Genomic DNA, 51,161 nt, shown 5'->3' with positions numbered 1-51,161 from the left:
ACGTGGTGGTGGAGTCCGGCGACCACCTGATCCTGTTCGTGATCGACAAGCGCCGCATTCGCGACGTGGAGCGGCTGTTCCAGGTTGGCCTGACCTTCTTCTGACATGACGTTCTCGGGGAGCGCCACGCGATGAGCCTGCGCATGATCCTGCGCATCCTGGGTCTGCTGCTGATGCTGTTCAGCCTGACCCTGGTGCCGCCGATCCTGATCTCGCTGCTGTTCGGCGACGGCCAGTGGGACGCATTCGCGATCGCCATCGGCATCACCGTGTTCACCGGCCTGGTGATGTACCTGCCCAACCGGCGGGCCCGCAAGGAGCTGCGCATCCGCGACGGCTTCCTGATCGCCGCCCTGTTCTGGAGCGTGCTGGGGCTGTTCGGCTCCCTGCCGCTGATGCTCACCGCCGAATCGACGCTCTCGATCACCGACGCGGTGTTCGAATCCTTTTCGGGGCTCACCACCACCGGGGCCACGGTGATCACCGGCATCGAGCACCTGCCCGAGTCGATCCGCTACTATCGCCAGCAGCTGCAGTGGCTCGGCGGCATGGGCATCGTGGTGCTGGCGGTGGCGATCCTGCCGACGCTGGGCGTCGGCGGCATGGCCCTCTACCGCACCGAGATCCCGGGGCCGCTCAAGGACTCCAAGCTGACCCCGCGCATCACCGAGACCGCCAAGGCGCTGTGGTACATCTACGCTGCCCTCACCGTCGCCTGCATGCTGGCCTACCTGGCCGCCGGCATGGACTGGTTCGATGCCCTGGGCCACAGCTTCTCCACCGTGGCGCTCGGCGGCTTCTCCACCCACGACGCCAGCATCGGGCAGTTCGACAGCGCCGTGATCGAGCTGATCTGCATCTTCTTCCTGATCGTCTCGGCGGTGAGCTTCAGCCTGCACTTCGTCGCCTGGCGGCAGCGCAGCGTGACGCACTATTTCCAGGATCCCGAGGCGCGCTTCCTGCTGCTCTTCCTGCTGGGGCTGGCGGTGATCACCGTGGTCTCGCTGTGGCTGACCGAGACCTATGGCACCGAGCGCGGCCTGCGCCACGGGGTCTTCCAGGTGGTCTCGGTGGCCACCACCGCCGGCTTCGGGGTCGCCGACTTCTCGGTGTGGCCCGGTGCCCTGCCCTTCCTGCTGTTCGTGGCCGCCTTCGTGGGCGGCTGCTCGGGCTCCACCGGCGGGGGCATGAAGGTGATCCGCATCATCCTGATCCTCAAGCAGGGCATGCGCGAGGTGATGCGCCTGATCCACCCGAGTGCGGTGATCTCGGTGAAGGTGGGCAAGGTGAGCGTGCCGGACGGCATCGCCCAGGCGGTGTGGGGCTTCTTCTCGGTCTATGTGATGCTCTTCTTCCTGATGCTGGTGGGCGTGATGGCCACCGGCGTCGACCAGGTCACCGCCTGGTCCAGCGTGGCCTCGGCACTCAACAACCTGGGCCCGGCACTCGGCGAGGCCTCCAGCCACTACGGCGACCTGCCGACGCTGGCCAAGTGGATCCTGGTGGTCGCCATGCTGCTCGGCCGCCTGGAGATCTTCACCGTGCTGGTGCTGTTCACCCCCGCCTTCTGGCGACGTTAGCCCCCTTTCCACGTTTGGCCCGCACGGGCCCATCGTGGATAATCCCCTTCTCACTCCTTCATTTCGAGCGTCCATGACCGACTCCCAGGACACCGTGATGCCCACCGAGCCGGCGGCCGGCGTCTCCGGCCCGCGCCGCACCCTTCAGCTGGGCGAGACTCGCTACACCCTGCTGGGCACCGCCCACGTCTCCGCCGAGAGCGCCGCCGACGTGCGCGCCTTGGTACGCTCCGGCGAGTACGACGCCGTGGCCATCGAGCTGTGCGACTCCCGCCATCACAGCCTCGCCAACCCGGATGCCCTGCACAATCAGGACCTCTTCGAGATCTTCCGCCAGGGCAAGGCCGGCATGGTGGCGGCGAGCCTGGCCCTGGGTGCCTTCCAGCAGCGCGTGGCCGAGCAGTCGGGCATCGAGCCCGGCGCCGAGATGCGCGCCGCCCTGGAGGAGAGCCGCCGTGCCGGGCTGCCGCTGCTGCTGATCGACCGCGACGTGGGGATCACCCTCAAGCGCATCTACCACAACGTGCCCTGGTGGCAGCGCTTTTCGCTGTTCTCGGGGCTGTTGGGCAGCGTGCTGTCGCGCCAGGATGTCTCCGCCGAGGAGATCGAGCGGCTCAAGGAGGGCGACGTCCTGGAGTCCACCTTCAGCGAGTTCGCCGCCGAGTCCGAGACCCTCTACACACCCTTGATCAGCGAGCGCGACCGCTACATGGTGCTGCGCCTGGCCGAGGAGGCGCCCCCGGGGCGCTACCGCCACGTGCTGGTGGTGATCGGCGCCGGGCACCTGAAGGGCATGGCCGAGGAGCTCGAGGCGCCGCTGCCCGCGGCCCCCACGCCGGAGCGCGAGGCGCTGGAGGTGACCCCGCCGCCGTCGCGGCTGTGGAAGGCGCTGCCCTGGCTGATCACGGTGCTGGTGCTGACCGGCTTCGCCATCGGCTTCTCGCGCAACACCGAGCTGGGCTGGCAGCTGGTGGGCGAATGGTTCCTGATCAACGGCGTGTTATCGGCGGCGGCCACCCTGGTGGCCCTGGCCCATCCGCTGACGGTGGCGGCCACCTTCTTCGCCGCCCCGCTCACCTCGCTCAACCCCACCATCGGCGCCGGCTTCGTGGCCGCCGGGGTGGAGCTCTGGCTGCGCAAGCCCAAGGTGCGTGACTTCTCCACCCTGCGCCACGATGTCACCGAGCTTGCGGGCTGGTGGCGCAACCGGGTCTCGCGCACCCTGCTGGTGTTCCTGATGGCCACCTTGGGCTCCGCCATCGGCACCTGGGTGGCGGGCTTCCGCATCGCCGGGGCGCTGTTCGGCAGCGGGGCCCCCTGACCCCGTTGCCTACGCCGAGCGTCGCGCCAGCAGGCGCTGCATCGCCGCCGTCGGCGTTTCGATCTTCTCGAAGCGCCGGCTGGCGGCGTAGCTGTCGTTGAAGGCGTCGAAGTAGTCGTCCAGCGCCTGGGCGGCGGCGGCGTCGCCCCCCTGTCGCAGCAGTTCGGCGGCCACCTCGGCGGTGCACAGGTGCGCCTGGGAGGCCGGCTTGCGCAACCGATAGCGGGTCAGCCGCGCGGTGCGCAGGGGCAGCACCGGCAGGCCGTCCAGGTAGGGGCTCTTGCGGAAGATGCGCCGCGCCTGGCGCCAGGTGCCGTCGAGCAGCAGATAGACCGGGAGGCGCCCGGAGGCCTTCGCCGCGGTCACGGCCTCCATGCCCACCACCCGCTCGGCATAGTCGGGCTGGTCGTCGGGGAAGATCACGAAGGGGGCGTAGCGGGGGTCCTCCAGCAGCGCCAGCAATCGCGCGTCCGGCACGGTGCGGTACCAGGTGAAGACCTCGGTTGCGTCCAGCACGTCGCGGATCAGCCGCCCCGTGTTGGTGGGCTTGTGGTGCTCCATGGGGTGGGTGAGCAGCCACACCCGAGCGCGGCTCTCGGCACTCACCGCATAGGGGCAGAGGCAATTGAGCTCGGGCAGGTTGCAGCCCGGGCAGCGTTCCACGAAGCTCCCGCGGGCCTTGAATTCGCGGCGCGGCGGGCGGGGATGCCCGGTAGCGGGGTCCTGCTCGGTGACGGAGGACAGCCGACTGGCGGAGTCGTGACGGGGAGCGTGCAGCATGGCGGCCTGTGCGGATGGGAAAGCGGGGACGCATTCTAGCATGGGGACAGCCCCCGCCCCTCGCTACTGAGCTACTCGAGCAGCGTCTCCGGCACCCAGAGCCGCCCCTCGCGCCGCCAGTGGCGCACCAGCGCGGGCACCCCCTTGCCAGCGGGCTGGCTGAGCCGGGTGACGCCGGGCGGCGCCAGCGCCTCGGCCTCGGGGTCCACCAGCACGCAGGGGGCATCGAAGGGCGCGTACTCGAGCAGCGAGGCCGCCGGCATCACCGCCAGCGAGGTGCCCACCACCAGCAGCAGGTCCGCCTCGGCGGCCAGCTCGCAGGCGTCGGCGAACAGCGGCACCGCCTCGCCGAACCACACCACGTCGGGGCGCAGCTGGCTGCCCTTGTCACAGACATCGCCGAGGCGGATGCCGCCGCGGGGCAGCGGATAGCGCAGTCGCGGGTCCACGGTGGAGCGGGCCTTGAGCACCTCGCCGTGCAGGTGCAGCACCCGGCGCGAGCCGGCCCGCTCGTGGAGGTCATCGATGTTCTGGGTGATGATGCTGACCCGGAATCCCTGGGTCTCCAGCGCCGCCAGGGCCTTGTGGGCGGGGTTGGGACGGGCGCGACGCACCTGGTCGCGGCGCGCATCGTAGAAGCGCAGCACCCGAGCCGGATCGCGTCGCCAGGCCCCGGGCGTGGCCACCTCCTCCACGGGGTGGTCGGCCCAGAGGCCATCGCTGGCACGAAAGGTCTGGATGCCGCTCTCGGCGCTGATCCCCGCCCCGGTGAACACCACCAGATGCGGCTGGCGTGATTCGCCCATGTCTCCTCGCCTGCTGGGGTCCTGCCGCTCAGTACACCAGGCCGTTGCCCTCGTCCCCGGCGAAGCGCTGCTTGTTGCGGTAGGGGTAGACGTCGATCACCCGACCGTCGCGGATCGCCTGCTGCAGCCCCTTCCAGTAGTCGGCGTCGAACAGCTCCGGATGCAGCTCATGGAAGAGCTTGCGCATCCTCACGTCGGCGAACAGGAAGGGCCCGAACTCCTCGGGGAAAATATCATTGGGTCCCACCGAGTACCAGGGCTCGTCGGCGAGCTCCTGCTCCGGATAGAGCGGCTCGGGGATATGGCGGAAGTTGCACTCGGTGAGATAGCACACCTCGTCGTAGTCGTAGAAGACCACCCGGCCGTGGCGGGTCACGCCGAAGTTCTTCAGCAGCATGTCGCCGGGGAAGATGTTGGCCGCCGCCATCTGCTTGATGGCGTTGCCGTAGTCCTTGAGCACGGCGCGGGTCTCCTCCGCGCTGCACTGCGCCAGGTAGAGGTTGAGCGGCGTCATCCTCCGCTCGGTGTAGCAGTGCTCGATGATCACCTTGTCGCCCCTGAGGTAGACCGTCGAGGGGGCCACCTCCAGCAGGTGCTCCAGGCACGCCGGATCGTAGTGGTCCTTGCGGGTGATGAAGTGGGAGAACTCCTGGGTGTCCGCCATGCGCCCCACCCGGTCGTTGCGCTTGACCAGGCGATACTTCTCGCGCACGTTCTCGCGGCTCATCTTCTTGGTGGGATCGAAGCGATCCTTGATGATCTTGAACACGGTGCGGAAGGAGGGCAGCACGAACACCGCCATCACCATGCCACGCACCCCCGGGGCGATGATGAACTTGTCCTCGCGGCGGGCCACGTGGCGGTTCAGGGCACGGAAGAACTCGGTCTTGCCCTGCTTGAAGAAGCCGATGGCGGCATAGAGTTCCCCCTCCGGCTTGCCCGGCATCAGTTCCTGCAGGTAATCGACGAACTCCCCGGGCACCACCACCTCCACCTGAAAATAGGCGCGGGTGAAGGAGAAGATGATCGACACTTCGTCGGGCTCGATCAGCACGGTATCCAGGTGCAGCCCCTCCCCCTCGTCGTGCAGGACCGGCAGCACCAGGGGCACCTGCTCGACCCCGCCCCTGATGCGCCCCACCAGGTAGGCCCCCTTGTTGCGGTAGAAGACGCTCTTGAGCAGCTCGATCTCGGCGTCCTCGGCGGCGCGGATCGCCTCCGGCAGGTGATCGGTGAGGAAGTCCCCCCCCAGGCCGGCATCCCGCTCCAGGTCGACGAAGGGGGTCTCGAGGGGCGCCTCGGCCAGGGCCCAGCGGATCGCACCGACCCAGTCGCCGGCCACCCGATGCCGTCGGCACAGCTCGATACCGGAGTGATGGGCGGCGTCCTCCCGGGAGCTGTAGACGAACATCCAGTCGTTGCGGATATGCCGGTGATGGAAAACCGAGCAGAACAGGGAGTTGAAATAGGTCTCGGCCAGCTCGTAGTCGAGCCGCTGGCTGATCAGCTCGGCATAGTGCTGCTTGGCCTCGCGCCAGCACTCATAGTCGGCCAGCACCTCGTCGCCGAAGGTGCGCTGAAGACGCCCCAATGTCTCGTCCACCTTCTCCTGGTAGAGATTGATGCGCTCCGCCGAGGCCTGCTGGGCCTCCCGCCAGGCGGCATCGCGGAAGCGTCGGCTGGCATCCGCGGTGATCTGCTTGAAGCGTGAGCGGTACTCGTCGAAGCCGTGCAGCACGGTGGCGGCCAGGCGATAGGCGGGCGAGAGCTTCATGGGCGGACTCCGGGCAGCGTATAGGCCCAGCATGACGAATTGTGCGCCGCAGGGCGAGCCCACCAGGGTGGAGCAGGCCGCCCCCTCCAAGCGTCACCGCATCGTCATCCTCCCGTCACCACGCCGTCATCGCCCACTAGCAGGGTAGGGGCGCGTCACCCCACTCCCTGCATCCATGAGCCTTCGGAGAGGCCCGATAAAATCGTCCCTGCCTCTCCTCGCCGCCGCCCTCGCCCTGCGCTTCGAGCAGCTCGACATCGTGCTGGCCGGCCCCTCCGAGTATGTGCTGATGGCCGAGCGCGTCGAGGGCGTGCAGCCGAACCGCCATCGTGCGCCCGGAGTACTACTCGGTCTTCATCGCCCCCACCGACAGCGACATCGAGACCCTGGAGGACCTCAAGGGCAAGCACGTGGCCATGAAGGGCCACAGCTCCACCACAGGCCACATCATGCCGAGCTACATGCTGCACCAGGCCGGGCTGGACATCGACCGCGACCTGCGGATCTCGCTGCAGGACGGCGTCGTTCGTCGCCACCGGCCTCTTCTCGGTGGAGAAAGCGGTGCGCAGCGCCGTGGTGCTGGGCCTAGTGGGTGCCGGCGGCATCGGCGTGGAGCTCTCCGCGGCCATGAACCTGTTCCGCTATGACCAGGCCCTCACCGTGATCCTCGCCATCCTGGTGGTGGTGATCGGCGTCGAGCAGGTCAGCGCCTGGATCCGCAAGCGGGTGATCTAAGGGAATGGGCCATGACGCCCTCCCGTGCTCTGCAGATTGCCAGTCGCCGGGGCTTGTCCCGGCGACTGGCAATTGGCCCGTTCGGTGGCGTCACCACAAGCCGACCTGAGTCGCCACCCAGCGCCCCGGCGCCAGGGTGCCGATAAAGGCCCCCAGCAGCCCCAGATAGGCGCCGCGCATCCAGGCGCGGTGCTGTTCCACTCTGTGCTTGAGGATGGCTCTCATGGCCACGCTCAGTGCAATCAGCATCCACAGCGACAGCAGATGGATGGGCCCCAGGTGCCCCACCAGCGGCAGCACGCCGCCGCCCAGCCAGAAGGAACTCAGCGCCGACAAGGCCATGGCCAGCACCCAGATACCGCCCATCAGTCGGTGGGGCCCGGTGCCCTTGGGCGCCAGCAGCAGGATGGCCCCGAGCCCTAGGGCCAGGAAGGAGGTAGTGAGATGCAGGGTGAACGCCATGGGAGCCTCCGATCGCCAAACGCCGGCCTGGTCGTCAACGCGTCGCTTGAAATGCAACTTGTTGCATAACACTAGCCGTCACTCGCTTGTTATGCAACCATGCGCATATCAATGTCACGTCACCCATGGTTTCCATGTCACTGCGCGCCGTTCTACTGATCACCCTCCAGCGTGAGCCCGGCACCGGTTACGACATTCTCCAGCGCTTCAAGGCGGGGCTCGCTCATGTCTGGCAGGCCAGCCACCAGCAGCTCTATCGGGAGCTGGACCGCATGCGCGGTGACGGGCTGCTGGCCTGCGAGACGGTGCCCCAGGCCGAGCGCCCCGACCGCAAGGTCTACCGGCTGACCGAGGCGGGTCGGCAAGCCCTGGACGCCTGGCTCGCCGAACCCCTGGCCGCCAGCCCCGTGCGCCAGCCGCTGTTCGCCAAGTTCTTCGCCTGGGAGCGCTGGCCCGAGCCCGCCCGCCGCGAGGAGCTCGCCGCCTTGCTCGAGCAGCTCCGCGAGCGCCTGGCGACCTACGCCGCGATTGAACGGGAGTGGTTCAGCGACCCTGCGGCCCTGACGTCCGCCCAGCGCGCGCCCTGGCACACCCTGCGGCTGGGGCAGCGGCTTACCGAGACCTGGCTGGAGTGGATCGAGGAAGTGCTGCTGGAAGGGCGTTGAGATCGTTCGGCTGATCCCGCGGCAACGCCCCGGGCCGGCGGGACAAGGGCGGCCCGGGGCGATGGCCGCCTCACTCCACCACTCGGTAGATCTCCCAGCGGGTGGAGCCGCTGACCACCAGGGGCTCGATTGCCTTGCCCCACTCCCGGTGGTCGGCACGCTCGGCGAGCCTGTCCCACTGGGCGCTCAGGGTGGCCAGGTCGGCCACGCGGAGATCCACCGCCACCACCGACTCGGCGGCGCCGATGCTGCCGGTGGTGATGGTGTAGTCGGTCTGGCCGATCTCGCGGCCGATGGTGGTCCACCACTCCCGGGTCTTCGCCAGCAGCTCCTGCTTGTGCCCGAAGCGGGCCTGACAGTACCAACGTGCGATGATCATGACATCCTCCCGTGCTCTGCCGATTGCGAATCGCCGGGACATCCCCGGCGAGCACAGGGACGCAGCCGGCGGCGGGATTGTTCCCGCCTTTCCACATGCCCCCGCTCTGCCCCGCTCCAGGCAAGAGCGTAGGGTTGCGTCTCCCCCAGCCCCTACGATACTGAGACGGTAGGTGGCGACCGATGGGGGCAGCGCATCGGCCTCCCTTCCGGCCATAAGCCGGGCGACGCCGCCATCGAGCCGTACTCATCTAGGGGCAACGCCATGAATGACCAGACACCGTCGTCAGCGAAGCCAGGCGATCAGGCCACACCACCTCCCGAGACGTCAGCCGACGAGCTGGCAAAGCGCTATGCCGAGACCCTGGCGCGGCTGTCGTCCGGGTCGTCCCGGGCCTGGCAGGGCTGGCTCGAACGCCAGGCCCGCGGGGACTTCTTCACCCTGCCCGACCCGGCGGTCGCGGCCAAGGCCATGACCAGCCTGGGCCAGCAGTTCCTCTTGCAGCCCCAGCGCGCCCTGGAGCTCCAGCTGCAGCTCTGGCAGGGCTATACGACGCTGTGGCAGAACTCCACGCAGCGCCTGCTCGGCGAGGCGCCATCATCAGCCCTCGAGCCCACCCCACGCGACAGACGCTTCAAGGGCAAGGGCTGGGAGGAGAACCTCTACTTCGACATGCTCCGCCAGGCCTACCAGCTGACCGCCGAGCAGTGGCTGAAGGGGGTGCATGAGGTCACCGAGGAGCTGGAGCACGAGGAGCGGGTGAAGGTCGAGTTCTATGCCCGACAGCTGATGGACGCCCTCGCCCCCAGCAACTTTGCCACCACCAACCCGGAGGTGATCGAGGCCACAGTGCGCACCGGCGGCGCCAACCTCCTGCAGGGCATGGCCAACCTGATGGAGGACCTGGCCCGGGGCGAGGGGCTGCTGCGCATCAAGCAGAGCGATTCGGCCGGGCTGGAGCTGGGCAAGAACATCGCGGTGACCCCGGGCAAGGTCATCTACCAGAATGAGCTGATGCAGCTCATCCAGTACGCGCCAACCACCGAGACGGTCGACCGCCGCCCGCTGCTGATCGTCCCGCCCTGGATCAACAAGTTCTACATCCTGGACCTGACCCCGCAGCGCTCCTTCATCCGCTGGGCCGTCGAACAGGGCATGACGGTCTTCGTCATCGCCTGGGTCAATCCGGACGAACGCTATGCCGAGGTGGCCTTCGACGACTACCTCACCCAGGGCACCCTCAAGGCCATGGACGTGGTGGCGGAGGTCACCGGCGAGGAGACGCTCAACACCATCGGCTACTGCATCGGCGGCACCCTGCTGGCCAGCACCCTGGCGCATCTGGCCGCCCGAGGCGAGGAGCGGGCGCACAGTGCCACCTTCTTCACCACCCTGCTCGACTTCAGCGAGGTGGGGCCGCTGGAGGTGTTCATCGACGAGGAGCAGATCCGCAATATCGAGCAGCACATGGCGCAACGCGGCTACCTGGAGGGCACGCATCTCTCCAACGCCTTCAACCTGCTGCAGTCCGCCGATCTGATCTGGGGCTTCGTGATCAACAACTACCTGCTCGGCCGGGAGCCCCAGGCCTTCGACCTGCTCTACTGGAACTCCGACTCCACCCGCATGCCACGGCGCATGCAGAGCTTCTACCTGCGCAACATGTACCTGGAGAACCGCCTCGCCGAGCCCGGGGGCATCTCCCTGGCGGGGGAAGCCATCGACCTGAGCAAGGTGAGCATCCCGACGTTCTTCGTGGCGACCGAGAAGGATCACATCGCGCCCTGGCAGTCCTGCTACCGCGGCGCGCACCTGCTCGGCCGGCGTCCCCGCTTCCTGCTCGGCGGCTCCGGCCATATCGCGGGAGTCATCAACCCGGCCGGCTCGCCGAAGTACGGCTACTGGAGCTATGGCCGCCTGCCCCGCGACCCCGAACGTTGGCTGGCCTCGGCCACTCACCACCCGGGCTCCTGGTGGCCGGAATGGCGCAGCTGGATCGAGCGCCACGCCGGAGGCCAGGTGCCCGCCCGCGAGCCCGGTGGAGGGCGCTTCCCGCCCATCGAGGAGGCGCCGGGTTCCTATGTCCGGGTGCGCGTCGACGACGGGGGTACGTCCGGCGGGTGAGAGGCCCTTCCCTGGGCCCCAGCACGGCCTCCGGCGTCACGCTGGCCGATCAGGCCCCGTGATAGCCGTCCTCTTCCGGGTCCTCGTGGGCGCCCTTGGGCAGTTCTCCGGCCCACGCCATGGCGGCGGCGTGCTGGTAGCGGGGGAAGGTGCGGATCTCCATGGCCTTGAACAGCCGGTCTTCCAGGTGGGCGATCTGCTTGATCCACTCCTTGTCGGTGATGACGGCGGCGCGGTGATAGCGATCGAGATCGCCGATCTGGGTCAGGCCGTAGCCGACATCCTTGAGCAGGGCGGTCAGGGTCATCCAGCGCATGTCGTCGAGCTCCACCACCAGGCTGATCAAGGGGTGGTTGCGCTTGGCGACTTCGATGGCGTCGATGGCTTGCTGCAGTTCCTGAGCCGTGACGATGCCGCCGACTCGCATCGCCACGACATGCTCCGCCGGGTGGGGGATGAATTCCAACATGGCTGGTCTCCTTGGATCGCAAAAGAAGGGCATGCCCTCGGTTGCCTTCAGCATAGCGCCTGGGCGGGCATACCCGCTCAGACGGGCCGGGACGCGGTATCGACCCGCACGCAGCTCAGCAGGCAGAAGACAGCCAGCGAGCCCCAGGCCAGGCGCCCCGATACCTCCACCAACGAGACGATGGCTCCGGGTCACGAGATCGTCATCCTGGCACGCTAGGATAGCGCTAGGCTGACACGGGAATCGCGTACCATGTCACGACACCGACGTGCAGTGCTCACCGATGCGGCGCTCGACTTCCTGGTCCAGGTGGCCAACGGCAATGCCCTCGCCCGCCAGCGCCGCCGCGAGCGCGAGCGGCAACGGGCCGTCCGTCGCCGCCGAACCGATGAAACACGCTGAGGTGCTTCAAGCACCCCACGAGACGCCATGGCCGCGAGGTGGCCCATGAAGCATCTCTACCTGATCCGACATGCCCGAGCGAAACAGGCCTCAACGGACGCCGATGACCATGAGCGCCCGCTCAGCGTTCGTGGCCAGCACCAGGCGACCGCCATGGCGGAGCCGATGCACCGTCTGGGCGTCTTCGCCGGCGAGCTGCATGTCAGTAGCGCCCTGCGTGCCCGCCAGACCCTGCTGGGGCTCGACGCCGCCCTGCCCGAACTCGGTCTGGCCAAGCGGGCCCATTGCCTCGACGCCCTCTACACCTTCGAGGAAAAGCCCCTGCGCCGCTGGCTTCAGGTGACCGACCCCGCCACCGACCACCTGGCGCTGATCGGCCACAATCCGGCCCTGCTGGAACTCGCCCGACGGCTGTGTGCCCAGGCGCCGAAGCGGCTGCCCACGGGGGGCCTGCTGCATATCGCCCTACCCATCGCCACCTGGCACGAGCTCGGTCGCCAGCGAGGCGAGCTCCTCCATACCCTCTCACCCCGGGAGGCGAGCCACGCGCTCTTCCAGCGGAAGGCACCCGAGCCGCGGCCCCTCGATGACCTGGGCATCCGACAACGTGTCACTGACCAGCTCGCGCACCAGTACCGCATGATCCGCTCCCTGGAGCCGGGCGTCGCCGCCGGGCACGATCTGGAGTTCCTGCACCAGTATCGGGTCAACCTGCGACGCAGCCGGGCCCTGGCCGAGACGCTGCTGGCCATCCTCGAGATCCCCGGGCTCGGCCGGGCCCTCAAGGGGCTCCAGCGGCAGGCGCGCGCCACCAGCGAGCTGCGTGACCTGGACGTGTTCCTGGAAAATCTCGCCCGCCTGCCGCCCGAGGCGACCGGCGAGGCCCTCAGGCCCCTGGTTACCTGGCTCCACGAGCGGACCCGGGAGGCGCGCCGGGAGCTCTGTCACCGCTTGGGACGCCGCGCCTATGCCCGTGACATGCTGGCATGGCAGGAGGCCATCGCCTCCAGAGAGTTCGCCAAGGCGCTGACCCACCTGCAGGAGCGCCAGATCGACCAGGCCCTGCAGGAGCGTCTGGCCCGCCATGATGCGCTGCTTACCTCGCTGAACGACGCCTCCCCGGATGCGGCGCTTCACCAGCTGCGCAAGCGGGTGAAACGCATCCGCTACCTGGCCGAGCTGTCCCCCGCGCGGTATGGCGCCCTGCTCGAGAGCCTCAAGGTGCGCCAGGAGTGCCTCGGCGCCTTCCAGGATCTCTGCACCCAGCTCGACTGGCTGGGCGCCTTCCGCGCCTCGTCACCGGGTCAGGCGCTGGCTGAGGACGCCCGTCAGGCGCTCATGGCATGGGTCGCCCGACTGCAGGAGGTGAAGGCGGCGCAGCGCAGGGAGATCCTGGCCCTGCCCCTCCTGCGCGAGCCCCGGGGGTGAGCGAACCGGCCGGCGGGGGTGCCACCAAGCGCCGGCTGGGCTACCATGCCCAGCGTCTGCCCAACCGCAGGTCGGTATCGAGTCAGCACAAGAGGGCTCGTCGACGTTGCATGCCCGTTTCCTCAAAGGTTCTTCATGACTCTCTGGATCGCAACCCTGCTCGGCGTCGTACAGGGCGTCTTCATGTTCATTCCCGTCAGCTCCACCGCTCACCTGGTGCTCACCCAGCACTGGCTGATCGGCCAGGGGCATGTTCTCCCGGCACCGGACAGCGCCGAGATGATCCTCTTCGACCTGGTGGTCCATGTCGGCACCCTGGTCTCCATCGCCATCGTCTTCTGGACCAGCCTGGTGCGCCTGAGCGTTGGCATCGCGCGACAGAGCCTGCAGTGGGCCTCGCGGGAGGGCACCCTGGGCCGCGAGCTGCTCGCCCTGCGGCTGGCCCTGCTCTGCGCGCTCTCGGTGGTGGCCACGGCCGTCGTGGGGCTGCTGCTCAAGACCACCTTCGAGCGGGTCTTCGCCCTGCCCCTGCTGGTGGTCGGCACCCTGACGCTGACCGGGATCCTGCTGTGGTGGACCGACACTCTCGGCGCGCGTCCCCGGGGCCTGCGTCAGATCACCCCGCGCAACGCGGTGGTCATCGGCGTTGCCCAGGGGCTGGCGCTGGTGCCGGGCTTCAGCCGCAGCGGCCTGACCATCTCCGCCGCCCTGCTGAGCGGGCTGAAGCGGCGCTGGGCCGCCGAATACAGCTTCTTCCTGGCGATCCCCACCATTCTCGCCGCCACCGGCGTGCAGGCCATCGAAGTGGGGCTGAACGGCGGCCTCGGCGAGCTCAACCATGGCGTGCTGCTGACCGCCTTCGTGGTGGCCGCCGCGGTCGGCACCCTGGCCCTGCGCCTGGTGCTCTACTTCCTCTACCGCGCGCGGATGAAGGTCTTCTCCTTCTACCTGTGGGCGCTGGCGGCCGCCGTGCTGCTCGGCGTCATCGACCTCGGCTAGCGGAGGCGGCCCCTGGAGAGGCCGCCCCCACCGCGATGCGGGGCTACCAGGGCAGCGGCTCGCCGTTGCTGTGCCAGAAGGTGCCAGTAGTCGCCAGGGTCAGCGCCTCGATACGGGCGGCGATGCCGGCGGCGGCCTCCTCGGGGCTGATCAGGCCGCCGAAGTTGACCATGCGGGTCTGCACGTAGCCCGGGTGGAGCTGGATCACGGCGATGCCCCGGGGGGCCAGGTCCACGGCCAGCGACTTGCCGAAGGCGTTGAGCGCCGCCTTGGAGGCCCGGTAGCCGTAGCGCCCGCCGGAGTCGTTGTCGGCGATGGAGCCCATGCGGCTGGTGATGTTGGCGATCTTGCTGCCCTCGCCGAGCTGGCCGAGCAGCGCCTCGACGACCCGCAGCGGCGCATAGGCGTTGACCTCCATCTGCTCACGGATGGAAGCGAAATCGAGCTCGCCGAGTACCTCATCGCGCAGCAGGCCGGCGTTGTTGATCAGCAGATCGAGGCGCTGCCCCTCCAGCTCGACGGCCAGGCGCGCCACGTCCTCGGGGCGCGTCACGTCGACGCCCTCGATGACCCGCGCCGCGACCTCGCGGAGTTCGGCGGTGTCGGCACCGCTGCCGCGGCAGACGCCGATCACCGCCCAGCCGGCATCGCGGTAGTGGCGGGCCAGCGCCAGGCCGACGCCGCGGTTGGCGCCGGTGATGAGTAGGGTGGAAGCCATGGGATCTCCTGTTCGGTCGGGAACCAAGCCAGACAGTGCCCCAGGGGTGCCGCCACATCAACCCGGGCCCGTTGCATGAAAGAGGACCTTTTCGGTACTCTTTTGCATTGCAGTACCCCTCTTGCATCGCAGCACCTCCGCCCGGGGCCACTGCGCGAGCCCATCGACCACGCCGCCCGAGGCCTGGCACCATGACGAACATCGAGGACAGCCCTGCCCAGCAGAAGGCCCGCGACGCCCGCCGCGTCACCCTGCTCGCCATCTGGGTCGACGGCATCGTCGGCCTGGTGAAGCTGGTGACCGGCATCATCGTTGGCTCGGCGGCGCTGATCGCCGACGGCATCCACTCCTTCTCCGACCTGGTGACCGACGGCTTCGTGCTGGCGGCCACCCACTACGGCAGCCAGGACCCGGACCACGACCACCCCTACGGCCATGGTCGCATCGAGACCCTGGCCACCCTCTTCCTGGGCAGCGTGCTGATCTTCGTCGCGGGCGCCATCGCCTGGTCCAGCATCGAGCGGCTGATCGCCGGCGCCGAGATCCCCCCGCCGGGGGTCTGGGCCATGCTGATCGCGCTGCTGGCGCTGCTGGCCAAGGAGGCGCTCTTCCACCTCACCATGCGCGTGGCGCGCCGCCTGGGCTCCAAGCTGCTGGAGGCCAACGCCTGGCACTCGCGCTCCGACGTGCTCTCCACCGGGGTGGTGCTGGTCGGCCTGGTGGGCACCCAGCTCGGCCACGGCTGGCTCGACACCCTGGCCGCGGTGATCGTTGGCCTGCTGGTCGGCAAGGTGGGCTGGGACCTGCTGTGGGAGTCGGGCCGCGAGCTGGTGGACACCGCCCTGCCGGTTCCCCAGCAGGAGGCGATGCGCGAGCTGGCGCTGGGGGTGCCGGGGGTGGCGGGCGTCCACGACCTGCGCACCCGCCAGTCGGCCGGGCGCACCATGCTCGACCTCCACGTGGTGGTGTCGCCGCGCATCAGCGTCTCGGAGGGCCACGAGATCGGCAACGAGGTAAGCCGCCGTCTCCGCCAGGCCTTTCCCGCCCTCACCGACCTGACCTTCCACGTCGACCCGGAGGACGATGCCGGCGAGGGGGATCCCAGTCGCCTGCCCGGCCTGCCGCTGCGCCCCGAGGTGGAGCGGGCCCTGGCATGGCGCTGGGCCGAGCTGCCGGCCTGGTCCTGGATCCGCGACCTCGAGCTCCACTACCTGGAAGGGGCGGTGACCGTGGTGGCCTGCCTGGACGAGCACGCGCCGCTGGATAGCCGCGAGACCACGGAGCGGCTCGAGGCCGCCGCCGCCGACCTCGACTGGTTCTCCCACCTGGAGATCCGCCGCCTGGCGCCCCTGTCGCCCTCCTCCTGAGCCTGCTGCCCGCCCATGGGTGACATCGCCGCGGTTGGGGGTGACAATGGCCGCCCCTCTCCCAGGACCCGGATGGCATGAGCGACCCCCTGCGGATACTGCATCGCGACGAGCACCTGGTGGCCGTGCACAAGCCTGCCGGCCTGCTGGTGCACCGCACCGCCCTGGCCCGCGGCGAGCGCGAGTTCCTGCTGCAGCGGCTGCGCGACCGGCTCGGCCAGCGGGTCTACCCGGTGCACCGCCTCGACCGCCCCACCTCCGGGGTGATGGTGCTGGCCCTGTCCCCGGACGTCGCCACCCGGCTCACCGAGGCCTTCGCCGAGCGCCGGGTCGCCAAGCGCTACCTGGCGGTGGTACGTGGCATCGGCCCCGAGGCCGAGCGGCTCGACTACCCGTTGCGCGAGGAGGACGGCAGCCGGCCCAAGGCCGAGATGCCCGCCATGCAGGCGGTGACCAATATCCGACGCCTGGACAGCGTGGAGCTGCCGGTGCGGGTGGACCGCTATCCCCAGAGCCGCTACTCGCTGATGGAGGCGCGCCCACTCACCGGGCGGCGCCACCAGATTCGCCGCCATCTCTCGCACCGCGGCTATCCGATCATCGGCGACGCCAAGCACGGCAAGGGCAACCACAACCGCTTCTTCGCCGAGCACCTCGACGCCCCGCGGCTGCTGCTGGCCGCCGTGGAGCTGGCCTTCGTGCACCCGGTTACGGGCCAGCCGCTGCGCCTGAGCGGCGCCCTGGACGCCACCCTGAGCGCGCTGTTCCGGCGCCTCGGCTGGGCCGGCCACCTGCCGGTGGACGCCGTTCGCGCTGGCCAGCCGTACCCCGAACCCGCCACCACCGACTGACCGACTGCCGCCATGACCGACCTGCCCTTCGCTTCTCCCGCCGTCGTTCACCAGGATACCGTCGAGACTGACGACCACGCCCTGCGCTTCGGCGGGATCCGGCGGCTCTACGGTACCCGCGCCCTCGCGCGCTTCCGCACCGCCCACGTGGTGGTGGTGGGCGTGGGCGGCGTGGGCAGCTGGGCGGTGGAGGCCCTGGCCCGCTCCGGCATCGGCAAGTTGACCCTGATCGACCTGGACGACGTCTGCGTCTCCAACGTCAACCGCCAGCTCCACGCCCTGGACGGCACCATCGGCCGGCCCAAGGTGGAGGTCCTGGCGGAGCGCTGCCGGGCCATCCAGCCGGGCATCGAGGTGGTGGCCGATACCGCCTTCGTCACCCCCACCAACCTGGCCCAGCGCCTTCCCGAGAACGCCGATCATGTGGTGGACGCCATCGACAGCGTGGTGGCCAAGGCGGCGCTGATCGCCTGGTGCCGGCGGCGCAAGCTGCCGATCACCGTGACCGGCGCCGCCGGCGGCCAGACCGACCCCACGCGCATCCGGGTCGCCGACCTTACCCGCACCGAGCACGACCCGCTGCTGGCCAAGGTGCGCGCACGCCTGCGACGCGACTTCGGCTTCTCGCGCAATCCGAAGCGGCGCTTCTCGGTGGAGTGCGTCTATTCTGACGAACAGCTGGTCTACCCGAGCCACGATGGCGAGGTCTGCTTCCAGAAGCCGGGCAGCGGCGAGTCCACCCGCCTCGACTGCGCCTCCGGCTTCGGCGCCGCCACCTTCGTCACCGGCAGCTTCGGCTTCGTGGCCGCCTCCCGGGTGCTGGCTCGGCTGGCCAAGCGCTCCCCCGCCTCGGCCAGCAATGGCGCCTCACCGTCCTGAGGTCACGCGCCCCCAGCCCCTGACCCACCTGGAGCCTGTCATGACCCGTCCGCTTCCCGTACCCGGCATCTACTACCACTACAAGGGCAACCGCTACGAGGTGCTCGGCGTGGCCCACCACAGCGAGAACGAGGCGCCCATGGTGGTCTACCGCGCCCTCTACGGCGACTACGGCCTCTGGGTTCGCCCGCTGGACAACTTCACCGAGCTGGTGGAGGTGCAGGGCGAACCGGTGCCGCGATTCGAGCTGGAAAAGGCGTTCTGAGGCCCTGCGGCCGGCAAGCCGGGGTCCGGACACGCCACCGGCGCCACGCGGGCGCCGGTGTCTGCGAGAGGAGGCCGGGAAGGCGGGCGCTTATTCGTCGCCGGCTTCCTGCATCTGCTTGAGCATGTAGTTCTCGATGCCGACCTTGTCGATCAGACCCAGCTCGGTCTCGATATGGTCGATGTGCTCTTCCTCGTCGGCGAGGATATCGCGGAAGAGGTCGCGGCTGACGTAGTCCTTGACCTGCTCGCAGTAGGTGATGGCCTCGATGTAATCGGCGCGCCCCTCGTGCTCGATCTTGAGGTCGCACTCGAGCATCTCGCGGACGTTCTCGCCGATATTGAGCTTGCCGAGATCCTGCAGGTTGGGCACGCCCTCCAGGAAGAGGATGCGCTCGATCAGCTTGTCGGCGTGCTTCATCTCGTCGATGGACTCGTCATACTCCCACTTGGCCAGCGCCTTGAGGCCCCAGTCCTTGTACATCTTGGCGTGCAGGAAGTACTGGTTGATCGCCACCAGCTCGTTGCCCAGCGCCTTGTTGAGATGCTCGATGACCTTCTTGTCGCCTTTCATGAACTCACCTCTGCTGTCGTCGGGGAAGGGTGTCTGCAGCTTGGCATGCAGGGGATGGCATTCCAAGGGCTATCGCCCAGTGTAGCGAGTTCTGGTGAAAAACCAATCAAATCAAACGCCTGATAACGATATCGAGAATGATCCAGATTCCGTCAGACGGCATAGGCGAGATCCTCGATGCCCACCATGAGCTCGGCCTTCACCGCCTCGCGGGTGATGCCCTTGCCCTCCACGGCGCACTTGCCGCACTGGGTGCCGCAGCCGGTCTCGCGCTGGACCTCGCGCCAGCTACGGGCGCCGTCCTCGACGGACTGGCGGATATGGTGGTCGGAGACCCCCTTGCAGAGACACACGTACATTTACATCACCTCGCTGACGACTGCTAATAGTGAATGTAAATGATTCGCATAGGCTCTTGCAAGCGGGAAACGACCAAGGTCTGATCCGGATCAATCTCGCGGCCGGCCGTCGCCTAGCGGGGCGGCTTGGGCAGCACCACCACCCGGGTGCCGGAGGCGATATCCGACCAGCTGCGCCGCTCGCGGTCGATCAGGATCCACAGGTAGCCGAGACCGAAAGCCGCGATCGACAGGCAGGCCACCAGGAAGCGCACCGCGGCCTGGGTCAGGGTGATGGAGTAGCCATCGAGGGTCTGCACCCGCAGCCGCCAGGCCTGCATGCCCAGCGTCACGCCGCCGCGGGTCCAGAAGAAGGCGAAGAAGGCGAAGGCGCCGAGCAGCAACGCCAGCCGCAGCGAGAGCACCTGGGCCGCCCCCACGCCGATCTGCTCCGGGGACATCCCCAGGCCATGGCGCATCAGCGCCAGGTGCAGTCCGGTGATCAGGATCCAGATGGCGGCCACCAGGCAGCTGTCGTAGACCATGGCGCCCAGCCGGCGGGCGAAACCCGCGGGCCAGGCGTCCTCGAGGTTGCCGAAACGTCGTTGCATGGGTATTCCTTGCTCAGGCGGTTCGCCGCAGCAGGTAGAGCCCCACCGCGGCACAGATCAGGGTGGGCGCCAGCACCGCCCAGGCCGGCGAGAAGCCGAATACGATGGAAGCCGGCGCCAGCAGGTCCTGCAGGTACTTGAAGATCAGGCCGGTAATCACCCCGTAGAAGACCCGGGTGCCGGCGGCCACGCTGCGCAGCGGCCCGAACACGAAGGAGGCGGCCACCAGCACCAGGGAGCCCATGGTCAGCGGCATCAGCATCTTCTGCCAGAAGTGCAGCAGCGGCTCGGTCGCCGCCTGGCCCTGAGCCTGCAGGTAGCGGGCGTAGGCCAGAAGCTCGCTGGGGGCCTGGCTGTTGATGGGTCGCAGCAGGCGGCTGAGCTGATCCGGCGTGAGGCTGGTCTCCCAGGGCTGGGTGGCGTGCTGCTCGGCCTCGGTATGCTCAGCATGGAAGCGGGTGACCTCGACCCCTTCGAGCCGCCAGCTGCCGTCGCGCCAGGCGGCACGCTCGGCGCTGACCGCCTCCACCAGGCGCTGCCCCTCGAAGCGATAGCGGGTCAGGTCGAGCACGGTGTCGTCGGCGCGAATCGCGCCGAAGCGGTAGAAGCTGTCGCCCTCGCGCTGCCAGCCGCGGGGCCACGTACTCGGCGACCAGCAGCACCACCACGATCACCAGGATGATCGGCTTCATCACCCCCCACAGGATGCGGGTCAGCGAGCGCCCGGCGGCGCGCATCACGGTGAGCTCGTTGCTCGACGCCATGCTGCCGAGGCCAATCAGCGCGCCGATCAGCACCCCCACCGGGGCGTACTGGTAGAAGCGCCAGGGCAGGCGCATCACCAGGAAGAGCAGCACATGGAAGGCCCCGTAGTCGCCCTCCACGTCATCCAGGTCGTTGATATAGGTGATCACCAGGTCGAGGCCCAGCAGCACCACCTGCACCACGATGATGGCACCGAGCACGTTACGCGCCAGGTAGCGGTCGAAGCGATCGGCGATCATCCGCTCATCCCCCGGCGCTGGGCCCGCACCATCATGACCAGCCCCAGGACCAGGAAGGCGCCGTGGATCGGCCACATGCCCACGGCGACCGGCAAGCTGCCGCGGCCGATGGCGTCCAGCGCGGCGAGCAGCAGGCTCAGGTAGGCCACGTGCAGGAAGATCGCCGGCAGCAGCTTGGCGAAGCGGCCCTGGCGGGGGTTGACCCGGGAGAGCGGCATGGCCAGCAGGGTCAGCACGAAGACCATCAGCGGCAGTCCCAGGCGCCACTGCAGCTGGGCCTGGGCGCGCAGCGAGTCGTCGCCGAACAGCGCCGCGGTGGTGGCGTACTCGGGGGAGTCGAGCTCGCGCCTGTCGTCGACCTGGGTGAGGCGCACCGCGTAGGTCTCGAACTCGAGCCGCTCGGCCTCGAAGCGGCCCGGGTCGACGCTGTAGCGCTCGCCGTCGGCCAGCACCAGGAAGCGGCTGTCGGTCTCCGGATCCCGGGTCTGATAGCCCCCTTCGGCGCGGGTCACGGTGCTCTCCGGGGTCCCGTCGCGGCGCCGCTGGCGCTCGCTGATGAAGACCCCGCGCATCTCGCTGCCGTCACCGCTCAGCCCCTCCATGTAGGCGGTGCGTCCGCTGCCGAAATTCTGGAAGCGCCCCGGCGCCAGGGCCGAAAAGTCGATGCGGCTGCGCTGCTCCTCGAGCATCACGGCGGTGTGCAGGGCGCCGGCGGGGGTCAACCACAGGCTGCACAGCCCCACCAGGACCGCCACCAGGGTGGCCGGCACCAGGCTCACCTGCAGCAGCTTGTTGGGGCTGGTGCCGCAGGCCACCAGCACGGTGATCTCACTGTTGAGATAGAGCTGGCCATAGGCGAGCAGGATGCCGAGGAAGAAGGCCAGCGGCAGGATCAGCTCGAGAAAGCCCGGCAGGTGGAACAGCATCAGGGTACCGAGGATGCTCGCCGGGATGTCCCCCTCGGCGGCGTCGGCGAAGTAGCGAATGAAGCGACTGCCCATGATCACCAGCAGCAGCACGCCGGCGACGGCGGCCATGGTGAGCAGGATCTCGCGAGTCAGGTAGCGGAAGATGATCATGCGGCGACTGCCATGCAATGGGGCCATGCCTTGGGTACACTGAAGCGACACGGCGACGTGCCGGCATTATCCAGAATCCCCCTGCGCTTGTAACCCTGACGCTGAAAAACCCAGCGCCAGCCATCCAATACGCTTGTCTGTGGAGACGCCATGGAATTCCCTGTCAAGACGGGTAACCCCGCCAAGGTCGAGACCGCCTGCTTCGTCATCCCGGTGTACCAGGAGGGCGAGCTGCTCCCCACCGCCGCGCGCCTCGACGACGCCAGCGAGAAGCTGATCGGCCAGCTCATCGAGCGCGGCGACTTCGACGGCAGGCTGGGCAAGGTACTGCTGGTGCCCTTCGCCCCGGGCCTCGGCGCCGAGCGACTGCTGCTGGTGGGCCTGGGCAAGCGCGAGAAGTGCCGGGAGGCCGCCTTCCGCAAGGCCCTGGACGCCGCCTTCACGGCGCTGGCCGAGCTGCCGGTGGACGACTGCGCCGTGGCCTTCACCGAGGTGCCGCTCGAGGGACGCGGCGCCGACTGGAAGGCGCGCCTGGTGGCCGAGGCGACCCACCGCGCCCTCTACCGCTTCGACGCCTTCAAGGCCGAGAAGCGCCCCGCCCCGCGCCTCGGCCGGGTGACCCTGCTGGTCGGCGAGGACGGCGAGGCCGCCGCCGCCCGCGAGGGTGCACGCATCGGCGACGCCGTGGGCCAGGGGGTGAACTTCACCCGCACCCTGGGCAACCTGCCGGGCAATGTCTGCACCCCGCGCTACCTGGCCGAGCAGGCCGAGGCGCTGGGCCAGGCCTCCGGCGGGGCGCTTGCCGTGGAGATCCTCGACGAGGAGGCCCTGGAGGCGCTGGGCGCCCACAGCCTGCTCTCCGTGGGCCGCGGCAGCGAGCAGCCCTCGCGGCTGATCGTGATGAAATACCAGGGCGCCGAGGATCCCGAGGAGGCACCCCACGTGCTGGTGGGCAAGGGCATTACCTTCGATACCGGCGGCATCTCGCTCAAGCCCGGCGAGGCCATGGACGAGATGAAGTTCGACATGTGCGGGGCGGCCAGCGTGTTCGGCACCGTCAAGGCGGTGCTCGGCATCCGCCCGAAGGTCAACCTGGTGGCCATCGTCGCCGCCGCCGAGAACATGCCCGACGGGCGCGCCACCAAGCCCGGCGACATCATCAAGACGCTGAAAGGGCTCTCCGTGGAGGTGCTCAACACCGACGCCGAGGGCCGCCTGGTGCTGTGCGACGCCCTCACCTACGCCGAGCGCTTCGAACCGGCCAGCGTGGTGGATATCGCCACCCTCACCGGGGCCTGCATCATCGCACTCGGCCACCATGCTACCGGCCTGCTTTCCAACGACGACGACCTGGCACTCGACCTGCTCGACGCCGGCGAGGCGGCCTGGGATCGCGCCTGGCACCTGCCGCTGTGGGACGAGTACCAGGAGCAGCTCGACTCCAACTTCGCCGACCTGGCCAATATCGGCGGGCGCCCGGCGGGCACCATCACCGCGGCCTGCTTCCTCTCGCGCTTCGCCGACAAGTTCCCCTGGGCGCACCTGGACATCGCCGGCACCGCCTGGACCTCCGGCAAGCAGAAGGGCGCCAGCGGCCGCCCCGTGGGCCTGCTGACCCAGTACCTGCTGGACCGCGAGGCCGACGCCGTGGTGGAAACCGAGGCGGAATAAAGGCGCGGGCTTGCGTTTTTGCCGCGTCGCCTTTCTCATGTGAGCTGACGATAAATCCACGACCCGGGCCGGCCCTCGCCGGCCCGAGCTTCCTGTATCACCCCGGGGCCGGCACGCCCCGGGCGTAGCGGAGACCCCTTGCCGTGTCGACTGCCAGCTTCGAACTCCTGCCCAACTCCACCCCCACGGCCGACCCGATCCGTGAGGACATTCTCACCAACCCCGGCTTCGGCCAGTACTTCACCGACCACATGGCCCATGTCCGCTGGACCCTGGACGCCGGCTGGCACGGCCATGAGGTGCGCCCCTACGGCCCCCTGACCCTGGACCCCGCCGCCGCCGTGCTGCACTACGCCCAGGAGATCTTCGAGGGCATCAAGGCCTACCGCCACGCCGACGGCTCGGTGTGGACCTTCCGCCCCGAGAAGAACGCCGAACGCTTCCGCCGCAGCGCCCGCCGCCTGGCCCTGCCGGAGCTCTCCGACGAGGACTTCATCGGCTCCCTCAAGGCGCTGCTGGCCCGGGACCACGCCTGGGTGCCCACACCGAAGAGCGAGGCCGACGAGTGCAGCCTCTACCTGCGCCCCTTCATGATCGCCAGCGAGAAGTTCCTTGGCGTGCGCCCGGCCCAGGAGGTGGACTACTACGTGATCGCCTCGCCCGCCGCGGCCTACTTCAAGGGCGGCATCGAGCCGGTCTCCATCTGGCTCTCCAGCCACTACAAGCGCGCCGCCCCCGGCGGCACCGGCTACGCCAAGTGCGGCGGCAACTACGCCGCCTCCCTGGCCGCCCAGAAGGAGGCCAGCGCCCACGGCTGTGGCCAGGTGGCCTTCCTGGATGCCCGCGAGAACAAGTGGATCGAGGAGCTCGGCGGTATGAACCTCTTCTTCGTGTTCCAGGACGGCCGCATCGCCACCCCGCGCCTGACCGACACCATCCTCGAGGGCGTGACCCGCGACTCGGTGCTGACCCTGGCCAAGGATGAGGGCTTCACCCCCGAGGAGCGCCCGATCAGCATCGACGAGTGGCGCGAGGCCGCCGCCTCCGGCGAGCTGACCGAGGTGTTCGCCTGTGGCACCGCCGCGGTGATCACCCCGGTGGGCGAGCTGGTCACCGAGGAGGGCCCCATCCGCCTGAAGGAAGACAACGGCAACCCCGTGGCCAAGCGCCTGCGCACCAAGCTGCTCGACCTGCAGTACGGCCGCGCCGAGGACACCCACGGCTGGCTGACGCGGCTGGTGTAGGAACCGGATTCATCCTTGGTCCAACTGATCGGCGGTGGTCCTGCCCCATCGCGCGATAAACAAGCGAACCTCGCCAGCCCGATGTAGGAGCCGGATTTATCCGGCGATGGTTTACCGTCCGCATCGCGCGATAAATCGCGCTCCTACACGGCAAGCTTTCCCCGGGCCCTGCCCGGGGTTATTCGTGCCCTGCAGGCTCTCAATGACCCAGATCGACTTCTACGTGCTCCCCGACACCACCCTGGAGGCGCGCCTCGACTTCGCCTGCCGGCTGGCCGAGACCATCCAGCGCAAGGGCTATCGGCTGCACCTGCACGCCGAGGACGAGGCCATGGCCCGGGAGCTCGACGACCGGCTCTGGACTTTCCGCCCCGACGCCTACGTGCCCCATGCCCTGCTGGACACGGAGGCGGCGGCCGACCTGGATGAGCGGGTGCCGGTGACCATCGGCTGGGCCACCCCGCCCTCCCCCGACCTGGCCGTCCAGGCGCTGCTCAACCTCGCCCCGGACATTCCCGAGTGGTTCTCGCGCTTCGAGCGGGTCGCCGAGATCATCAACCAGCACCAGGCGGTGCTGGTGGCCAAGCGCCAGTGCTGGCAGACCTACAAGAAGCGCGGCTACCCGGTCAAGGCCCACCAGCTGCGCGGCCAGTCCGGCTGACGCCGAGTGCTCCACCGCGCTATAATCGGGCCCATTTTTTGGGATCGCTGCCATCTGGCGTGCATCTCGGTTGAGGCTGCACCACCATGTGGGAGCTGGGCTTTGCCCGGCGAATGGAGGCCGAAGGACTCCCTGGCGGCAGACGCCAGCACAGGCAACACCGCCGAGGCGCCTGCGGCGCCATTCGCCCGGCGGAGCCTGGCTCCCACAATGCAGCGTCACGCCATGACGTAAGGCCCATTTTTCGTCGCCCTCTCCAGCCGTCCGACCCCCGGGTCGGCGGTGCTCATTTCTGGACCCGGAACGCCCATGGACAAGACCTACCAACCCGAGCAGATCGAATCCCGCTGGTACGAGCGCTGGGAGGCCGATGGCCGCTTCGCCCCCTCCGGCGAGGGCGAGCCCTACGCCATCATGATCCCGCCGCCCAACGTCACCGGCAGCCTGCACATGGGCCACGCCTTCCAGGACACCATCATGGACACCCTGATCCGCTGGCGGCGGATGCAGGGGCGCAACACCCTGTGGCAGGTGGGCACCGACCACGCCGGCATCGCGACGCAGATGCTGGTGGAGCGCAAGATCGCCGCCGAAGAGGGCAAGAGCCGCCACGACCTGGGCCGTGACGCCTTCATCGACAAGGTCTGGGAGTGGAAGCACGAGTCCGGCGGCCAGATCACCCGCCAGCTGCGCCGCATGGGGGCGAGCGTCGACTGGTCCCGCGAGCGCTTCACCATGGACGACGGCTTCTACCGGGCGGTCCAGGAGGTCTTCGTGCGCCTCCACAAGGAGGGGCTGATCTACCGCGGCAAGCGCCTGGTCAACTGGGACCCCACCCTGCACACCGCCATCTCGGATCTCGAGGTGGAGAACCGCGACCAGCAGGGGCAGTTCTGGCACTTCCGCTACCCGCTGGCCGACGGCGTCACCACCGACGACGGCAGGAACTACCTGGTGGTTGCCACCACCCGCCCGGAGACCCTGCTCGGTGACACCGGCGTGGCGGTCAACCCGGAAGACCCCCGCTACGCTTCCCTGGTGGGCCAGTTCGTTACGCTTCCGCTGGTGGGCCGGCGCATCCCCGTGGTGGCCGACGAGCACGCCGATATGGAGAAGGGCTCCGGCTGCGTGAAGATCACCCCGGCCCACGACTTCAACGACTACGAGGTCGGCAAGCGCCACGGGCTGCCGCTGATCAACGTCTTCACCCAGGACGCGGCGATCCTGCCCAAGGCCGAGGCCTTCGACATCCAGGGCAGAGCGCTGCCCGACATCGACCCGAGCCTGCCCGACGCCTACGCCGGCCTGGACCGCTTCGAGGCGCGAAGCCGCATCGTCGCCGACATGGAGGCCGCGGGGCTCCTCGAGCAGGTCGAGACGGTCAGCAACACCCTGCCCTATGGCGACCGCTCCGGCGACGTCATCGAGCCGCTGCTCACGGATCAGTGGTTCGTCGCCGTGGAGAGCCTCGCCAAGCCCGCCATCGAGGCCGTCGAGAAGGGCGATATCCAGTTCGTGCCGAAGAACTACGAGAACATGTACTTCGCCTGGATGCGTGACCTGCAGGACTGGTGCATCTCCCGCCAGCTCTGGTGGGGCCACCGCATTCCCGCCTGGTATGACGAGGCGGGCAACGTCTATGTCGCCCGCAGCGAGGACGAGGCCCGCGAGGCGCACGGCCTCTCGCCGGATGTCACGCTCACCCAGGACGAGGACGTGCTGGACACCTGGTTCAGCTCGGGCCTCTGGACCTTCGGCACCCTGGGCTGGCCGGAGCAGACCCCGGAACTCAAGACCTTCCACCCCTCCAGCGTGCTGGTCACCGGCTTCGACATCATCTTCTTCTGGGTCGCACGGATGATCATGCTGACCCTGAAGTTCACCGGCGAGGTGCCGTTCAAGCAGGTCTACGTCCACGGCCTGGTGCGTGACGGCCAGGGCCAGAAGATGTCCAAGTCCAAGGGCAACGTGCTCGACCCCATCGACCTGATCGACGGCATCGACCTCGAGGCGCTGGTGGAGAAGCGCACCGGCAGCCTGATGCAGCCCCAGAAGGCCAGGGCGATCGAGAAGGCCACCCGCGCCGAGTTCCCCGAGGGCGTCGAGCCCCACGGCACCGACGCCCTGCGCTTCACCTTCCTCTCCCAGGCCACCACCGGGCGCGACATCAAGTTCGACATGGGCCGCCTGGACGGCTACCGCAACTTCTGCAACAAGCTGTGGAACGCCTCCCGCTACGTGCTGATGAACGCCGAGGGCGAGGACTGTGGCGCCGACGGCGGCGTCGTGGAGCTGTCGCTGGCCGACCGCTGGATCGTCTCTCGGCTGCAGCAGACCGAGGCCCAGGTGACCCGGGCCATGGAGGAGTTCCGCTTCGACCACGCCTCCCAGGCGCTCTACGAGTTCGTCTGGAACGAGTACTGCGACTGGTACCTGGAGCTCTCCAAGCCGGTGCTGTGGGACGACGCCGCCTCGGCCGAGGCCAAGCGCGGCACCCGCCGCACCCTGGTGCGGGTGCTGGAGGCGATCCTGCGCCTGGCCCACCCGATGATGCCCTACATCTCCGAGGAGATCTGGCAGAAGGTCGCCCCGCTGGCCGGCACCTTCCAGGCTGAGGGCGATTCCATCATGGCCCATCCCTGGCCCCTCGCCGAGGAGGACAAGATCGACGAGGCCGCCAGCCGCGATATCGAGTGGCTCAAGGGGGTGATCGTGGCGGTGCGCAATATCCGCGCCGAGATGAACATCGCCCCAGGCAAGCCCCTCGACGTGCTGCTGACCAAGGGCTCGGCCGCCGACCGCGAGCGCCTCACGGCCAACCGCCTGTTCCTCGCCAAGCTGGCCAAACTGGAGAGCGCCACCTGGCTGGAGAATCCGAACGAGGCGCCGCTTTCGGCCACCCAGCTGGTGGGTGAGATGGAGGTGCTGGTGCCAATGGCCGACCTGATCGACAAGGACGCCGAGCTGGCCCGCCTGGCCAAGGAGATCGAGAAGCAGGAGAAGCTGATCGGCGGCATCGAGAAGAAGCTGTCCAACGAGAGCTTCGTCGCCAAGGCCCCCGAGGCGGTGGTGGAGAAGGAGCGCGGCAAGCTCAAGGAGTTCCAGACCACCCGCAGCCTGCTGGTCGAGCAGCGCGACAAGATCGCCGCCCTCTGATCCCGCCGGCCCCCTTACGCCCAGCCGGCTCGCTTCGGCCCAGCGGGCCGCCATCGGCGGGCCGCTGGCGTCGGGGCCTTTGCCGAGCGCCTCGACGCCGCAGGGGCACCGGAAGGTTACGCTCCTGTTAAGGAACACTGTTCTGCCAAAATCCCATCGCCTAGAATGGGCCAGGCCATTCACCGACCCGCGATGCCACGATGCCACAGACCCATCCCGCCCTCGCCGTCGGGCGCCTGCTGCTGTTCAACCTGCTGGGTGCCCTGCTGGTGTTCTCCTGGCTCTCGCCGGACCTGCCGTTCTGGACCGAGGTCGACGACGCCGTCTTCTTCACCACCAACGGCTGGCTCACCGAGGAGAACGGCGCCTGGGTGTGGCTGGTAGCGGCCACCAACGCGCGACTTTTCGACGTGGTGAGCTTCTTTATCCTGCTGGCGATCTTCCTCTGGGCGATCGCCCGGGATCCGGTGCCGGAGCAGAGGATGCTGCGCTGGGGCGGTATCGGCATCACCATGCTGCTGGTAGCGGTCTTCATGGCCCAGGGCGTGCGCATGGTGATCGACTACACCCACCCGAGCCCCACCCTGGGCTACCAGGAGGTCAACCTGGTGACCGAGATGGTCGACTTCTCGACCAAGGACAGCTCGGGCTCGAGCTTTCCCGGCGACCGCGGGGTCAATCTCTTCCTGTTCACCGCCTTCATGTGGCGCTATGCGGGCCTCAGGGTGATGCTGGTAAGCCTGGTGGCCGCGGCAATCCTGAGCGCCCCGCGCATCCTGAGTGGCGCCCACTGGTTCAGCGACGTCTACTTCGGCGCCCTGGCCATCAACCTGATCATCGCCCCCTGGTTTTTGCTCACCCCGATCGGGCCGGCCATGGCCCGCGGCATCACCGCGGGCATGGCCAGGGTCCAGGAGCTGCTGCCGGGACGTTAGTTGGCTTTCTGCCACCCGCCCAGTACCCGCTGGTCGGGGCCGAAGAAGACCAGCCGGTCGTGGTCGATCAGGAAGCGGTAGGCGGTCTCTAGCATGCCGGTCACGCGAGCCGCCTCCTCGCCCTGGGGGCAGGCGCGACGGGTGGTGGCCAGCTCGGTGAACTCGATGCGCTGGTTCTCGCCCAGTCGGGCTCTCCCCCTCATCTCGTTGCAGCCGTCGCTGCCGCTGACGCGGCCGCTCTCGTCGATGCGGAACCAGGCCGGCTCGGGCAGCGAGAGCCGCTCGTCGGTGCCCACCAGCAGCAGGTTCCAGCGCTGCTCCACCACCGGCCCCGAGAGGCTCACCTCGGGTTCTGCCGGCGCGTCGGGGCGGCCGCCACAGGCCGCCAGCAGCAGCGTGGCGGCCATCACCAGGCCCAGGCGGGCCACAGGCTTGTTCTTCATGTCTCGTCGTGCTTCCTTGTCGGGTGGCCGGCCGCTTACCAGGTGCCGGTGTTGTCCATGGAGGCCCAGGGCTCCCGGGCGGGGAGCGGATCACCCTTCTGCAGCAGCTCCACCGAGATGCCATCGGGGCTTCTCACGAAGGCCATATGGCCGTCCCGGGGCGGGCGGTTGATGGTCACGCCATTCGCCTGCAGCTTCTCGCACAGGGCGTAGATGTCGTCGACCCGATAGGCCAGGTGGCCGAAGTTGCGCCCGCCGGTGTACTCCTCCGGGTCCCAATTGTACGTGAGCTCCAGCTCCGGGGCCTTGAGCTCTGCGGAGCGCGCCTCGTCCTCGGGGGCGGCCAGGAAGACCAGGGTGAAGCGCCCCTTGTCGTTCTCCTTGCGCCGCACCTCCTTGAGGCCCAGCAGGTCGCAGTAGAAGCGCAGCGAGGCGTCCAGGTCGCTGACGCGCACCATGGTGTGCAGATACTGCATAGCCAACTCCTTGTCAGGGGCTCAGTGAGTGTACTCGCTGAAGATCTCCGGGGTGCGATCGTCGCGGTGCCAGCCCAGCACCTGGTAGTCGTCGTAGCGGCCGGTCTCCATGCCCGGCGAGCCGTGGGGCATGCCCGGCACGGCGAGGCCCGCCACGTCCGGGCGCTCCGCCAGCAGGCGGTGGATGTCCGCCGCGGGCACGTGGCCCTCGATCACATAGCCGTCGACCATGGCGGTGTGGCAGGAGGCGAGCTCCGGGGTGAGGCCCTGCTCGAGCTTGATGTCGCGCATCTCACGGGTCTTGTGGCGCTCCACCGTGAAGCCCTCGGCCTCCAGGTGGTCGGCCCAGGCGCCACAGCAGCCGCAGTTGGGGTCCTGGTACATCTCGACCACCGGGCCGGCTTGGGGACTGGTCCCGGGCGTGACGGCGAGGTAGAGGGCCAGGGCGCCGCCGGCCAGCAGCGAGAGCGCGGTCACCTTTCTTGTCTTGCGGTTCATGGGTAGGCTTTTCATGCTGGGTGGCTCCTGAAGCGTTGACGCCGGATAATGGAATCGTGACAAGCCGCCAGGGGCTTGCCAATACCTGCCAAGGGAAAGTGAGCGGAAATGTCGCACTATTGTGATCTGGCACCGGGCCATCCGTGGCATGGCCCCTACCATGAGCAGGAGTACGGCTTCCCCGTCGGGGACGACAGGGGGCTGTTCGAACGCCTGGTGCTGGAGATCAACCAGGCCGGCCTGTCATGGCTGACGGTGCTCAAGAAGCGCGAGGCGTTTCGTCGTGCCTTCGACCACTTCGACATTGCCAAGGTTGCCGCCTACGGTGACGCTGACCGCCAACGCCTGCTCGGCGATGCCGGCATCATCCGCAACCGCCGGAAGGTCGAAGCGGCGATCCACAACGCCGGGGTGATCCAGGTCCTGCGCGATGAGCACGGCAGCCTCGCCGCCTGGCTCGACCACCACCACCCGCTGCCCCCGGCGGAGTGGGTCCGGCTCTTCAGGCGCACCTTCCGCTTCACCGGGCCGGAGATCACCGGTGAATTCCTGATGAGCACCGGCTATCTTCCCGGCGCCCACCGCGACGACTGCCCGGTGCAGGCGCGTATCCTCGCCGCCGGGCCGCGCTGGGCGGAGAGATGATCCACTGAGCGAGGAATCCCTACCGATGGATCCGCTAACTCATGCTGTACTGGGCGGCGCGGTGGGTGGCGTGGTGCTGGGCCGCCGGCTGGGCCGCAAGGCGGTGCTGTTCGGCGCGCTGCTGGGCATGTCACCCGACCTCGACGTGCTCCTCGACTACGGCGATGCCGTGTTCAACGTCACCGAACACCGCGGCTTCACCCATTCGCTGTTCGTGCTCACCGGGCTCGGCACCCTGCTCGCCCTGCTCACCTCCCGCCTGCAGGCGGCCAGGACGATTCCGCTGGGATACTGGTGGCTCTTCTACGTGCTCTGCCTGACCACCCACCCGCTGCTCGACGCCCTGACCACCTACGGCACCCAGCTATGGTGGCCGCTGGACCTGCGCCCCACGGCCTATCCCATCGTCTTTATCATCGACCCGCTCTACACCCTGCCGCTGCTGGTGGGCACCGGGGTGGCGCTGGTCACCGGCAGCGGCCGGAGCGCCCCCGCCTGGGGGCTCGCGCTCTCCACCGCCTACCTGGTGTTCGCCTTCGGCGCCAAGCAGCTGGTTGAGCATCGCCTCGAGCCGATACTCGCCGAGCGAGGCCTCGCAGAGGCCCCGCGGCTGGTCCAGCCCACCCCTTTCAACACCCTGCTGTGGCGGGTGACGGTGGTGGAGGGCGACGAACAGCACGAGCTGCTGCTGGGCCTCCTGGACGGCGACACCCCGCCGCTGGTGGAGACCTACCGCCGCGGCGCCGAGCTGGAGGCGGCGGCGCTGGCCAGCGAACGCGGCCGGCGGCTGAAGTGGTTCGTCGGCCCCTTCCTGCGCTACGAGACCCGCGAACTCGACGGCCGCGAGACCCTGGTGGCCACCGACCTGCGCCTGGGCTTCCCCGGCTTTCACCCCTTCGCCTTCACCCTGGCCACCCGTGACGGCGAGGCCTGGGTAGCGGTGTCCGAGAGCGTGCAGCTGGCCAGCCCCTATGAGGCCAACGGCGAACGCCGTGCGGCCCTGTCGCGGCTGTGGCCCCGCCTGCTGAGCGCGGAGCCGCCACTCTGCACCAGCGACTTCGTGGCCGGGCAGTGGCTGGTCGAGCGCTCGGAGGCCTGCTGAGGGAGCCAGACGACGACGGGGGCGGCCATCAGGCCACCCCCGTCGGTTGGCGCTTGGCGCCGGTCGCGGGCGCTTAGAGGCGCGCCACCAGACCCTCGATGGCCTGACGTGCCTCCTTGAGGGCGGCGTCACGCTGGCCCATGTTGAGGCCTTCGGCGAACACGGTGTCCACCTCGCTGATGCCGATCATGCCCAGCATCAGCTTGAGGTGCGGGGTCTGGGTATCCATCTCGGTGCCGGCATACTGGCCGCCGCGGGCCGCCAGGATCACTGCGCGCTTGCCTTCCAGCAGGCCCTGGGGACCCTTCTCGGTGTAGCGGAAGGTCACCCCGGCGCGCATCACGCGGTCGAACCAGGCCTTGAGCTGGCTGGGAACGCCGAAGTTGTACATGGGCACCGCCAGCACTACCAGGTCGTGGGCCTGGAGCTCCTCGATCAGGGCGTCGGAGCGGGCGGCCAACTCGCGCTGCTCGGCGCTGCGCTCCTCGTCGGCCACCTGCCAGCTGCCGAGCTCGGCCAGGCCGAGGTGGGGCAACTCCTCGGCGACCAGGTCACGATGGGTCACCGCGATGCCGTCGCGGCGCTCGGCCTGGGCGATGAAGTGCTCGGCCAGGGCCTTGGACTGGCCGTTCTCGCCGAGAATGGAAGCGGTCAGCACGAGGGTACGGGTGGTCATGGCGATCTCCTTGAAGCGATATCAGGACAATGACCGCCATGATAGATGCATTTTTTGCCATAAAAAGCGCAAAAAACCGCACCCCTTATTCGATAAAAACGAAAATCCCGATCAGGGGGCGATGCCCTGGCCGCAGCCCCTATACTGCTCCCCGTTCACGGTCAGGGTGACCCGCGCCGGGAAGGGCTCGCCGCTCATGTCGTCCAGGCAGGCGCCGGCCTCGATGCGCAGCTCGAAGGGGGTGTCGCCCCGGCCGCTGGCCAGGATCACCCGCCCCGCGCCGTTGTCCAGGGTAGTGACCCGATAGGGCAGGGTCTGCTCCCGGGTGCCGTAATCGAGGCTCAGGGTCACCTCGGGCCGGTCGTGGGCGAGGCTCGCCATCCAGCCCGGCTCGTTGCCGCGGCCCAGGAACATCACCCCGGGGCGCTGCTCGCGGGTCAGGGCCTGGCGCTGCACGTAGGCCTGACACTCGAGCCGCCCACGGGGCGTCTCCACGATGGCCTCGGCGCCCCTGTTCCAGAAGCTGACCTCGCCCTGCTCGTAGCGGGCGCCGCTGGCCACCACGGCGGGCTGCAGACGCCAGGCACCGTGGGCCGACCAGAGCCGCAGCTCGGCCTCTTGGCCCGGCAGGGCGGCGGTGACCAGTGCCTGGTCGGGCGTGCAGCGCCAGGCGGTGAAGCTGTCGGCGCCGCCGGGGAAGAGCACCGAGGGCAGCAGCGGCGCCTGGGCGCCCGGGGTAATCGGCGCCGAGGGGGTGGCGGTGGCGCAGCCCCCCAGCAGCAGGGTGAGGCCCAGGGCGGCGGGGGGGAGCAGGCGGGACATGGCATCTCCTTACGGGTCGAGGTTCCGTGACCCGCCGAGCATAGCAGCCGCCGGTATCGGCGGCCGCTCTCGTTGGCTTAACGCTGGGGCGATGCCCGACTCACGGCCTCTGCCACCCGCCGATTTAGCCGAGACGCCGGCGCAGCTGGTGCGCCGCCTCCACCAGCTTGGCGGCCTTCTCCATCAGCGCCACCATCCAGGCCACCTCGGGGATGTTGGGGGAATGGATATCGTAGACGCCGGGGCCGATCTCGTTCGGGTAGGCGAAGTCCTGGAAGGCGTCGAGCAGCTCCATGTCCGAGCGCGAGGTCTCGATGGTGATCACATCGGCGTCCAGGGCGGCAATCGACTCGATGATGTCGTTGAACTCCGAGTAGCACATATGGGTGTGGATCTGGGTCTCGTCACGCACCCCGGCGGCGCTGAGCCGGAAGCAAGCCACGGCCCAGTCGAGATAGGCCTGCCACTCGCCCCGGCGCAGCGGCAGCCCCTCGCGCAGCGCCGGCTCGTCGATCTGGATGGCGCGGATGCCCGCCGCCTCCAGGTCGCGCACCTCGTCGCGCAGCGCCAGGGCGATCTGCCGGCAGGTGGCCTCCCGGGGCTGGTCGTCGCGCACGAAGGCCCACTGCAGCAGGGTCACGGGACCGGTGAGCATGCCCTTCATGGGCTTATCGGTGAGCGACTGGGCGTACCGGCTCCAGCGCACCGTCATGGGGCCGGGACGGCTGACGTCGCCGACGATCACCGGCGGCTTCACGCAGCGCGAGCCGTAGCTCTGCACCCAGCCGAAGCGGGTGAAGGCGTAGCCGTCGAGCTGCTCGCCGAAGTACTCCACCATGTCGTTGCGCTCGGGCTCGCCGTGCACCGGCATGTCGAGGCCGAGCGCCTCCTGGCGCGCCACGGCGTGGGCGATCTCCTCCTCCATGCGCGCCTCATAGGCCTCCGCGGCGAGTTCGCCGGCCTTGAAGGCGCGTCGGGCGGCGCGGATCTCGTCGGTCTGGGGGAAGGAGCCGATGGTGGTGGTGGGGAAGAGCGGCAGGGCCAGGGCGCGGCGCTGGGCCTCGGCGCGCACCGCATAGGGGCTCCGGCGCTCGTGGTCGTCCGGCTCGATCGCGGCCAGGCGGTCGGCCACCTCGCGGCGGTGGAGGCGCGGCGAGTCGCGCCGCGCCTGCAGGGCCAGGGTGGCGGCCTCCAGGCGCTCGCGGTCGACCTCGGTGGCGCGGCCGTCGAGCAGGCGCGCCAGGGTCACCGTCTCGTCGAGCTTCTGGCGCGCGAAGGCGAGCCAGCTTCTGAGTTCCGGGTCGAGCTCGGTCTCCCGGGCCAGGTCCACCGGCACATGCAGCAGCGAGCAGGAGGGGGCGATCCATAGCCGCTTGCCCAGCCGCATGCGCGCCGCGGCGAGGCGCTCCCGGACGAGGGCGAGGTCGGTGCGCCAGACGTTGCGGCCGTCGATGGCGCCCACCGAGAGCACCTTGTAGGCGGGCAGGCGGTCGAGCACCGCCTCGAGCTGCTCGGGGGCCCGCACCGCATCGATATGCAGCCCCGCCACCGGCAGGTTGACGGCGAGGCCCAGGTTGTCGCCCAGCCCACCGAAGTAGGTGGCCAGCAGCAGCTTCAAAGGGGCCCGGCCCAGCACGCTGTAGGCGGCCTCATAGGCCTGCTGCCAGTCGCCGGGCAGGTCCTGAACCAGCGCCGGCTCGTCGAGCTGCACCCACTCCACGCCCTGCTCGGCCAGGCGTGCCAGCAGCTCGCCGTAGACCGGCAGCAGGGCCTCGAGCAGGCTCAGCCGGTCGAGCCCGGCGTCGCGGGCCTTGCCCAGCCACAGCCAGCTGAGCGGCCCGAGCAGGGTCACCTTCACCGGGTGGCCCAGCGCCTGGGCCTCGGCCACCTGCGCGAAGAGGCGCGAGGAGGCCAGCCGGAAGGCCTGGCCCGCGTGCAGCTCCGGCACCAGGTAGTGGTAGTTGGTATCGAAGTACTTGGTCATCTCGCAGGCGGCGGCGGGCTCGCCGCTGGGCGCCCGGCCGCGGGCCATGCGGAAGGCGGTATCCAGGTCCACCTCGCCGGCGGCCACCTCGGCCTCGGCGGCGAAGCGGGCGGGCACCGCCCCCAGGGTCACCGAGAGATCCAGCACCTGGTCGTAGAAGGCGAAGTCGCCCACCGTGACCAGGTCGAGCCCCGCCGCGCGCTGGTCGTCCCAGTGGCGGGCGCGCAGCTCGCGCCCTACCCCCTCGAGGCCCTCGCGGTCGAGCTCGCCCGCCCAGTAGGCCTCCACGGCCTTCTTCAGTTCGCGATCCGCGCCGATGCGCGGGTAGCCGGATACATGAGCCAGAGTCATAGTGTTCAGCCTGTTGCATGAGTGATGCCACGGAGTCTGGCTGGCCACCGGGCGTGAATCAAACTAAACTTCCTAATATTTAAAATGAAAGTGGCTCACTCACCATGCTCGAACTGCGACACCTGCGCACCCTGGTCGCCCTGCGCGACGCCGGCTCCCTCGTCGAGGCGGCCGAGCGCGTCCACCTCACCCAGTCCGCCCTCTCCCACCAGATCAAGGACCTGGAGGAGCGGTTAAGCAATCCGCTGTTCGTGCGCAAGACCCGGCCGGTGGAGTTCACCCGCGCCGGCCAGCGGCTGCTGGCCCTGGCCGAGCAGGTGCTGCCGCTGGTGCGCATGGCCGAGCGGGACCTGGCGCGCCTGGCCGGCGACGAGCAGGGGCGGCTGCACATGGCCATCGAGTGCCACAGCTGCTTCCAGTGGCTGATGCCCACCATCGATCACTTCCGCGACCACTGGCCCGAGGTGGAGATCGACATCCCCGGCGGCCACCACTTCGACCCGCTGCCGGCCCTGGCCCGGGAGCAGCTCGACCTGGTGATCACCGCCGACCCCCAGCCGCTGCCCGGGGTCCACTACGAGCCGCTGTTCCGCTACGAGGGGCTGCTGGCGGTGGCCCGCCAGCACCGGCTGGCCGGCAAGGCGTTCGTGACGCCCCAGGAGCTGGCCGCGGAGACCCTGATCACCTACCCGGTGGAGCATTCGCGGCTGGATGTCTTCACCCAGTTCCTGGATCCCGCCGGGGAGCGTCCACGGGAGGTGCGCACCGCGGAGCTGACCATCATGATGATGCAGCTGGTGGCCAGCGGCCGCGGGGTCTGCGCCCTGCCCAACTGGGCCCTGACCGAGTACCTGGAGCGTGACTACGTGAAGGCGGTGGCGCTGGGCGAGCAGGGAGTGTGGAGCACGCTGTTCGCGGCGGTTCGCGAGGAGACCCGCCAGGCGCCCTGGATGGAGGACTTCCTGCGCACCGCCAGGGAGACCTCCTTTGCGGTGCTGGAGGGGATCAAGCCGGCCTAGGCGGCTCCAGTGAATCGGGGCGCTGGGGCAGCAGCAGGGTGAAGCGGGCGCCGCCGAGGCCGGGGCTGTCGTCCACCCCCGCGCTGCCGCCGTGCCAGGCCATCACCTTCTGCACGATGGAGAGCCCCAGGCCATAGCCGCCGGAGCTGCGGGTGCGGCTGTCGTCGAGGCGGGCGAAGGGCTTGAAGATCGCCAGGCGTTCGCTTGCCGGCACGCCGGGGCCGTCATCCTCCACGTCGAAGCGCACCAGGCGAGGCTCGCCCTGCACGCGGATCACCACCCGGGTGCGTGCGTGGCGGCAGGCGTTGGCCACCAGGTTCTGCAGGGCGCGCTGCAGGTAGCGCGGCTCGGCCAGGGCCTCCACCTCCGGCCCCTCGGCGAGCTCGATGGCAAGATGCCCGTGCAGGGGCGCCAGCGCGGCGATCACCCGATCGGCCATGGCCCGGCACTCCACCAGGCTGGCCTGCATCTCGCGGCCGTTGACCGCGTCGCTGCCCAGCCGGGCGTAGGTGAGGATCTCGTCGATCAGGCCATCCAGCTCCTCGATGTCGACGTCGATGCCCTGCAACTGGCGGCGGATCGCCGGGTCGTCGGTCATGTCCTCGACCATCTGCACCGCGAAGCGGATACGCGCCACCGGGGTGCGCAGCTCGTGGGAGACCGCGCGGATCATGTCCTGCTGGGCGCGCAGCAGCGACTGCACCTGGGCCGCCATGCCGTTGAAGGCCATGCCCAGTCGGCCCAGGAAGTCGCCGCTCTCCACCTTGACCCGAGTGTCGAGCCTGCCGGCGGCGATGCGGGTGGCGGCCAGCTCCAGGCGCGCCATCCGCGCCTCGATGCCGCGCACGATCAGGTAGATGGTCGCCCCCAGCACCCCCAGCAGGATCACCACCACCAGCAGCTGCAGCGAGCCCGGCACCGGCTCGAAGGCCTCCACCGGGCCGATGGCCAGCCAGCTCGCCTCGTCGCCGCCGCCGGGTAGGGCCAGGTACATGGCCATGGACCAGCGCCCGGGGAAGATCCGGATCACCACCTCGCCATCGGCCAGCCGCCCGAGCTGATAGGCGTCCAGGCCCCGCGGGGGGTCGTCGCCGAGGGTCACCGGGATGCTGCCCCCGGCTACCCGGGTCAGCCGTGCCAGGCGCTCACCCGGGGGTGCCTCGGCCAGCCATTCGCCGAGCAGCTCGGTCAGCCCACGCAGCTGCTGCTCGCTGAGGCTGGCCAGATCCACCTGCAGCAGACGTTCCTCACCGGGCAGCAGCTTCTGCAGGCGCCAGCCGCGCTCGCCGCGGTCCTGCACCAGCACCCGCTCCCGCTCGAGGCGCAGGCGGGAAAAGTAGCCGAGGGAGACGGAGTCCACGCTGAGCACCGAGGGGGTCATGTCGAGGCGGCGGGCCTGGGCTTCCAGCCAGGGCGCGTGGGCCTCGGCCGGCAGCTCCGCCAGGCGCTGGGCGAGCAGGCGCATGGGCACCTCGGCGAGCTGCTCGCGGTGATGCTCGCGGCGTACCTGATCGACCATCGCCACGCCCAGCAGGGCCAGGCCGAAGGTCAGCAGCAGCGCCAGCGCCAGCAGCACATAGACGCGCAGGAAGGTGCTGTCGGCCAGGACCCGCCGCATGATTCAGCCTTCCTTGACGAACAGATAGCCCTTGCTGCGTACCGTCTTGATACGATGCGGCTGGTTGGGGTCGTCGCCGATCTTTGGCCGGATCCGCGAGACGCGCACATCGATGGAGCGGTCCTGGCCGTCGTACTTGATGCCCCTCAGCTGAGAGAAGATCTCCTCGCGGGTCAGCACCCGGCCGGCATTGCTGGCCAGCAGCCAGAGCAGGTCGAACTCGGCGCTGGTCAGGTCGATGCGGCTACCCTCGAGCCAGGCCTCGCGGGTGGCGCTGTCGATCTCCAGGTTACCGAACACCAGGCGGGGATCCTCGGAGGCCTCGGCGCTCTCGGCGCGGCGCAGCAGCGCGCGCATGCGCGCCAGCAGCACCCGGGGCTGCACCGGCTTGGGCACGTAGTCGTCAGCGCCCATCTCCAGGCCCAGCACCTGGTCCATGTCATCGGTGCGTGCGGTGAGCATCAGGATCGGGCCGGGGTAGTCACCGCGCACGCGGCGGCAGATCGACAGGCCATCCTCGCCGGGCAGCATCAGGTCCAGGATCACCAGGTCCGGCTGCAGCGCCTGGATGCGCTCGACGCCGCGCGCCCCATCGGCCTCCAGGGTGACGTGGAAGCCGTTGGCCTCCAGATAGTCGCGGGTCAGGTCGGCCAGGCGCTCGTCATCCTCGATGATCAGCACGTGATCCTGTTCCCGGGGTTCCAAGCTCTCGTCCATCCTCAAGTTCCATCCTGGCTGGCAGGTGATCGGGAAGGCGGCGCACGGAGGCTGATACCGCCATTGGCTAAAGGATACCCGAAATCCAGGCAGGCGCCTGCCTGTTGCCAGTAAACGACAATTCTTTCTGTGTTGGGCCCTCCCCGGCAGAACGCCGGGAAGCCCCAGGATGACCACAGGGGCTCCACAGGTTATCCACTTGATGGAGGCACAAAAGCACACTATCTTGTGCCTCACCTCGCAGGAAACACCATATCCTGTGTCGCTAGCAATCGAGCCTCAGGCTGTCAACCGCCGCGCTCTTGCCCTCTTCGACCACCAGACAGGGATTCCCGGCGTCATGGATACCATCGCTTCCCCGGATACGTCATCCGTTACCGTCACTGCCCCGCAGGCCCTACGCGTCATCAAGCGCACCGGCGACGTGGTGCCCTTCGACGCCGACAAGATCGCCGTGGCGATGCGCAAGGCGTTCATCGCCGTGGAGGGCGACAACGCCGACGCCTCCTCCCGGGTGCGCGACTTCGTGCGACAGTCCGCCGAGGCCATCGAGCAGGCCTTCCTGCGCCGCATGCCCGACGGCGGCACCCTGCACATCGAGGACATCCAGGATCAGGTGGAGCTGGCCCTGATGCGCGCCGGCGAGCAGAAGGTCGCCCGCGCCTACGTGCTCTACCGCGAGGCCCACGCCCGGGCCCGCGCCGCGGCCGGTGGCAACATCGAGAAACCCCACCCCAGCCTGCACGTCACCCTGCCCGACGGCAGCCGCCAGCCGCTGGACCTGGGCCGCATCGAGACCCTGGTGCATGACGCCTGCGCGGGCCTCCACAGCGTCGAGCCCGGCCGCATCGTCGAGGACTCCCTGAAGAACCTCTACGACGGCGTCAGCGTCGACGGCGTCTCCCAGGCGCTGATGATGACCGCCCGCACCCTGGTGGAGAAGGAACCCAACTACACCTACGTCACCGCCCGCCTGCTGCAGGACAACCTGCGCCGCGAGGCGCTGGCCTTCCTCGGGATCGCCGACGAGGCCACCTACGGCGAGATGGCCGAGCTCTACAAGCCGGCCTTTCAGGCCTACGTGGCCAAGGGCATCGAGTTCGAGCAGCTCGACCCGCGCCTGGCCGACTTCGACCTCGAGCGCCTGGGTGAGGCCCTCGATCATACCCGCGACAACGCCTTCACCTACCTGGGCCTGCAGACCCTCTACGACCGCTACTTCATCCACCGGGACGACGTGCGCTACGAACTGCCCCAGGTGATGTTCATGCGCGTGGCCATGGGCCTGGCCCTCAACGAGGATGACCGCGAGGCGCGGGCCATCGAGTTCTACGAGCTGCTCTCCAGCTTCGACTACATGGCCTCCACCCCGACCCTGTTCAACTCGGGCACCGTGCGCAGCCAGCTCTCCTCGTGTTATCTCACCACCGTGCCCGACGACCTGGACGGCATCTACAGCGCGATCCGCGACAACGCCCTGCTCTCCAAGTGGGCCGGGGGACTGGGCAACGACTGGACCCCGGTGCGCGCCCTGGGCTCCTACATCAAGGGGACCAACGGCAAGAGCCAGGGGGTGGTGCCCTTCCTCAAGGTGGTCAACGATACGGCGGTTGCCGTGAATCAAGGGGGAAAGCGGAAGGGCGCGGTGTGCGCCTACCTGGAGACCTGGCACCTGGATATCGAGGAGTTCCTCGAGCTGCGCAAGAACACCGGCGACGACCGCCGTCGCACCCACGACATGAACACCGCCAACTGGGTGCCGGACCTGTTCATGAAGCGGGTCTTCGACGACCAGGATTGGACGCTCTTCTCGCCCGCCACCTGCCCGGATCTCCACGACCTCTACGGCGCCGCCTTCGAGACCCGCTACGCCGAGTACGAGGCGATGACCCGCACCGGCGAGCTCAAGCTGTTCAAGCGGGTGCGGGCCAAGGACCTGTGGCGCAAGATGCTCTCCATGCTGTTCGAGACCGGCCACCCCTGGATCACCTTCAAGGACCCGTGCAACCTGAGAAGCCCCCAGCAGCATGCGGGCGTGGTGCACTCCTCCAACCTGTGCACCGAGATCACCCTCAACACCAGCGTCGACGAGATCGCGGTGTGCAACCTGGGCTCGGTCAATCTGGCCCAGCACGTGGTGGACGGCGTCCTCGACGACGCCAAGCTGCGCAGGACCGTGCGTACCGCCGTACGCATGCTCGATAACGTCATCGACATCAACTACTACGCGGTGCCCCAGGCACGCAACTCCAACCTCAGGCACCGCCCGGTGGGGCTCGGCATCATGGGCTTCCAGGACGCCCTCTACGCCCAGGACATCGCCTACGCCTCCGAGGACGCCGTGGCCTTCGCCGACCGCTCCATGGAGCTGGTCAGCTACCACGCCATCGAGGCCTCCGCAGACCTGGCCGCCGAGCGCGGCCGCTACGAGAGCTTCGAGGGCTCCCTGTGGAGCCAGGGCGTGCTGCCCATCGACTCCATCGAGAAACTGCGCCTGGAGCGTGGCGAGAAGTACATCGAGATCGACACCAGCGCCACCCAGGATTGGGACCGCCTGCGCCACAAGATCGCCGAGCAGGGCATGCGCAACTCCAACGTGATGGCCATCGCCCCCACCGCGACCATCTCCAACATCTGCGGCGTGACCCAGTCCATCGAGCCGACCTACCAGAACCTCTACGTGAAGTCGAATCTCTCCGGGGAGTTCACCGTGGTCAACGCCTGCCTGGTCCACGACCTCAAGGCTCGTGGCCTGTGGGACGAGGTGATGATCAACGACCTCAAGTACTACGACGGCTCGGCCCAGCCCATCGAGCGCATCCCGGCGGATCTCAAGGCCAAGTACGCCACCGCATTCGAGGTAGAGCCGAAGTGGCTGGTGGAGGCCGCCGCGCGTCGCCAGAAGTGGATCGACCAGGCCCAGTCGCTGAACCTCTACATCCAGGGGGTCTCCGGCAAGAAGCTCGACGTGACCTACCGCATGGCCTGGTTCCGCGGTCTCAAGACCACCTACTACCTGCGTGCCCTGGGCGCCACCGCGGTGGAGAAGTCCACCGTGGAGCGCGGCAACCTCAACGCGGTGAGCAATGCCGCCCCGGGCCAGCCGCCGGCCACCGGCCCGGCGCCGAAGGCCTCGGAGCCTTCAGCGGGTGGGAGAGAGCCTTCAGCGGGTGGGAGAGAGCCTTCAGCGGGTGAGAGAGAGCCCCGCGGCGTGGAGGACTTCCTGACCGGCAAGGCGGGCGCCGGCTCGCGGGCGCCCAGCGCCGCCGATATCGACGACCTGGGCTGCGAAGCCTGCCAGTAAGCCTTCACCGGAGGCGGCAGACCGCCTCCGGCCTTTCGACATCCGCGTAGGAGCTCGATTTATCGAGCGATACAGCTGATCGATCGCCGCCCGGCGAACCGGGCTCCTACGGCCATCGGAACCATCTACCGGGAGAAACAGATGCTGAACTGGGACGAGTTCCACGAAGACGAGACCACGGTCGCCGAACAGCCGCCAGCCGCCCCGGCGCCCGCCGCCAAGCCGCAGCCGGCCGCCGAGCCCGCGCGCAGGGAAGCCGTGAAAGCAGAGAGTGTAGGAGAAGGTGCCGCTCGCTACGCCGTGGCCGACCAGGAGCGCCTGACCCGGGCCCGGGCGTCCCTGGAGGCGCTCGACGTGGCCGCGGGCCTCGAGGAGCTGGAGATGGGCGCGGCGCGCATCCAGGTCGACGACAAGCAGATGATCAACGCCCGCGCCGACCTCAACCAGCTGGTGCCCTTCAAGTACGAGTGGGCCTGGCAGAAGTACCTGGACGGCAGCGCCAACCACTGGATGCCCCAGGAAGTGAACATGAACGCCGACATCGCCCTGTGGAAGAGCCAGGACGGCCTCACCCCGGACGAGCGGCGCATCGTCGAGCGCAGCCTCGGCTACTTCTCCACCGCCGACTCCCTGGTGGCCAACAACCTGGTGCTGGCGCTCTATCGGCTGATCACCAACCCCGAGTGCCGCCAGTACCTGCTGCGCCAGGCCTTCGAGGAGGCGATCCACACCCACGCCTACCAGTACTGCGTGGAGTCGCTGGGCATGGACGAAGGCGAGGTCTTCAACATGTACCGCGAGGTGCCCTCGGTGGCCGCCAAGTCCGCCTGGAGCCTCAAGCACACCCAGTCCCTGGCGCGCCCGGACTTCCAGACCGGCACCCCGGAGACCGATCAGGAGCTGTTGCGCAACCTGGTGGCCTTCTACTGCGTCACCGAGGGCATCTTCTTCTACTGCGGCTTCAGCCAGATCCTCTCCATGGGGCGGCGCAACAAGATGACCGGGGTGGCCGAGCAGTTCCAGTACATCCTGCGCGACGAGTCCATGCACCTGAACTTCGGCGTGGACATGATCAACCAGATCAAGATCGAGAACCCGCACCTCTGGACCCCCGAGTTCCAGGACGAGGTGACCCAGATGATCCTCGAGGGCACCGAGCTGGAGATCGCCTACGCCCGGGACACCATGCCCCGCGGCGTGCTGGGCATGAACGCGGCGATCATGGAGGAGTACCTGCACTTCATCTGCAACCGCCGCCTGGCCCAGATCGGCCTGAAGGAGCAGTTCCCCGGTGCCCGGAACCCCTTCCCGTGGATGAGCGAGATCATCGACCTGCGCAAGGAGAAGAACTTCTTCGAGACCCGGGTCACCGAGTACCAGGTGGGCGGCGCGCTGAGCTGGGATTGACGGCAACGGCCGACCCTGCCTGGCTGACCCGGGCCGGCGCCTTCGGGCGCCGGCCCTTTTCGTGATCGGAATTGCCTCCGCCCCGGTGGCGCTCTACGGTAGACATGAGGGTGTCGACGGCGTGACAGGAGATGAAGCCATGCGGGAAGCGACAGGCAGAAGCGTAATCCGGCGAGTCTATGTGCCGACCCATGTCCGCCGGCTGCCCAACGGCGAACGGGTCAAGATTCCCGGCCACTACAAGGCACCCGTGCGATGAGCCTGCGGTCTCTCCCGGTGGCCTCGCTCTCCCTGCTGCTGGCGGGCTGTCAGGCGATCTCGCCATCCGGCGACGCCCAGGCGCCGTCCCAGTGGGACAGGTTCGGACTGGAAGCACAGCCGCGGCTGGCCGCCCATCGCGCGGCCCTTCCCGGGGGGCTCGGCTTCGATCCCGGCACCACCGGATGGCAGGAGGCGGGCCAGGCGCTGCCCGAGGGTCTGACCCGCGATGGCCAGCGCCACGCCTCTCCCGCCGCCCTGCTCCAGGCGCTGGTCACCGAACTCGATCTAGCGGCAACGCTTGGCCAGGAGGTCTGGGAGCAGACCCAGCGTCTCCACCTGGCAGATGACACCGCCGTGGGAGTCGTACTGCAGTGGGGGTTCAAGGACGATGCGGTGCTCGGACAGGACTATCGCCTGACCATGAGTGAGGACGCCGATGGCTGGTATACCGAACGCCTGGAGATCCGCTACCACTGCGGTCGCGGCGTCAGCGACGATGGCCTCTGTCTTTGAGGTGACCATGCACCAACCCATCGTCGGCTACCACCGGGACGAAGAGGGCCACTGGGTGGCCGAGCTGGCCTGCGGCCATTGCCAGCACCTGCGCCACCGGCCGCCCTGGGTCGAGCGGCCCTGGGTGCTCAGCGCCGCGGGGCGGCGCTCCCGGCTCGGCCTGCCGCTCGGCTGTGTGGAGTGCGACCGGGGCGAGCCCCGCGATCTCCCGTGACGCCGGCATCGTCCGCGGCGGCACGGCTATACTGAGAGTCTGCCCAAGCCGACTGGCGAGAGCCGTCATGCCACGACCCGCCCAACGCTGCTGGCCCTTCCTCGCCCTGGTTATCGGCCTCGCCGCCGCGGGAACCTGGGCTCAGGAGCCCCCCCTCGCCGATGCGCCGACGCCCCCGCCCGTCGAGCGGGTCATCTTCGCCTGGGAGCAAAGCGTGGAGAGCCTGAGGGTCCGGGATCTCGAGGGCCGTGAACTCGACGCCGAGGTCGAGCCCCTTCCCCAGGAGCCGGGGCGCGTCAGCCTCAGCGTGCCGACCCGGGGGCCTTTCGTGGTCAAGGGCGACGCGGTGGAGACCCGCCGCCTCACCTCGGAAGAGCGCCAGGTGCTGCCGGGCGGGCTCTTCCTTCCTTCCACCGACGAGCCCGCCGAGGTCATCGTACCGCCGGGCCTCGGCATCACGCCGCTGCCGCCGAGGGTCGCCACCTGGCTGCGCCTCACCGCCGTGGCGAGCCCGATACCCGCCACCTGGGATCCTTTGACGGGCACCTACCACACCGAGCTCAGCTTCGGCGTTCACGCCTCGACCGAGGAGCGCTTCGCCCCGGGTCAGGGGTTCGAGGAGCCCATCGAGATCAGGGTGGGGCTGCGGGGCCTCACCACCCGTGAGGCGCTCTCTCCCCTGCTGATCGAGGCCCCCGGGCTGGCCAACGAGCAGTCCCTGGTGCTCGACTTCCTGCCCTCGACCTCGAGCCCCACCCTCGAGGTCAGGTCCACCCTCTCGGACGTCAACCTGGAGCTCGAGGCGCTGCCCCGGCTGGAGGTGCGGCCGGAATCGACCAGCATGGTGGGGCTCGGCCTGGCCCGAGTGGCCGTCAGCGTCGAGCAGGTGGCGCCCCACGGTGAACCACTGCGGGTCACGCACCCCACTCGCATCGCCCTGACCGTGGACGGGCCCGCAACGCCCGACCCCGGCGAGCTGCAACTCGAACCGGATGAGTCCGCGGTCGCGTTCGACCTGCGCTCCTCCGGCCTGGCACCGCTGACTGTCACCGCCGTCGCCGGCGGCCTGAGGGGCGAGGCGACCATCCAGCAACGCGTACCCTGGGGGCCGATCCTCGCCGCCCTGTTCGGTGGCGCCCTGGGCGGGTTCTGCCGTCGCTTCGTCAAGGGGGCCGACAAGGCGTCGACGCCGCTGCGCCTGCTCGAGGGGGTCATCGTGGCCCTGGTGGCCTACGTCGCCGGGGTGCTCGGCGTCGGCTACCTGGCCTTGCCGGTGGTGGTGGTCGCCACCGAGGCCGGCGCCTTCCTGACCGGCGCCCTGAGCGGCTTTATCGGCGTGAACGTACTGGAACGCCTCCAGGGCAAGGCGTCGGCGCAGTCCGGCTAGGTTTCCGGCATGGCCGACACGAGCAGGCCGCCCGAGGGCGGCCCACTGGGTGACTGGTCTGGGCGGTAGCCCCGCTATCCCTTGGGCCCCAGCAGCAGCCAGACGATAAGGCCCACCAGGGGGAAGAACAGCAGGATCAGGATCCACAGCAGCTTGGCCACCGGTCCCGCCGAGCTCTTGGCCACCTTGACGATGGCCCAGATCACGATGATCAGCCAGATCAGGCCCAGCAGGCCGCCCACTTCGATTCCCATTCGATCTCTCCTTAGTCCATCCGGCGAAATGCCCTCTACATGGGTAGCACAGCCCGCCATCGACGGACAAAGGCCGTCGGGTATCGGAATGTGACGGCACCCCTCCCCCGCTCAATCGGGCGGCAGGTGGCCGGCCTTGACGTAGAGCAGCGCGCCCTCCTCCCCCGTGAAGGGCGCATGGCGACTCTGGTGGGGGCTGCGCAGCCAGCTGCCGGCCGGATAGGTCCCGTGCTCGTCGTGGAAGACACCCTCCAGCACCAGGATCTCCACCCCGCCCCGGTGGACATGGGGGGGAAAGCGGGTGTCAGGCGCCCAGCGCACCAGGGCCACGTGCTCGCCCTCGACGGCGTGCAGCGGCATGACCGCCTCACCCTCCGCCGCCCCCGGCCGCCACTGGTCCAAGCGGGTATCGATCACCTTCCGCTCGGTATCCTCGGGCGAGAACTGGTGCAGCTTAACGAACAGGGTCGCGCCCTGCTCGCCCACCCGCGGCGCATGGGTGGTGCCGATGGGGTTGCGCAGGTAGCTGCCCACCGGGTAGCGGCCGTGCTCGTCGGCGAACTCCCCCGCCAGCACCAGGATCTCCTCGCCGCCGCCGTGGACATGGGAGGGAAAGGCGCTGATGGGCGCATAGCGGACCAGCGAGGTGGCACGGGCCACCTCCTCGCCGATGCGATCCAGCATCATCCGCTCCACGCCGGGTGTGGGCGAAGCCACCCAGCGATAGGCGTCGGGGGTCACCACCGCCCGTCGGGAAAAGTCGGCATTGAGTCGCATGGTGCCTCCTCTCGATGTTGGCCCACCCCTTGCATGTGAATGGTAGGCCCTCTCTCGGTAGAATGGGGGCTCCCCTCACCATCCGCAAGGAGTCGCCCTTGGCCATCGAGCTGCTCGTCAACGCCCTGATCTTCCTCGCCGCCGCCGTGCTGATCGTGCCGATCTTCAAGCGCCTGGGGCTCGGCGAGGTGCTCGGCTACCTGGCCGCGGGCGTGGTCATCGGCCCCTCGCTGCTGGCCCTGGTACCCGACGCCGAGGGGGTGCTGCAGTTCTCCCAGGTGGGCATCGTCTTTTTGCTGTTCGTGATCGGCCTGGAGCTCAAGCCGGCGCGCCTGAGGGTGATGCGCAAGGCGGTGTTCGGCTTCGGCAGCCTGCAGGTGGCGGTGACCACCGCCCTGCTCGCCCTGGCCGCCTGGTGGCTGGGCCTGCCGCCGAGCGCCGCCCTGGTGGTGGGGTTCAGCCTCGGGCTCTGCTCCACGCCCCTGGTGCTGCACCTGCTTGGCGAGCGCAAGGAGCTCGCCACCCGCCACGGCCGCCACGCCTTCGCCCTGCTGCTGTTCCAGGACCTGGCGGCGATCCCGGTACTGGCGGCGATCCCCATCCTCACCGCCGAGGCGCTGCTGGCCGACGGCGCCGCGCCCCTGGTGCGCGAGGTGCTGCTGGCCGCCGGCGCCTTCGCGGCGCTGATCGTCGGCGGACGCTACCTGCTGCGCCCGGTGTTCCACTATGCCGCCGCCACCCGCAGCCGCGAGGTGTTCGCCGCCACCACCCTGCTGGTGGTGATCGGCGCCGCCATGCTGATGGACCTGGCCGGCCTCTCCATGGCGCTGGGTGCCTTCATCGCCGGGGTGCTGCTGGCCGACTCCGAGTACCGCCACAGCATCGAGGCCGATATCGAGCCCTTTCGCGGCCTGCTACTGGGACTCTTCTTCATGGCGGTGGGGATGATGGCCGAGATCGGCCTGCTCGCCGCCATGCCGCTCACCGTGCTCGGCCTGACGCTCGGCCTGGTGCTGTTCAAGGGCCTCGCCATGGTGATCGCGGCCCGGCTCTACAGCGGCTCCTGGAAGGAGGCCAGCCGCCTCGCCGTGCTGCTCTCCCAGGGCGGGGAGTTCGGCTTCGTGCTGCTCGCCGCGGCGGCCGGCGCCGCCTTGCTCGACCAGGCGCTGGTGAATCTGCTGATCCTGGTGATCTCGCTCTCCATGGCCACCACGCCGCTGCTCTACCTGCTGCTCTCCGCGGCCCTGAGGCGCTGGGCTGGCCCGCCCAGCGGCCCGCGGCGCTACGATCGGCCGGACGACGGCTCGCCGCAGATCCTGATCGCCGGCTTCGGCCGCTTCGGCCAGATCATGGGCCGCGCCCTCCAGGGACTGAAGATTCCCTACACCATCCTCGATATCAACGCCGACCAGGTGGAGTTCGTGCGCCGCTACGGCAACAAGGTGTACTACGGCGACGCCGCACGCCCCGACCTGCTGGAGGCCGCCGGCGCCGATCGCGCCCGGATGCTGGTGGTGACGGTGGGCGACCCCGGGGCCTCCATGCGCATCGTCGAGCAGGTCAAGCATCGCTTCCCCCATCTCAAGATCTACGCCCGAGCCCGCAACCGCCATCACGCTCACCTGCTGATGCGCGCCGGGGTCGCCTATCAGGTGCGCGAGCTGCTGCCGGCGAGCCTGGAGCTGACCCGCGATGCCCTGGTGGGCCTGGGCATCCCCCGCCAGCGTGCCCAGCACACCATCGACACCTTCCGCGAGCATGACGAGAGGGCCCTGCGGCGCCAGTTGGAGGTGTTCGGCAACGAGCAGCAGCTGATCCAGACCATCCAGGAGGCGGCCAGGGAGCTGGAGAGCCTCTATGAGGCCGACGAGGCGATCATCACCCGGCTGGAGGAAATTCCCCGGGCGGCCCGCGAGCCCTAGGAGGTTCCTACGAGCCACCAGCCGGGCAGCCGGCCGCGCACCTCGCTCCGGGCGAAACGGTCGTCCATCAACACCACCAGGCCGCGGTCCTCGGGGCCGCGGATCACCCGACCGGCGGCCTGGACCACCTTGATCAGCCCGGGCACCCGGTAGGCGTAGTCGTCGCCGCAACCGAAGCGCGCCTGGAGCCGCGCCTTGAGCGCCTCCCGGAAGGCATCGCTGGGAGGCAGCCCCAGGGTGGCGACGAAGGCGCCGATCAGCCGCTCGCCGGGCAGGTCGATGCCCTCGCCGAAGGCACCACCCAGCACGGCGAAGCCGATGCCCCGGCCCCCCGGCACGAAGCGCGACAGGAAGGCCTCGCGCTCGGTCTCGGTCATGCCGCGGCGCTGGGCCCAGACGGGAATCTCCGGATGCACCGCGATGAAGCGTGCCAGCACCGCCTCGAGATAGGCGAAGCTGCTGAAGAAGGCCAGGTAGTGGCCCGGCCGGCGCCGATACTGCCCGGCCAGTTCGGCGACGATGGGGGCCAGCGAGGCCGGTCGGTCGCGCAGCCGGGTGGAGATGTCGGTGCGCAGGCGCACCTCCAGCTGCTCGGCGGCGAAGGGCGAGGCCACCTCCTGCCAGACGCTGGTGGCGGGCAGCCCCAGCAGGTCGCGGTGATAGCGGGCGGGACTCAGGGTCGCCGAGAAGAGCACCGTGGCATGGGCCGCGGCGAAGCGTGGGGCCAGGAAGTCCGCCGGTACCAGGTTGCGCAGTCCCAGCACCGCCCGGCCTCGCCCGTGGCGCGCCAGGTCGCACAGGGAGTGATCGCCGAAGCGCTCGGCCAGGCGGGTGAAGGCCAGGGCCTCGAAGAGCCACTCCTGCAGCGCCGGGTCGGCAGCGTCGGGATGCGCGGCCAGGTAGTCGGTGACGGCGGCGGTCGCCCCCTGCAGGCTCCCCGGCACCCCCTCGGGCAGTCCCGCCAGCACCCGATAGGCCGGGCGCCCCGGCTCGCCGGTCTCCTCGAGCCCGGCCTCCCTCACCCAGCGCGACCACTGCCGGGCCAGGCGCCCCAGGGGGCGTTTCAGGGCCTCGGGGGCCGCACGCCGCAGCCGGTTGAGACGCCGCTGGTCCAGCTCGGCGCTGTACATGCCGCGGGCCCGACTCACCAGGTTGTGGGCCTCGTCCACCAGCAGGCCGACCCGCCAGCCGTTGGCCTGGGCCAGGCCGTGCAGCAGGGCGTGGTCGTCGAACCAGTGGTTGACGTCGCCGACGACGACGTCGCACCAGCGCGCCAGCTCCTGGCCCAGGTAGTAGGGGCAGACCCGGTGCTCCCGGGCCAGCTCGCCCAGCGCCTGGCGATCGAGCCAGCCCCGGGCCACCGCCGCCCGGCGCGCCTCGGGCAGGCGATCGTAGAAGCCGCGGGCCAGGGGACAGGCCTCGCCGTGACAGGCCCGCCCGGGGTACTCGCAGGCCTTCTCCCGGGCGATCAGCTCCAGTACCCGCAGCGCCGGCC

Annotated in this window: 47 protein-coding genes and 2 pseudogenes (1 of these 49 only partly in view); 26 read left to right on the top strand and 23 right to left on the bottom strand. The window is 69.1% G+C overall.

What is annotated here, in order from left to right; translation table 11 throughout:
- Window positions 1–131 precede the first annotated feature (131 nt).
- Window positions 132–1,580 carry a TrkH family potassium uptake protein gene (locus J5F18_RS04965; RefSeq protein WP_346301216.1) on the top strand — a complete coding sequence of 483 codons (1,449 nt, stop codon included), beginning with the start codon at window positions 132–134 and terminating at the stop codon, window positions 1,578–1,580.
- A 73-nt stretch (window positions 1,581–1,653) separates the two neighbouring features.
- Window positions 1,654–2,901, top strand: a complete 1,248-nt coding sequence (locus J5F18_RS04960) for a TraB/GumN family protein (protein ID WP_346301215.1) — start codon at window positions 1,654–1,656, stop codon at window positions 2,899–2,901.
- 9 nt (window positions 2,902–2,910) lie between these two features.
- Here J5F18_RS04960 and J5F18_RS04955 read toward each other — a convergent pair whose 3' ends face one another.
- From J5F18_RS04955 to aceK, 3 genes are all read right to left on the bottom strand, one after another.
- Window positions 2,911–3,681 (bottom strand): tRNA-uridine aminocarboxypropyltransferase, encoded by a 771-nt coding sequence (locus J5F18_RS04955; protein ID WP_346301214.1) that lies wholly within the window; start codon window positions 3,679–3,681, stop codon window positions 2,911–2,913.
- Window positions 3,682–3,752: 71 nt separating this feature from the next.
- Window positions 3,753–4,487, bottom strand: coding sequence for a Sir2 family NAD-dependent protein deacetylase (locus J5F18_RS04950; RefSeq protein WP_346301213.1), 735 nt, complete (start codon window positions 4,485–4,487; stop codon window positions 3,753–3,755).
- Between the two features lie 28 nt (window positions 4,488–4,515).
- Window positions 4,516–6,261, bottom strand: coding sequence for a bifunctional isocitrate dehydrogenase kinase/phosphatase (gene aceK, locus J5F18_RS04945; RefSeq protein WP_346301212.1), 1,746 nt, complete (start codon window positions 6,259–6,261; stop codon window positions 4,516–4,518).
- 561 nt (window positions 6,262–6,822) lie between these two features.
- On the opposite strand from aceK, the gene J5F18_RS04940 reads away from it, so the two are divergent.
- Window positions 6,823–6,996, top strand: coding sequence for a hypothetical protein (locus J5F18_RS04940; RefSeq protein ID WP_346301211.1), 174 nt, complete (start codon window positions 6,823–6,825; stop codon window positions 6,994–6,996).
- A gap of 90 nt (window positions 6,997–7,086) precedes the next feature.
- Here the strand turns inward: J5F18_RS04940 and J5F18_RS04935 are convergent, their stop codons facing one another.
- The gene (locus tag J5F18_RS04935; protein ID WP_346301210.1) at window positions 7,087–7,458 is read right to left on the bottom strand and encodes a DUF2306 domain-containing protein; all 372 of its coding nucleotides are present in this window, start codon (window positions 7,456–7,458) and stop codon (window positions 7,087–7,089) included.
- Window positions 7,459–7,592: 134 nt separating this feature from the next.
- Here J5F18_RS04935 and J5F18_RS04930 point away from each other — a divergent pair, with 134 nt between their 5' ends.
- Window positions 7,593–8,123, top strand: a complete 531-nt coding sequence (locus J5F18_RS04930; protein WP_346301209.1) for a PadR family transcriptional regulator — start codon at window positions 7,593–7,595, stop codon at window positions 8,121–8,123.
- A gap of 70 nt (window positions 8,124–8,193) precedes the next feature.
- On the opposite strand, the gene J5F18_RS04925 is transcribed toward J5F18_RS04930, so the two are convergent.
- Complete coding sequence (locus J5F18_RS04925; protein ID WP_346301208.1) at window positions 8,194–8,502, bottom strand: hypothetical protein; 309 nt, start codon at window positions 8,500–8,502, stop codon at window positions 8,194–8,196.
- A 264-nt stretch (window positions 8,503–8,766) separates the two neighbouring features.
- On the opposite strand from J5F18_RS04925, the gene phaC reads away from it, so the two are divergent.
- Window positions 8,767–10,626 carry a class I poly(R)-hydroxyalkanoic acid synthase gene (gene phaC, locus J5F18_RS04920; RefSeq protein WP_346301207.1) on the top strand — a complete coding sequence of 620 codons (1,860 nt, stop codon included), beginning with the start codon at window positions 8,767–8,769 and terminating at the stop codon, window positions 10,624–10,626.
- Window positions 10,627–10,675: 49 nt separating this feature from the next.
- On the opposite strand, the gene J5F18_RS04915 is transcribed toward phaC, so the two are convergent.
- Entirely contained in the window at window positions 10,676–11,095 is a 420-nt protein-coding gene (locus J5F18_RS04915; protein ID WP_346301206.1) for an STAS/SEC14 domain-containing protein, read from the bottom strand.
- Window positions 11,096–11,347: 252 nt separating this feature from the next.
- On the opposite strand from J5F18_RS04915, the gene J5F18_RS04910 reads away from it, so the two are divergent.
- From J5F18_RS04910 to J5F18_RS04900, 3 genes are all read left to right on the top strand, one after another.
- Window positions 11,348–11,497 carry a hypothetical protein gene (locus tag J5F18_RS04910; RefSeq protein ID WP_346301205.1) on the top strand — a complete coding sequence of 50 codons (150 nt, stop codon included), beginning with the start codon at window positions 11,348–11,350 and terminating at the stop codon, window positions 11,495–11,497.
- Window positions 11,498–11,542: 45 nt separating this feature from the next.
- Window positions 11,543–12,925 carry a CHAD domain-containing protein gene (locus J5F18_RS04905; protein ID WP_346301204.1) on the top strand — a complete coding sequence of 461 codons (1,383 nt, stop codon included), beginning with the start codon at window positions 11,543–11,545 and terminating at the stop codon, window positions 12,923–12,925.
- A gap of 135 nt (window positions 12,926–13,060) precedes the next feature.
- Window positions 13,061–13,924 carry an undecaprenyl-diphosphate phosphatase gene (locus tag J5F18_RS04900; RefSeq protein WP_346301203.1) on the top strand — a complete coding sequence of 288 codons (864 nt, stop codon included), beginning with the start codon at window positions 13,061–13,063 and terminating at the stop codon, window positions 13,922–13,924.
- Window positions 13,925–13,967: 43 nt separating this feature from the next.
- On the opposite strand, the gene J5F18_RS04895 is transcribed toward J5F18_RS04900, so the two are convergent.
- A complete protein-coding gene (locus tag J5F18_RS04895; RefSeq protein WP_346301202.1) occupies window positions 13,968–14,642 on the bottom strand; it encodes an SDR family oxidoreductase in 675 nt (224 codons plus the stop codon).
- 191 nt (window positions 14,643–14,833) lie between these two features.
- Between J5F18_RS04895 and J5F18_RS04890 the strand changes: the two genes are divergently transcribed.
- The 4 genes from J5F18_RS04890 to J5F18_RS04875 all read left to right on the top strand — a co-directional run bounded on the left by J5F18_RS04890 (window position 14,834) and on the right by J5F18_RS04875 (window position 18,004).
- Complete coding sequence (locus tag J5F18_RS04890) at window positions 14,834–16,009, top strand: cation diffusion facilitator family transporter (RefSeq protein ID WP_346301201.1); 1,176 nt, start codon at window positions 14,834–14,836, stop codon at window positions 16,007–16,009.
- Between the two features lie 77 nt (window positions 16,010–16,086).
- On the top strand, window positions 16,087–16,860 hold the full coding sequence (locus tag J5F18_RS04885) for a pseudouridine synthase (protein WP_346301200.1): 774 nt from the start codon (window positions 16,087–16,089) through the stop codon (window positions 16,858–16,860).
- 12 nt (window positions 16,861–16,872) lie between these two features.
- Window positions 16,873–17,739: a tRNA cyclic N6-threonylcarbamoyladenosine(37) synthase TcdA gene (gene tcdA / locus J5F18_RS04880; RefSeq protein WP_346301199.1), complete on the top strand. Its 867-nt coding sequence runs from the start codon at window positions 16,873–16,875 to the stop codon at window positions 17,737–17,739.
- 40 nt (window positions 17,740–17,779) lie between these two features.
- Window positions 17,780–18,004, top strand: coding sequence for a DUF1653 domain-containing protein (locus J5F18_RS04875; protein ID WP_346301198.1), 225 nt, complete (start codon window positions 17,780–17,782; stop codon window positions 18,002–18,004).
- Between the two features lie 90 nt (window positions 18,005–18,094).
- Here J5F18_RS04875 and bfr read toward each other — a convergent pair whose 3' ends face one another.
- The 5 genes and pseudogenes from bfr to lptF all read right to left on the bottom strand — a co-directional run bounded on the left by bfr (window position 18,095) and on the right by lptF (window position 21,609).
- The gene (bfr, locus tag J5F18_RS04870; RefSeq protein WP_346301197.1) at window positions 18,095–18,577 is read right to left on the bottom strand and encodes a bacterioferritin; all 483 of its coding nucleotides are present in this window, start codon (window positions 18,575–18,577) and stop codon (window positions 18,095–18,097) included.
- A 152-nt stretch (window positions 18,578–18,729) separates the two neighbouring features.
- Window positions 18,730–18,936, bottom strand: a complete 207-nt coding sequence (locus tag J5F18_RS04865; RefSeq protein ID WP_346301196.1) for a (2Fe-2S)-binding protein — start codon at window positions 18,934–18,936, stop codon at window positions 18,730–18,732.
- Between the two features lie 113 nt (window positions 18,937–19,049).
- Window positions 19,050–19,526 (bottom strand): RDD family protein, encoded by a 477-nt coding sequence (locus J5F18_RS04860; RefSeq protein WP_346301195.1) that lies wholly within the window; start codon window positions 19,524–19,526, stop codon window positions 19,050–19,052.
- A gap of 13 nt (window positions 19,527–19,539) precedes the next feature.
- A pseudogene (gene lptG, locus J5F18_RS04855) lies at window positions 19,540–20,530 on the bottom strand (LPS export ABC transporter permease LptG).
- Window positions 20,527–21,609, bottom strand: coding sequence for an LPS export ABC transporter permease LptF (lptF, locus tag J5F18_RS04850; RefSeq protein WP_346301194.1), 1,083 nt, complete (start codon window positions 21,607–21,609; stop codon window positions 20,527–20,529). Before lptF ends, lptG begins: the two are co-directional and overlap by 4 nt.
- Before the next feature lie 150 nt (window positions 21,610–21,759).
- Here lptF and J5F18_RS04845 point away from each other — a divergent pair, with 150 nt between their 5' ends.
- The 5 genes from J5F18_RS04845 (at window position 21,760) to J5F18_RS04825 (ending at window position 29,276) form a co-directional block, all read left to right on the top strand.
- A complete protein-coding gene (locus J5F18_RS04845) occupies window positions 21,760–23,280 on the top strand; it encodes a leucyl aminopeptidase (protein ID WP_346301193.1) in 1,521 nt (506 codons plus the stop codon).
- 143 nt (window positions 23,281–23,423) lie between these two features.
- Window positions 23,424–24,524 carry a branched-chain amino acid aminotransferase gene (locus J5F18_RS04840; RefSeq protein WP_346301192.1) on the top strand — a complete coding sequence of 367 codons (1,101 nt, stop codon included), beginning with the start codon at window positions 23,424–23,426 and terminating at the stop codon, window positions 24,522–24,524.
- A gap of 202 nt (window positions 24,525–24,726) precedes the next feature.
- Window positions 24,727–25,185, top strand: coding sequence for a DNA polymerase III subunit chi (locus J5F18_RS04835; protein ID WP_346301191.1), 459 nt, complete (start codon window positions 24,727–24,729; stop codon window positions 25,183–25,185).
- A 309-nt stretch (window positions 25,186–25,494) separates the two neighbouring features.
- Window positions 25,495–28,341, top strand: coding sequence for a valine--tRNA ligase (locus J5F18_RS04830; protein ID WP_346301190.1), 2,847 nt, complete (start codon window positions 25,495–25,497; stop codon window positions 28,339–28,341).
- Window positions 28,342–28,541: 200 nt separating this feature from the next.
- Window positions 28,542–29,276 (top strand): PA-phosphatase, encoded by a 735-nt coding sequence (locus J5F18_RS04825; protein ID WP_346301189.1) that lies wholly within the window; start codon window positions 28,542–28,544, stop codon window positions 29,274–29,276.
- Here the strand turns inward: J5F18_RS04825 and J5F18_RS04820 are convergent.
- The 3 genes from J5F18_RS04820 to J5F18_RS04810 are packed head-to-tail and all read right to left on the bottom strand — an operon-like array spanning window position 29,273 to window position 30,708.
- Window positions 29,273–29,719, bottom strand: coding sequence for an META domain-containing protein (locus J5F18_RS04820; RefSeq protein ID WP_346301188.1), 447 nt, complete (start codon window positions 29,717–29,719; stop codon window positions 29,273–29,275). The two genes, J5F18_RS04825 and J5F18_RS04820, sit on opposite strands and share 4 nt — an antisense overlap.
- Window positions 29,720–29,754: 35 nt before the next feature.
- Window positions 29,755–30,195: a lactoylglutathione lyase gene (gene gloA, locus J5F18_RS04815; RefSeq protein WP_346301187.1), complete on the bottom strand. Its 441-nt coding sequence runs from the start codon at window positions 30,193–30,195 to the stop codon at window positions 29,755–29,757.
- A gap of 21 nt (window positions 30,196–30,216) precedes the next feature.
- Window positions 30,217–30,708 (bottom strand): DUF411 domain-containing protein, encoded by a 492-nt coding sequence (locus tag J5F18_RS04810; protein ID WP_346301186.1) that lies wholly within the window; start codon window positions 30,706–30,708, stop codon window positions 30,217–30,219.
- Window positions 30,709–30,801: 93 nt separating this feature from the next.
- On the opposite strand from J5F18_RS04810, the gene J5F18_RS04805 reads away from it, so the two are divergent.
- Window positions 30,802–31,338 carry a DNA-3-methyladenine glycosylase I gene (locus J5F18_RS04805; protein ID WP_346301185.1) on the top strand — a complete coding sequence of 179 codons (537 nt, stop codon included), beginning with the start codon at window positions 30,802–30,804 and terminating at the stop codon, window positions 31,336–31,338.
- 25 nt (window positions 31,339–31,363) lie between these two features.
- Window positions 31,364–32,440, top strand: a complete 1,077-nt coding sequence (locus tag J5F18_RS04800) for a metal-dependent hydrolase (RefSeq protein ID WP_346301184.1) — start codon at window positions 31,364–31,366, stop codon at window positions 32,438–32,440.
- Between the two features lie 73 nt (window positions 32,441–32,513).
- Here J5F18_RS04800 and J5F18_RS04795 read toward each other — a convergent pair whose 3' ends face one another.
- The 3 genes from J5F18_RS04795 to metE all read right to left on the bottom strand — a co-directional run bounded on the left by J5F18_RS04795 (window position 32,514) and on the right by metE (window position 36,273).
- Window positions 32,514–33,116 carry an NAD(P)H-dependent oxidoreductase gene (locus J5F18_RS04795; RefSeq protein ID WP_346301183.1) on the bottom strand — a complete coding sequence of 201 codons (603 nt, stop codon included), beginning with the start codon at window positions 33,114–33,116 and terminating at the stop codon, window positions 32,514–32,516.
- A 111-nt stretch (window positions 33,117–33,227) separates the two neighbouring features.
- Entirely contained in the window at window positions 33,228–33,938 is a 711-nt protein-coding gene (locus tag J5F18_RS04790) for an MliC family protein (protein ID WP_346301182.1), read from the bottom strand.
- A 124-nt stretch (window positions 33,939–34,062) separates the two neighbouring features.
- Window positions 34,063–36,273 carry a 5-methyltetrahydropteroyltriglutamate--homocysteine S-methyltransferase gene (metE, locus tag J5F18_RS04785; RefSeq protein WP_346301181.1) on the bottom strand — a complete coding sequence of 737 codons (2,211 nt, stop codon included), beginning with the start codon at window positions 36,271–36,273 and terminating at the stop codon, window positions 34,063–34,065.
- 104 nt (window positions 36,274–36,377) lie between these two features.
- On the opposite strand from metE, the gene J5F18_RS04780 reads away from it, so the two are divergent.
- Window positions 36,378–37,292, top strand: coding sequence for a LysR family transcriptional regulator (locus J5F18_RS04780; protein ID WP_346301180.1), 915 nt, complete (start codon window positions 36,378–36,380; stop codon window positions 37,290–37,292).
- Here the strand turns inward: J5F18_RS04780 and J5F18_RS04775 are convergent.
- Window positions 37,279–38,910 (bottom strand): ATP-binding protein, encoded by a 1,632-nt coding sequence (locus tag J5F18_RS04775; protein ID WP_346301179.1) that lies wholly within the window; start codon window positions 38,908–38,910, stop codon window positions 37,279–37,281. The genes J5F18_RS04780 and J5F18_RS04775 overlap by 14 nt on opposite strands.
- Before the next feature lie 3 nt (window positions 38,911–38,913).
- Window positions 38,914–39,627, bottom strand: a complete 714-nt coding sequence (locus tag J5F18_RS04770; protein ID WP_346301178.1) for a response regulator — start codon at window positions 39,625–39,627, stop codon at window positions 38,914–38,916.
- Window positions 39,628–39,967: 340 nt separating this feature from the next.
- On the opposite strand from J5F18_RS04770, the gene J5F18_RS04765 reads away from it, so the two are divergent.
- The 5 genes from J5F18_RS04765 (at window position 39,968) to J5F18_RS04745 (ending at window position 46,713) form a co-directional block, all read left to right on the top strand.
- Window positions 39,968–42,931, top strand: a complete 2,964-nt coding sequence (locus J5F18_RS04765; protein WP_346301177.1) for a ribonucleoside-diphosphate reductase subunit alpha — start codon at window positions 39,968–39,970, stop codon at window positions 42,929–42,931.
- A 141-nt stretch (window positions 42,932–43,072) separates the two neighbouring features.
- Window positions 43,073–44,338 (top strand): ribonucleotide-diphosphate reductase subunit beta, encoded by a 1,266-nt coding sequence (locus tag J5F18_RS04760; RefSeq protein WP_346301176.1) that lies wholly within the window; start codon window positions 43,073–43,075, stop codon window positions 44,336–44,338.
- A gap of 255 nt (window positions 44,339–44,593) precedes the next feature.
- Entirely contained in the window at window positions 44,594–45,112 is a 519-nt protein-coding gene (locus J5F18_RS04755) for a hypothetical protein (protein ID WP_346301175.1), read from the top strand.
- Between the two features lie 7 nt (window positions 45,113–45,119).
- Window positions 45,120–45,326, top strand: a complete 207-nt coding sequence (locus J5F18_RS04750; RefSeq protein ID WP_346301174.1) for a DUF3565 domain-containing protein — start codon at window positions 45,120–45,122, stop codon at window positions 45,324–45,326.
- A gap of 67 nt (window positions 45,327–45,393) precedes the next feature.
- The gene (locus tag J5F18_RS04745) at window positions 45,394–46,713 is read left to right on the top strand and encodes a TIGR04086 family membrane protein (RefSeq protein WP_346301173.1); all 1,320 of its coding nucleotides are present in this window, start codon (window positions 45,394–45,396) and stop codon (window positions 46,711–46,713) included.
- Window positions 46,714–46,787: 74 nt separating this feature from the next.
- Here J5F18_RS04745 and J5F18_RS04740 read toward each other — a convergent pair whose 3' ends face one another.
- Together J5F18_RS04740 and J5F18_RS04735 are read right to left on the bottom strand one after the other, a co-directional pair.
- Window positions 46,788–46,967: a PLDc N-terminal domain-containing protein gene (locus J5F18_RS04740; protein WP_346301172.1), complete on the bottom strand. Its 180-nt coding sequence runs from the start codon at window positions 46,965–46,967 to the stop codon at window positions 46,788–46,790.
- A 111-nt stretch (window positions 46,968–47,078) separates the two neighbouring features.
- Window positions 47,079–47,744, bottom strand: coding sequence for a cupin domain-containing protein (locus tag J5F18_RS04735; RefSeq protein WP_346301171.1), 666 nt, complete (start codon window positions 47,742–47,744; stop codon window positions 47,079–47,081).
- A 98-nt stretch (window positions 47,745–47,842) separates the two neighbouring features.
- On the opposite strand from J5F18_RS04735, the gene J5F18_RS04730 reads away from it, so the two are divergent.
- Window positions 47,843–49,666 carry a monovalent cation:proton antiporter-2 (CPA2) family protein gene (locus J5F18_RS04730; protein WP_346301170.1) on the top strand — a complete coding sequence of 608 codons (1,824 nt, stop codon included), beginning with the start codon at window positions 47,843–47,845 and terminating at the stop codon, window positions 49,664–49,666.
- Here the strand turns inward: J5F18_RS04730 and J5F18_RS04725 are convergent.
- Window positions 49,663–51,161, bottom strand: a pseudogene (locus J5F18_RS04725) (ATP-dependent DNA helicase) (it continues 789 nt past the right edge of the window). The gene J5F18_RS04730 and the pseudogene J5F18_RS04725 sit on opposite strands and share 4 nt — an antisense overlap.

It is taken from the genome of Halomonas sp. BM-2019 (genome assembly GCF_017584085.1).
This window is presented reverse-complemented; position numbering and strand designations above follow the sequence as displayed.

Bases quoted from the DNA above. Each gene is read 5' to 3' on its own strand.
- J5F18_RS04965 (WP_346301216.1), top strand. From the start codon at position 132: ATGAGCCTGCGCATGATCCTGCGCATCCTGGGTCTGCTGCTGATGCTG.
- J5F18_RS04960 (WP_346301215.1), top strand. From the start codon at position 1,654: ATGACCGACTCCCAGGACACCGTGATGCCCACCGAGCCGGCGGCCGGC.
- J5F18_RS04955 (WP_346301214.1), bottom strand. From the start codon at position 3,681: ATGCTGCACGCTCCCCGTCACGACTCCGCCAGTCGGCTGTCCTCCGTC.
- J5F18_RS04950 (WP_346301213.1), bottom strand. From the start codon at position 4,487: ATGGGCGAATCACGCCAGCCGCATCTGGTGGTGTTCACCGGGGCGGGG.
- aceK (WP_346301212.1), bottom strand. From the start codon at position 6,261: ATGAAGCTCTCGCCCGCCTATCGCCTGGCCGCCACCGTGCTGCACGGC.
- J5F18_RS04935 (WP_346301210.1), bottom strand. From the start codon at position 7,458: ATGGCGTTCACCCTGCATCTCACTACCTCCTTCCTGGCCCTAGGGCTC.
- J5F18_RS04930 (WP_346301209.1), top strand. From the start codon at position 7,593: ATGTCACTGCGCGCCGTTCTACTGATCACCCTCCAGCGTGAGCCCGGC.
- J5F18_RS04925 (WP_346301208.1), bottom strand. From the start codon at position 8,502: ATGATCATCGCACGTTGGTACTGTCAGGCCCGCTTCGGGCACAAGCAG.
- phaC (WP_346301207.1), top strand. From the start codon at position 8,767: ATGAATGACCAGACACCGTCGTCAGCGAAGCCAGGCGATCAGGCCACA.
- J5F18_RS04915 (WP_346301206.1), bottom strand. From the start codon at position 11,095: ATGTTGGAATTCATCCCCCACCCGGCGGAGCATGTCGTGGCGATGCGA.
- J5F18_RS04910 (WP_346301205.1), top strand. From the start codon at position 11,348: ATGTCACGACACCGACGTGCAGTGCTCACCGATGCGGCGCTCGACTTC.
- J5F18_RS04905 (WP_346301204.1), top strand. From the start codon at position 11,543: ATGAAGCATCTCTACCTGATCCGACATGCCCGAGCGAAACAGGCCTCA.
- J5F18_RS04900 (WP_346301203.1), top strand. From the start codon at position 13,061: ATGACTCTCTGGATCGCAACCCTGCTCGGCGTCGTACAGGGCGTCTTC.
- J5F18_RS04895 (WP_346301202.1), bottom strand. From the start codon at position 14,642: ATGGCTTCCACCCTACTCATCACCGGCGCCAACCGCGGCGTCGGCCTG.
- J5F18_RS04890 (WP_346301201.1), top strand. From the start codon at position 14,834: ATGACGAACATCGAGGACAGCCCTGCCCAGCAGAAGGCCCGCGACGCC.
- J5F18_RS04885 (WP_346301200.1), top strand. From the start codon at position 16,087: ATGAGCGACCCCCTGCGGATACTGCATCGCGACGAGCACCTGGTGGCC.
- tcdA (WP_346301199.1), top strand. From the start codon at position 16,873: ATGACCGACCTGCCCTTCGCTTCTCCCGCCGTCGTTCACCAGGATACC.
- J5F18_RS04875 (WP_346301198.1), top strand. From the start codon at position 17,780: ATGACCCGTCCGCTTCCCGTACCCGGCATCTACTACCACTACAAGGGC.
- bfr (WP_346301197.1), bottom strand. From the start codon at position 18,577: ATGAAAGGCGACAAGAAGGTCATCGAGCATCTCAACAAGGCGCTGGGC.
- J5F18_RS04865 (WP_346301196.1), bottom strand. From the start codon at position 18,936: ATGTACGTGTGTCTCTGCAAGGGGGTCTCCGACCACCATATCCGCCAG.
- J5F18_RS04860 (WP_346301195.1), bottom strand. From the start codon at position 19,526: ATGCAACGACGTTTCGGCAACCTCGAGGACGCCTGGCCCGCGGGTTTC.
- lptF (WP_346301194.1), bottom strand. From the start codon at position 21,609: ATGATCATCTTCCGCTACCTGACTCGCGAGATCCTGCTCACCATGGCC.
- J5F18_RS04845 (WP_346301193.1), top strand. From the start codon at position 21,760: ATGGAATTCCCTGTCAAGACGGGTAACCCCGCCAAGGTCGAGACCGCC.
- J5F18_RS04835 (WP_346301191.1), top strand. From the start codon at position 24,727: ATGACCCAGATCGACTTCTACGTGCTCCCCGACACCACCCTGGAGGCG.
- J5F18_RS04830 (WP_346301190.1), top strand. From the start codon at position 25,495: ATGGACAAGACCTACCAACCCGAGCAGATCGAATCCCGCTGGTACGAG.
- J5F18_RS04825 (WP_346301189.1), top strand. From the start codon at position 28,542: ATGCCACAGACCCATCCCGCCCTCGCCGTCGGGCGCCTGCTGCTGTTC.
- J5F18_RS04820 (WP_346301188.1), bottom strand. From the start codon at position 29,719: ATGAAGAACAAGCCTGTGGCCCGCCTGGGCCTGGTGATGGCCGCCACG.
- gloA (WP_346301187.1), bottom strand. From the start codon at position 30,195: ATGCAGTATCTGCACACCATGGTGCGCGTCAGCGACCTGGACGCCTCG.
- J5F18_RS04810 (WP_346301186.1), bottom strand. From the start codon at position 30,708: ATGAAAAGCCTACCCATGAACCGCAAGACAAGAAAGGTGACCGCGCTC.
- J5F18_RS04805 (WP_346301185.1), top strand. From the start codon at position 30,802: ATGTCGCACTATTGTGATCTGGCACCGGGCCATCCGTGGCATGGCCCC.
- J5F18_RS04800 (WP_346301184.1), top strand. From the start codon at position 31,364: ATGGATCCGCTAACTCATGCTGTACTGGGCGGCGCGGTGGGTGGCGTG.
- J5F18_RS04795 (WP_346301183.1), bottom strand. From the start codon at position 33,116: ATGACCACCCGTACCCTCGTGCTGACCGCTTCCATTCTCGGCGAGAAC.
- J5F18_RS04790 (WP_346301182.1), bottom strand. From the start codon at position 33,938: ATGTCCCGCCTGCTCCCCCCCGCCGCCCTGGGCCTCACCCTGCTGCTG.
- metE (WP_346301181.1), bottom strand. From the start codon at position 36,273: ATGACTCTGGCTCATGTATCCGGCTACCCGCGCATCGGCGCGGATCGC.
- J5F18_RS04780 (WP_346301180.1), top strand. From the start codon at position 36,378: ATGCTCGAACTGCGACACCTGCGCACCCTGGTCGCCCTGCGCGACGCC.
- J5F18_RS04775 (WP_346301179.1), bottom strand. From the start codon at position 38,910: ATGCGGCGGGTCCTGGCCGACAGCACCTTCCTGCGCGTCTATGTGCTG.
- J5F18_RS04770 (WP_346301178.1), bottom strand. From the start codon at position 39,627: ATGGACGAGAGCTTGGAACCCCGGGAACAGGATCACGTGCTGATCATC.
- J5F18_RS04765 (WP_346301177.1), top strand. From the start codon at position 39,968: ATGGATACCATCGCTTCCCCGGATACGTCATCCGTTACCGTCACTGCC.
- J5F18_RS04760 (WP_346301176.1), top strand. From the start codon at position 43,073: ATGCTGAACTGGGACGAGTTCCACGAAGACGAGACCACGGTCGCCGAA.
- J5F18_RS04755 (WP_346301175.1), top strand. From the start codon at position 44,594: ATGAGCCTGCGGTCTCTCCCGGTGGCCTCGCTCTCCCTGCTGCTGGCG.
- J5F18_RS04750 (WP_346301174.1), top strand. From the start codon at position 45,120: ATGCACCAACCCATCGTCGGCTACCACCGGGACGAAGAGGGCCACTGG.
- J5F18_RS04745 (WP_346301173.1), top strand. From the start codon at position 45,394: ATGCCACGACCCGCCCAACGCTGCTGGCCCTTCCTCGCCCTGGTTATC.
- J5F18_RS04740 (WP_346301172.1), bottom strand. From the start codon at position 46,967: ATGGGAATCGAAGTGGGCGGCCTGCTGGGCCTGATCTGGCTGATCATC.
- J5F18_RS04735 (WP_346301171.1), bottom strand. From the start codon at position 47,744: ATGCGACTCAATGCCGACTTTTCCCGACGGGCGGTGGTGACCCCCGAC.